We start from the raw sequence: 57,671 nt of genomic DNA on the forward strand, positions 1-57,671 counted from the left end.
ATCTGACTAAAGCTTTAAAAAAAGGTCCTTATATATTGAATGATAAACGCTGGAAGTATTCAAATGTCTTCTTTCGTTATGGAGCATTTGTATCTATGTATGTGAATAAAGATGGACAAAATGTTCCAGCAATTCAGCGACCTGATGGCACATTAATTCCAGATGTCCGTGCTCCATATTATGAAGTTCCTGACTTTGTTGAAGAACCTGTTGAAATACAAATCATGACTAAAAAAGTTGATGCAGAACTTGATAAAGAAGACACATCGAAGTTTGATTCATACAATGTTATTTCTGCACTGCATTTTAGCAATGGTGGTGGAGTATATAAAGTTGAAAAAAACGGGAAAACGTTTGTTATGAAAGAAGGAAGACTTGGTTCAGGTTTGGATCGGTTGAAACTAGATGGTTTTAAACGAATTTATAAAGAGGCTGAAACAATAAAGCAATTAAGTGAGAAGCCTTACATAGTTGATTTTTACGATTACTTTGAGATTTGGGAAAATAACTATTTGATTGAAGAACATGTATCAGGAATTTCTCTTATGGAATATGTATCTCAAAACTTTCCGTTTTCATATAAAGAAGATAAAGATATTTATATGGAACGCATGATGCATGTGATAGATCAGTTGATTGATGCTTTAAAAGATCTTCATAGAAGTAAGATTGCACTCGGAGACTTACAGCCAAATAATGTATTGGTATTAGAGGATTACTCAATCAAATTAATAGACCTAGAAACTGCTGTAACTCCCGAAAGCAAATACACCCCCGCCTTAATGACTCCTGGTTACGTTACGGATCAAGCAGAAACTTTTGAGCAAGCAGATTGGTATGCATTACTTAGAATTTGCAGGTTTTTATTTTTACCGATAGAAAATTTATCTGATCTGTCAATTGATATTGAAATAAATCAAGATAAATGGATTGGAGAGAATTTTGGGGATGAAGTTTTAAATAAAATTCAAGAAATTCAAGAGAAGACATTACCAACCATCAAGAAATTAAGTAAAGCTGCTACTTTAACAATTCCACCAATGAAAATAAACTACAAGAATGTTAATGAAATAACTGAAGGTTTGCGAGCTGGAATTATGAGTCATTTAAAACCTAAGTCAGAAAGTTTAATATCCGGAGATATCAGGCAATTCATTGAAAAAATGGGCAGTCTATCAATCGCTAATGGAGGATTTGGGGGAATAATGGCCTTGGATAGAACAGGGACTCTATCCGATTCAGTTTATCAATGGGTTGATCATGTATTGGAGACAATATTGAATTTAGACACGGAAACATATAAAAATTTCCCGCTCGGTTTATTTAATGGTATCTCAGGCATATTGTCCGTTTTATACGATATTGGATATAAAGAAGAAGCAATTAAACTGTTAGAGACAATGCCTTTTCCAGATACTGAAGATTCAGATTTAACACTGTTTTCTGGATTATCGGGAATTGGATTAAACTACCTGGCGTTTTATAGCATTACTCAGAAAAAAGACTTTCTAGATCGCTCTATAAAAATAGGAAATAGAATAATAGATGCCTATAAAGAAGACTGCTCCATCACTGTAAGGGATCCTTATGCAATGCCGTATGGCTTGTTAAATGGCTGGTCTGGAATCAGCTTGTATATTCTAATGTTAGGCAAGGCGACAAATGACAATGACTTAATAAAGCTGGCTAGCGAAATTTTCAATAAAGAAATAAGCAAAAACATTGAAATTGATTCTAAATTAGAATTAGCACAAATAAAAGAATATTCATTGGGCTATAAAAGGTTGATACCATATCTTGGTGAAGGTGCAGCTGGGATTGCATTAATTATGCTGGAATTCAATAAAAATCTTCCTGATTTTATGACAGAAAGTAATACTGAACTATTCAAAAAACTAACTAATGTTACAGACTTATATAGCACATTTGCAAGTGGCATCTTTCGAGGTGTGGGAGGAATGATTATTCTTGCGAATGCAATGAAATGTGCAGGGGTAAATACAGGCTCATTAGAATATACCATTAAAGCACTCGGGAATTATCTCCTGTATAAGAAACACGAAGGAATTTTAAGTCCAGGAGAGTATGGTTACCGACTATCTTTAGACTTACAAACAGGAAACAGCGGATTACTACTTGCTCTTTCTGATATAGATAGTGATAAATGGAGTAGTTGGTTACCGTTACCTAAAAACAATAATCTGAATCTCTTTGAAATAGACAAGTTCATTAAAGGAGGTGAAACAAATGAAAAAGCTATTATCACTTCAGCACAAAGCACTTGATAAAGAGGTTACTCTATTAAAAGGCAGATCATCAGTAAGCTTAGGCTGCGATAAGATCAGTACAGTAAGTTTGTATTTCTGCGGTAACTAAAGGTTACCCTCTGTTTATACTAAAGGAGGTGAAATAAATGAAAAAGCTATTATCACTTCAGCACAAAGCACTTGATAAAGAGGTTACTCTATTAAAAGGCAAGTCATCAGTAAGCTTAGGCTGCGATAAGATCAGTACAGTAAGTTTGTATTTCTGTGCTAACTAAGATTACTCACTGTTTAGACTAAAGGAGGTGAAATAAATGAAAAAGCTATTATCACTTCAGCATAAAGCACTTGATAAAGAGGTTACTCTATTAAAAGGCAGATCATCAGTAAGCTTAGGCTGCGATAAGATCAGTACAGTAAGTTTGTATTTCTGTGGTAACTAAGATTACTTACTGTTTAGACTAAAGGAGGTGAAATAAATGAAAAAGCTATTATCACTTCAGCACAAAGCACTTGATAAAGAAGTTACTCTATTAAAAGGCAAATCATCAGTAAGCTTAGGCTGCGATAAGATCAGTACAGTAAGTTTGTATTTCTGTGGTAACTAAGATTACTGCTGTTTAGACTAAAGAGGAGGTAAAACAAATGAAAAAATTATTATCACTTCAGCATAAAGCACTTGATAAAGAGGTTACTCTATTAAAAGGCAGATCATCAGTAAGCTTAGGCTGCGATAAGATCAGTACAGTAAGTTTGTATTTCTGTGGTAACTAATGATTTTGGACAACCCTACTTAAAGAAAAGAGAGGGGATCATCCTCTCTTTTCTTTGTATTACCCAAAAAGTAAATACAATAAACTATCTAAAAAATATAAGAGGAGTTGGATGAAATGTCAAGAGGAAAGCAAATCAGTAATATCCTGAAATTACAGAGCTTTGAAAGTGGTCCAGTATATACTGCAGGAGCGACAGGAACTGTTGAAGGTCAATCACTTATTTCACCTGCTAGTATAGCTTTTTGTTTAACTCCTCTTCCTGTCAGTACCATGAGTGCAGCTTTTTGCAATAACTAATCTCCTGAGAGGGTTGTAAATATGGACTTACGATACTTCAAATACTTTATCTCGACAAACAATTCTTTTTATACAAAGCCCGATACCCCTAACAGGGAATCGGCTTTGTATATTTCTAATATACCAAATAATTATAAAACGATAAGAGAAAATCATTGGATTCATGTTATAAACAAAGAGCATAAACTTCCAATGCAAGGTTGGAAGATACATATAAGCACTACAATAGATTCTGCAGAAAAAACATTGGAAATTGTATCAAATGTCCTATTTGATTACAAAATCTCTTTTAAATACGTTAAAAGCTTATGGGAATTAAGTATTAAAAATTCAAAATACAGCAATAGGTCTGCTGCAGGTAAGTTTATTACAATTTTCCCGCCAAATGAACAAGTATTTTTAAATTTGTTAGAAATATTAAGCAGTCTGCTAGATACTCTTCCTAGAGGCCCTTATATTTTAACTGATAAAAGATGGTATGAAAGCAATGTATATTTTAGATATGGTGCATTTTTAAGTATGTATTATTATGAAAATAATAAAAAGGTATTTGCTATTCAAAGTCCTTCTGGTGACTTAGTTGAAGACTCAAGAAGTCCTCATTACTCTATACCCGAATTTATCACTGAACCTGCTCCAATAAGAGAGATGGATAATAAATTAGAAAACGAAATAGCTGAACCTACTCCATTAGATGATATAGAGGTTATCCATGCAATTCATTATAGTAATGGAGGGGGAGTCTACTTAGCCCTAGATAAACTAGACAAAAAAGTTATCCTTAAGGAAGGAAGGCCAAACATTGGATTAGATAGTCTGGGAATTGATGCCTTTACAAGAATAAAAAATGAAGCGATGATTTTAGAAAAACTTGAAGGAACGCGTTACCCCGTAAAAATATATGATTTTTTTAAGGCGTGGGAACATCATTTTATTTTAGAGGAATATATTGAAGGCACATCACTGAGAACTTGGCTTGCAACAAAATATCCTTTTTATACGAATGAAACAAATAAAAAATACTTAAAAACAGTATTAAAAATTTTGAATCAATTAATAGATGCTCTAACTGAAATACATAATCAAGGAATAGGGATAGGAGACTTACAGCCCTCAAATATTATTATCACATCAGACGAAAATATACGATTGATCGACTTTGAGACTGCAAGTTTTATTGATGATAGTGTACCATCGGGTTTAAAAACATTTGGTTTTACTGGCGGGCCTAATATGACGAGAAAACAAGCGGATTGGTTTGCGTTACTAAGAATATCGAGATATTTATTTTTACCTATCGGGCCAGTTCAAGATATTTCTTCAAAAATTTTAGAGACACATGATAAATATATTGAAAATTTTTTTGGCATCGAAGCTATAAAAATAATTAATAAAATACAAAAAATTTGTTCTCAAGTTCAGGCAAATCCAGCTAAAGATTTATTGAATGTTGAACATAACCATATTAAAGAAATGTCACTAAATGAAGTAAAGATGTTACTTCAAAATAATATAATAAATAATTTGTTTGTTGATGAAAGGGTAATCCCAGGAGATATTAGACAGTATGAATTAGAAAATGGATTATTTAATATCTTAACTGGCGGTTTTGGAGCTGTATTAGCCTTTAATAGAACAAATATACAAAATAAAAAACTAAACGAATGGGTAGGTAATCAATCTTTAAACGATTTATTGAAGATGGAAAATGGCCTATTGACTGGCAAGGCTGGAATAGCCACTAGTTTATGGGAATCAGGTTATTATGACAAAGCAAAACATCTTTTTGATAGCATTAATCATTTTAAAAATAACAGTGATATAACGTTATCATCTGGACTATCTGGAATCGGTTTAGCTTTTTTAGGCCTTTCATATGAAAAAGACTCTATCAAATATCTTAACAAATCTATAGAAATTGCAAACCGGCTAGAGGAATTATTAGAAAAAGACGTTTCAATCGTTCCTTATGATATGGATATAATACCTCGTGGTCTTATTAATGGTTGGTCAGGTGTTTCACTTTTTTATTCTTCTTTATATAAAAGAACTAAAAATCATAAATGGCTTATTTTATCGAAAAGAGCTATTGAAAAAGATTTGATCACTGGTAAATTCGATGATTACGGCGTTTATCAATTAGAAGATATCACTAGAGTAGTCCCTTATTTAGATGGTGGAAGCGCTGGAGTGGGATTGGCATTAATTGAATTAAGTTTACTTTTAAAGGAGGATTTATGGGGAAAAGAATTGGGAGGCATTTACAAAATAGCGAAATCGAAGTGTTTTTATAATTGTGGATTATTTAGAGGTACTGCTGGGATAATCGCTGCTAGTAATGCAATTGATAAATATTATAACCGGGGTATAAATGCTGATAATTTGAAAACTTTAGATCTACACCTCTTTAAAGGAAAGGTCGAAATATATACTCCTGGAGACTTTGGGTATCGTTTATCAAATGATATATTTTCCGGTTCATTAGGATTGTTGCTCGTAATACAAGGTATTATAAATAATACTAATTATATGTGGCTCCCTGTGATGAACATCAAAAAAGTATTTGAGTCTAACTCTTAATTATTTATCTCCCTCAATTAAGAGTGTAGGTAGAAATTTTTCTAATATTTTTTTGAATATGGATATCTGAAGTAAAAAAGGAGATTATTATGAGACCTAAAAACCCCTTATTCTTTTTATTATGTAAAATAAAACTTCCATTATTATTAATTTTGTTTGCTATTTCTATTTCATCTATAGGCAGCATTAGTGGTTTGTTTATACCTCTATTTACAGGTAAGGTCGTTGATAAATTTTCCGAGAACACCTTTGATTGGAGATTTATAGTAATTTTTTTATGCATGTTTTTAATTAACGCAATCTTGAGTGGTATTGGGTTATATTTGCTCAGTAAAATTGGTGAAAAAATGATTATGGCAATTCGTTTTATGCTATGGGAACATATAATAAAATTAAAAACCTCTTTCTTTGATAATAATGAGAGTGGTTCAATAATGAGTCGTATCACAGACGACACCAATGTTATCAACGCTTTTGTATCTCAAAAATTACCCAATATAATACCTGCTATAATCACTATTTTAGGCTCTGTTATCATTTTATTAAGAATGGATTGGCAAATGACTCTTATAACTCTTATTATAGTGCCTATATTTTTAGCAATAATTATCCCTTTAGGCGGAATGGTAAGGAAAATCTCAAAAAAAGCACAATCCGAAGTCGCAAGCTTTAGTGGTTTATTAGGGCGTGTCTTAACAGAAATACGTCTAGTAAAGATATCTAATACAGAAAATCAAGAATTGAAAAATGCTTATAACAACCTTTTTGAAATATATAAATTAGGGTTAAAAGAGTCTAAGATCATTTCAATTATACAACCTTTAACTAGCCTCATCCTTTTACTGACTATAGGAATTATTCTGGGATTTGGCGGTATAAGAGTCTCAACGGGTGTAATATCTGCTGGCACCCTAGTAGCTATGATTTTCTATGTCATACAATTATCAGGCCCTTTGACTAATTTTTCAACGTTACTTACAGACTATCAGCGTGCGATAGGAGCTAGCCAAAGATTAAGTGAAATTCTACTTGAGCACAAAGAAGAGCTAGAGTCCAATAAGAATGCTTTAGATATTGATTTCAGCAATCAAAATTTGAAATTTTCAGAAGTGAGTTTCAAATATGATGATAAACCGATTTTAAATGAAATAACTTTTGATATCCCAAGTAGAAAGGTTACTGCTTTTGTAGGACCGTCTGGTTCTGGTAAAAGTACTATTTTCAATTTAATTGCACGTTTGTATGAATTACCCCCAAGTAATGGGGGCATATCACTCGAAGGAATACCGATTAACGAATTTAACTTATCAGATTGGCGGAATAAAATTGGATATGTAATGCAAACCAACGCAATGATAAATGGTACCGTAAAAGATAATATTACTTATGGAATCAAAAGAGAAATTAGTGAAGATGAAATTATTAAGTATTCTAAATTGTCTAATTGCCATGAATTTGTTATGTTGTTAGATAAAGGTTATAGCACAATAATTGGCGAAAAAGGAGTGAAGTTGTCAGGAGGTCAGCGTCAACGAATTGATATTGCAAGAAACTTTATTAAAGATCCTGATATTCTATTATTGGATGAGGCAACAGCAAGTTTGGACAGTGAGAGTGAGAGAAAAATACAGAATTCACTAGAAGAATTAATGAAAAATAGAACTACAGTAATAATAGCTCACAGATTAGCAACAATTAAAAAAGCCGATCAAATCATTTTCTTAGACCAAGGAGTGATTACTGGTAAAGGAACTCATGACCAATTAATGCTTACCCATGAAAAGTACAGGCGATTTGTGTCAGCCCAAAAATTGGCTAACTAACTAAATTACGAGCTCGCCCCTTTAATCTATTTATTAGTAAATTTAATATCATCATCTAAATCATTTATGTTAAATGAATTAAGATACCTTACAAATTTAGTGTAATCTTAACAATAGTAAGATGAGGAATACTTTTTGCATTAGTTAAACTGAAAAGCAGCTAATTATTCGGCATAGTCTGTGTATGTTATGTCTTGATAAGTAGTAATAAATATTACTTAAGCTGTAATTTGACTGCATATACTTTGATTGAGAACATAAAATGGTTATAGAAAAAGACGGATAATCCGGTTTTAAAGTAATTATAAAAAGGAGTTATAACGATGGTAAAAAGATTTTTTCTGGTTTTACTCACACTAATTATGTCTATAGTTGTTATGCTAGTGGCTGCTAAAAATTCTCCTGGAGATAATGTCATTTCATTTGAACAGCCTCGAATCTTAATGATATCAATTGGGATAGTGGTATTTTTATTCATTCCTCCGTTAGTCATGTCCTTTTTTGGTAACTGGGTTGTAAGAATCGTATCTGGTGTATACCAATGTTTTATCGTTCTAACCTTTCTGGGGCTCATTCCAATAGGCTTTCTTATTCCCGATGGCTTTTTGACCATTGTTGTTTCTATTGCAGGAACTTTAATCAGCATAGTTAGCGTTGTAGTAACCTTTATTGATAGGAATAAAGAAGTTAAATCTTAGCTGAAATAATAAAATAAGGTTAGAAGGCTTTATCCTTAATTTCAAGGAAAGGAGCTTTCTTTTTTTATAGGTTTATATGTTGCGAATGACTAACGCCCTTGATGACTGATGGTTGCTTTTAGTGTAGATACTCGGAAAGAGAGTTACAGGGCGTATCTTAACAGTTCCTAAATCTACAGCTCCCAAATTGTTCATTTACAATAAAATAAATCCACTCAAAGGGCTGCAGTTTCTTGTCCATAATTTCTCGGTGTCCTTGAGATTCCAAGAATAGACGCAGAGCTTCCGATTGTAGAGGGAACGGATGCGGATGAATTGGAAAAAGGAGTCGGCCACTACAAAGGCAGTTATTATCCAGATGAAAACGGACAAATTGTTCTATCAGGTCATCGGGATACCGTATTCCGCCGGACAGGGGAACTAAAAAAAGGTGATCAATTAAAGGTTCTGCTGCCATATGGGAGCTTTTCATATGAAATAGACAAAACAAAAATTGTAGACCAAAAAGATACGTCTATTATTACCCAGCAGCATAACAAAGAAGAGCTCATTCTGACAACTTGTTACCCGTTTTCATATATTGGTAATGCACCAAAGCGGTATATCATTTATGGAAAGCGGATTTAAAAGGACATTGGAATTCTGAAGAATTAGCTGGCGAGACTTTCTCGTCAGCTTTTTTTAATTGGATGGGCTTTTGAATGGGGAGATGGATTAAAGTCTTCCGGAAGTGAGTAGCGAGGTTGAAGGTAACTTTGGCAAGTTTTAGTCCTGTTTGTAAGTCAAAAAAGGCTACTACACCATGTTCAAATTCTGTACCAACTATTCCTTGTGTAGGCAGAACCAGACCATCTCGATAAAAGCGCAATGAATTTTCTAAGTTATCTACGCCTAAAGTGATTACTGTAATCCGTGGTTTCATTAGCAATGTAACCTCCTAAGTTAATTGTAATTAAATTAAATCAAAATGGAATATGAGAAAAACTAGAATATCAAAGATTAGGCTGACGAATTTTCGTCAGCTTTTTTAATCATGTTCTTTCTGCATTCTGGTTCATGTTAAATCATAGTAATCTAGGTGAATATAAAAGTATTTTGTATATTTGTATAAGTTTACTTTACTTTTATATAAGGTGAGTTTATAATTTGGTTCAAGAGGTGATGGTCATGAAGAAAGATTTTGGTGATTCGATCTCAAATAAGGTTTATGAATATCGTGTACTTGCCAGATTGTCTCAGCAAGAATTAGCAAAGAAAGTCGGGGTTTCCAAACAAACCATCTTTGTAATGGAGAAAGGAAATTATGTTCCGACTCTGCTGTTAGCTTTTCGAATTGCCGAATTTTTTAATGTGGATGTAAACGAGATTTTTACTTATGAGAAAGGAAATGATCAAAAATGAAAATGAACTCGATCACAGATACGATCACCAACGCAATTTTTTCCCCTTTAAAGTCCTGGGCTGAACATTCTCCGGGAAATTGGAATATTCTTATTGGCAGTGGGTTTGTATTGCTTGTAGTCGGATTGATTCTGACATTCGTATTTCTTAAAAAAATGGGTAAGGCTGACGAAAGAACAAATCAAATATCATTAAAAAGTGCCCTCTTTATGTTATATGGAGTAATTTTGTGCGACTTGATTTTCCCGAAAGAATATATGTGGCAAGTTTTCTTCTTATTTAAATATTCTCTTGCCTTATTAGCTTCAGGAATCTATCTAGCCGTTCGATATAAAAAAGATTTTTTGTAAATTCAATTACCGAGAAAGATAGTGTCTCAGAAGTTGTAATTGTTTTAGAAGAGGGAACGAATATGAAATCATTTTATAATGAGATTTGGAGAAGTGAGGAAGTGGGTTTTTGCTCACCAATTATTAACCATAATTCATACAATCTTATAGAGATGATGTAAAATGAAGTTAGAAAGTGTAATGAAAACAAGCTTTCATAACCAATGATATGGATTTACTATGTTGAGGGCCCAGTGGGGTGAATAACCCGTAAAGGTTCAAGTTCTCTCGGCCGTATCCCAATAATACCAAGGGTTTAACCATCTTTGGTGTTATTTTTTTTGCGGAAAATACGGCTGTACCGCATTGTGGAGTCCACTAAAAAAGTGCTGACCTCTGCACAACATCGTTGCGCAAGTCTGCACTTTTATTCTGCGATTATGGGGAGTTTATTTTAATCCGTTGTTAGCCGCGCCGATACTTGGCTTTTAGAAGCTTTTTTTAAGTGGCTAAAACCAACAAATTTTTTGCCTTCTTCATCCCATAGGCGGAACTTTAATGATTTAAGGCTTGTTGCCAGTGTAATGGTCGGAACGTTTTGCAATGGTTCAGTGTTGTTATGCACTTTTTCAAGCTTATAGTTTGGGACTCTCGGGCTTAAATGATGAACATGATGAAAACCGATATTGCCTGTTAGCCACTGCATGACTTTTGGAAGTTTATAAAAAGAGCTTCCTTCAACTGCTGCTTTTACATATTCCCAATGCTCATCTTCTTCAAAATAAGAATCCTCAAACGTATGCTGAATATAAAACATCCAAATTCCGAGAGTGCCTGATATCATAAAAATCGGCACCTGAACCAGCAGGAAGTTTTGCCAGCCAATAGCCCAACATAAAAGTGCTGCCAAAGCGACGATCCCCAGGTTCGTTACATACGTATTCATCCGTTCTTTGCGTTTTGCTCCTTTTCGATTAAAACGATTGGCAATCCCGAAAACGTAAATCGGCCCAATAATAAACATAACAAACGGATTTCTGTACAATCGGTACATTATTTTTGTCTTCGTTGAGGCTTCCTTATATTCCTCAACCGTCAGTACCCAAATATCGCCTGTACCGCGTTTGTCCAGATTGCTGCTTGTCGCATGATGGACAGAATGATCGTGTGCCCAATGATCAAAAGGATGCAGAGTCAGAATTCCTGTTAATGTTCCAAGGATTCGATTCGCCTTTCTGTTCTTAAAAAAGGAATAGTGGCAGCAATCATGAAAGATGATGAAGGTTCTCACTAAAAAACCTGCCGCAACTACAGAAATCGCTAATGTAAGGAAATAAGAAATCGACAAGCTCTTATATGCCAAACACCATAACAGGAAAAATGGTACCAATGTGTTAATGATTTGACAAATACTTTTGTGTAAATCGGATTTTTCATAAGGTGTAACCAGTTTTCTCAAAGTCCTTAGGTTTTGTTCTTTCATATTCAAAAGTTTCCCCTTCCCTGGTGATCTTCTAAGTGTAGAAAACGTTTTATAGTCTTTGAAGGCCCAACGTTATACACACCATATATGATAAGTATTCTTCCCATTCATCTGTAAAATTATTGGAAATGATAAACTGATTTCCAGTTCAATTACATCATTTATTAGCAGAGTCAGCCGGGATACAAAAGGCGTATGAAGATTATACCCAGCACTTTATCGGGTCAAACTCTCTCAATGCTCCCCCATGGGGATCGATTTATTTAGACCTTGAACATTGATTGTTTGAAGAAAAAAGGAATGAAGTAATGGGGATATCCATGAGTGATTGTTTGGAAACGTCTGCAGAAACAAAGTTTTACAAGTGAAAAGCCCTGCTTTTAAAAGATTATCTTGCTCTTGAACAAGAAACAGCTGAGCTTTTCATTAATGAAGTACTATTAAGCAAAGAAAGACACTCGTGATTCATTTTTCACGGTGTTTTCAAACCAAAGTTTTTAATAGGCCTCTTACTCTGCGCTGGTATACACATGTTTAACAGATAATGCCATGAATAAATCGGAAATATAATTTGCAGTTATTTCCGATTCCTGATATAATAAAGAAGAATTATTTTTGTTCGGTGTAAAGGATAGTATGAATATTGACTTTTCGTCTTGATGATACTTTGGGCAAGGATAGTATATACTGTGTGGTTACACACTAGGAGGCAACAAAAATGGAACAAGGTACAGTTAAATGGTTTAATGCAGAAAAAGGTTTTGGCTTTATCGAACGCGAAAATGGAGACGATGTATTCGTACACTTTTCTGCAATCCAAAGTGACGGATTCAAATCTTTAGACGAAGGTCAAAAAGTATCGTTTGACGTTGAGCAAGGTGCTCGTGGAGCTCAAGCTGCTAACGTTCAAAAAGCTTAATCTTCAATCGTTTATACAAACAGGCTCTTTATATAGGGCCTGTTTTTTTATGTCTATATCATACTCAATAAAAAACCCTACTCAACGTTCGAGTAGGGAGATGCTACAAGGTAATAGAAAAAGATTTAAAACTTCAAAGGTTTGTTTACAGTATAACATACTGGATTGACAATATGCGGAATGTATATAAATTATTTAATGTTTTGTTCAAATATAACTCTTTCTTTTTTCACTAACCTGCTCGTTAATAAAAATGGTTTCATTTGGATGTTACCAACTCGCATATCTCTTTTATGAAAAGAAGATAAACAATTATTATTCAATGTGGCAGTGGATATAAGAAATTCTTAAAAATAATGAGGAGATCGATTGTTTTTTCTCCTGGAAATAATCACTTAGAGATACCTAAAACAATGAAAGCCCTACCTCTCTTCCATCCTTACGGCTCCTTGTCCGTGCCAGTGTGAATCAGGATACTAAAAACAAGTGACTATTTTATTGAGTTTTTTGGTAAAACTTCAATCTTCGCAGAAGAAATGTAAATAATAAAAATGGATTAGAATGTAGGAATAACAAAAGAGGTCGTTAATATTCTAAACATAAGTTGGAGAAGATTTGCTTTTTATCATAATATTCCGAAATATTTTTCGGGATGCAATACACTATCTAACCGAAACTTTTTATTTGATTTTCAGTGATTCCTTTAATTACTTCCAGTTCACTAATCAAAAATTCATATGCATTATCCAGCATTTTTTTTTCGCTTGCATTAAGTGCTTTTTCTTTCTTCATACGCATTAAATCACGTACAACTTCAGCGCCTTCTTGTATTTCACCCGTTTTTATTTTGTCCGTGTTTATTTTATACCTTTGCTTCCATGGCAGTAACCTATCTGATTCTCCATGCTGAAAAATGTGCATAATGTGTTTTAATGCAAGTATATCGGTAACTGGTCGTATATTCGAACTCAATATTTTACGCGTTGGAATCATAACTGTCATATTACTGATTGACATTCTTATGACATAATACTGTTGTTTTTCCTCTAAGAATTCTTTTTCTTCTATGGCTTCAATTATACCTGCTCCGTGCATTGGATAAACAATGTTATCGCCAATTTGAAACATATCATCCACCTCCATATATGGTAACCTTCTTAAGATTACCATATATGGAGGTGGAATATCAAACTTTTAATAATAACATGATCGAATTTTTGATGTCAATAACTTTTTTTAAAAAAACAGATCGAGCAAAAACAACATCAAAACAATAGGGGAAAGGTCAATTGATCCGTGTATATCCTGAAACCTTGACTAATTAACATAGATCAGTTTTTCATTGAAAATGAGTTATTCAATTTCCTTTGTAATTCATGACTGAGCTCAATGACATCACAGAAATGATTTGAGTAGATAAGAAGGAACGATATTCGTGAAATGTCAGCTAAAAATATTTTAAAACACATGATTGAGGATCGTTCTCAAATTGATATGGATAACAGCCCACTTACTTAATGATGCATTTTCACTTATCTTGCGGACAGAAAAAGGTTTGCTGACATTGAACATTTTGCTACCGAGATTGGCATTATGTTTATTATCAGGGAAATAACCTTCAAATGGGTATTGAGGCGAGAAGAAAAATGAGAAAGGAGAGATTATAAATGAAGACCAGAACAAAAAGAAAAGTAAAGGGGAAAGAACAAAGTTAATTGAAAAGCAAACTATATAAAATAGTTTGCTTTTCTTTTTGTTATGAATTCACTTCTTTTTCTTTCTCTTTAATGACTATGTCTCATATGAATATTTTTGTATGATAATGGCGTCATATTCATCGCTTGTTGAAATTTACTTATGAAATAACTGGTACTGTTAAATCCAACTTGATAAGACACTTCTGTCACATTGGATTCAGGGTGTTGCAGTAATAATAAGCTTTTTTGAATTCTATAATCCATTACATAACGTAATGGCGTCTTATTCAGCATTCGTTTAAAATAACGGCAGCACTCAGAACGGCTCAGTTGGCCAGCTTTTGCAATGTCCTCTAATGTGATTTTTTCAGCATAATGGAGATGAATCCAGTTTAACATTTGTTTCATTCGATGACTTTTTATCATTTCAGATTGATCGTACTCTAATTGAAAACCATTAACGACCAGGTTTTTCCACATTAACGTTAATTGCATGGTAATGTCAATCTCATAGAGCGATGTCTTTTGTTGAATCAATAGATTTATTTTTTTAACAGCATCTAGAATATTTTTTGCCCACTGTTGATTTCCATTCAAAAATAAATAGGGCAAATTGGTTGAAAACATATAGGGCTGAACATAGCTTGAATACAGTTCTTGAGATAAAACGAAATGGGGTGACACATTTAAGCAAATATACGTACAATCCGAGCCATCCCTTTCTTCTGCCATGTGCAGGCAGCCACTATTGATAAATAATCCATCCCCTTCGTGAACCTCTATTTTTTCTTCATTTATTTGAAAGAGAGCTATCCCTTTTAGTATCAAAACAAATTGGATTTCATCATGCCAATGAAGCGGAATATAGCCATTTATATTTTGATTGATCCTTGTCTCGTAACAAGCTACTGGTAATTCTACCGTTCGGTGCTCTGTTAATTCTTTTAAATTTTGATCGATCACAAAATTCTTCATTCGGACATTCTCACCTCAATATATTTATATTTTTTCATTCGATTTGAGTATTTTTTATAAGGTTATGCATTTATCATAACACTATTATTATATTTATTAGTGAGGAGTCATGTATGGATACTTCCAAAAGAAGAATGGGATTGGTCTATGTTATAACAGGGGCGACATGTTGGGGAATTGGAGGCACAGTAGCCAAAAAACTTTTTCAAGAATATCAAATTGATGTCAATTGGCTTGTAACGACACGCTTGCTTACGGCTGGAATGTTGCTTTTAATGCTGCAATTGTTCAGAAAGGAACGGTCTCAGGTTATTGAGGTTTGGAGAAATAAAGAGTCGGCTGGCCAGCTTCTTATTTTTGGCCTATTGGGAATGCTAGCTGTGCAGTACACATATATGGCATCCATTCAACATGGGAATGCTGCCGTTGCTACATTATTGCAATATTTATCCCCAGTAATCGTCATTATCTACACGCTTTTGCGAAAACAAACGGTTCTTACTAAACAAGATATCATTACTGTTGTGCTTGCTTTAGTGGGTTGCTTTTTTTTGTTAACGAATGGTTCAATATCTCAACTTTCAGTGCCGGCAGCTGCAGTAGTATGGGGAGTTTTATCAGGATTCGCGGCAGCTTTTTATACTTTGTATGCCGTTGGTTTATTAAATAAATTTGATTCTCTTGTCGTTGTAGGTTGGGCTATGATTATTGGCGGTTTTGCATTGGGTTTTATCCATCCGCCATGGCAACTGGATTTTCAACGATTAACTGCTGAGGCGTATGCATATATTTTATTTGTGATATTATTTGGAACAATGATTGCGTTCTGGTTCTTCATAAAAAGCTTGGAAAGCCTTTCTCCCAAAGAAACAAGCCTATTAGGAAGTTTAGAACCTCTATCAGCAGTTGTAACAACTGTCGTTTGGTTAAAAGCGCCATTTGGTTCTTTTCAATGGATTGGTGCTTTCTGTATTATAGGGATAACTTTAATATTGGCTTTACATAAAGAGCCTTTCATGCAGAGTGAAAAAATCTTTATTAAAGATTAGGAATCATGCAAATCGGGATATATAAGGGCTTTTTTGTTTATATGAACGGTCCGGCAATGAAAAAAACTGGTGGAGTTTGAGCCCTCTCGGCAGTATCAGGGATACCAAGGGTTTTGCCGCCCTTGGTATGATTTCTTCAAGAACCTTCAATTTTTCTTCTCTGATCAAAAAACGTATTACTTTTTTGTAATTGGTATCCAAATTTCACTTTTAAAAGATGGTGATGTTACATCCTTATGCTCGTTCCACAATATTTCTGGACCTTCTATTTGTTCGTAATTTGACGATGGAAACCATTCGGAATAAATGCGTCCCCATACTTCTTGCAGTGTATCCGGAAAAGGCCCGATTGATTCGAATACAGCCCACGTTGAGGCAGGGACTTCAAGCCGTGAGAAATTATCTGGACACTGTTTCGTTGTGGCTGCGCCAATATAGTGATCTAGCTCTCCTTTTTCCTCTGTCCGACCTTCAGAAAAATTAGTGGATGCACTAATGAGGCCTAATGGTGCTACATTAGAAAGCTCTTTTAGTTTATTGATTGCTTTTTCATCTAAACTTTCCCACATGGATGCAATTTCCGGATTAATCCCTTTGAAAATAATAGGAACTCTTTTTTTAATGCCAACGATGCGAAATGCCTCTTTTTCTTCAATACGGTAGTTCATTTCCTCCTTTGATTGTTAGCTGGAAGGTCATTCGTGGATAAGCTTTAAGGGAATGGCCATTAAGTCTGGCTTTTGATGGGTTTATGCCATGTAAATTTTGGAATGCCCGTGCAAAAGAATCTGGTGAGTTATAACCGTACTTTATTGCAATATCAATCACTTTTACATTGCTGTCTTTCAGTTCAAAAGCTGCAAGAGTAAGACGTCTGCGACGAATATATTCCGATAATGAAATACCTGCTAGGAAGGAAAACATCCTTTTAAAATGATATTCAGAGCAGAAAGCAAGCTTTGCTGCCTCTTTAAAATCAATATCATTAGTGAGGTTTTCTTCAATATACTTTAACGCCCTATTCATACTTTTAAGCAAATCCATTATTTGGCCTCCTTTAACCAAAGAATAACAGGAGTGAAATGTATTTATCCGACATTCTGTGCACAGTTTTGCAGGATGACTTATATGAAATAAAGTAAGTGATTCACTTGTATTTGTACAGGTTTTATTGAAGCATGCTATAAAGACATGTACACCTTCAAAGGCATAACTGAAAGAAAGTTATAATTGTCTTATAAGCAGCACATTCATATAATTGAGTGAAAAAGGATGCGTATCATGCCTATCAATTCTTTTGAAAACTATCCGATGAGCTGGAAGCCATCGATTGATAAAGCTGAAAAGCCTATTTATAAAGCACTTGCAGGGCAATTGGAACAGGATATTTTAAACGGAGTTTTATTACCTGGAACAAAACTTCCTCCCCAGCGAGAATTGGCCGATTATTTAGATTTAAATGTGAGTACGATTTCAAAAGCATTTAAAGTGTGTGAGTTAAAGGGGTTGTTAAGTGCGACTGTAGGGAGCGGCACATTTGTATCGTATGATGCGTTATCGAATTCGTATTTACTTGAGGATACAAAGCCGAAACATTTAATTGAAATGGGAGCAATACTTCCAGATCACGCTTCATATGAGCCCTTGTTATACCAACTAAAAAGCATGGTTCATGAGGAGGATTATGAAAAATGGTTTAGCTATGGCCGGGCAGGTGAAAGCCTTTGGCAAAAAGATGCAGCTGTAAAGCTCATCCAAAGAGGCGGATTTGAAACATCCGTTGATCACATTTTATTTGCAAATGGAGGGCAAAATGCGATTGCAGCGACATTGGCCAGTCTTTGTAAGCCTGGAGATCGCATCGGAGTTGACCATCATACGTACCCTGGATTAAAAACTGTTGCATCATTGCTTAGTGTGCAAATCGTACCGATAAAATCAGAGAACGATGAAATGAGTCCGGAGTCACTTGAATATGCGTGTAAAAACGAAAATATTAAAGGTTTGTATTTAATCCCGGATTACCATAATCCGACGACTTCCTTTATGTCTGTTGAGAATCGAAGAATGGTTGCAGACATTGCAAAGAAATATAATCTATTTGTTATTGAAGATGCATCGTACCATCTTCTCAACAAAAATCCGCTTCCGGCGCTCGCCTCATTCGCACCGCAACAGGTTATCCATATTGCAAGTTTATCAAAATCGTTAGCGCCAGGCCTGCGTTTGGCTTATGTAGCAGTGCCGAGACAATATAAGGAGCCAATATCAAAGGCGCTTTATAATTTAAATATAACCGTTTCCCCGCTATTAGCTGAACTTACTGCTCGCACGATTGTATCAAATCAATTTGAAGTCTTAATTGAGAGTCATCGTGAACAAACCATTCGCAGAAATCAACTCGTAAACCGATATGTTGCGGGATATACATGTTTAGGTGTTGAAACAGGCATTTTTCGTTGGTTGTTGTTACCGGGTAAAATGTCTGGTGCCGAATTTGAAGAGTTGGCTGCTCGACATGGCGTGCAAGTGTATGCGGCTGAACGCTTTGTAGTGGGAAATAGTTGTCCTGAAAGGGCTGTAAGGGTTTCTGTCTGTGCACCAAAAACACTTGAAGAGCTTGAACAAGGTTTAATGATCCTGAGACGTTTGCTAGACGATCTTACCTAATATTGTTTGCCATACAATTATGACATTGTATGGCTTTTTTGTGCGTGTTATGATGATCCACATCTAGAGGGAGGTTTATACAAAATTGGCTTTTAGAAAGGAAGGTCAGATGATGTTAGACAAGGACAGCGTAAAAGCAATAGATGTTCAAACTGCTTCATTACAAAGCTACATCAGTTCACCAGAAAAACAAAAATCGTTATACAAGCGTACATTGTTCGTTGTGAGTATCTCACAAATTTTTGGCGGTGCGGGGCTGGCGGCAGGAGTGACTGTCGGTGCGCTTATTGCACAGCAAATGCTTGGCACTGATGCGTTTGCTGGTCTGCCTTCTGCTTTATTTACTTTAGGGTCAGCAGGATCTGCATTAATTGTTGGAAGACTTTCTCAACGTTATGGCCGTCGAACAGGTCTTTCAGCTGGCTTTATGATTGGCGGACTTGGAGCAATAGGCGTTATTATGGCAGCAATCATAAATAGTATTTTCTTGTTATTTATTTCATTGCTTATTTACGGTGCAGGAACAGCCACAAATTTACAAGCCCGTTATGCTGGTACAGACTTAGCAAATCGTAAGCAGCGAGCGACTGCTGTTAGTATTACGATGGTTTTTACTACATTTGGCGCAGTGGCAGGTCCAAGCTTAGTGAATGTGATGGGGGATTTCGCTCTTTCTATTGGTGTTCCATCACTTGCTGGCCCTTTCATTTTAGCCGCAGCAGCATATATTTTAGCAGGTGTGGTCCTTTTCATTATGCTTCGTCCAGATCCATTAGTTATAGCAAGAACAATAGAAGCGGCAAATGAAGAGCCTGGTGCTAAAGGACATTTGGCGGCAACTGAGCATACAGAAAACAAAAAAGGCATAATCGTTGGGGCAACGGTTATGATTCTTACTCAAATCGTAATGGTAGCTATTATGACAATGACACCGGTTCATATGAGACATCATGGGCATGACTTGGGGGCAGTAGGTCTTGTTATTGGTTTTCATATAGGTGCTATGTATCTCCCTTCACTGGTTACAGGTGTTCTTGTAGATAGGTTGGGACGTACCGCAATGGCTATTTCCTCTGGAACAACGTTGCTTTTGGCAGGTGTAATAGCAGCATTTGCTCCGGGAGATTCTATGGTTCTTCTCGTCATTGCTCTTTCTTTACTGGGATTAGGGTGGAATTTTGGTTTGATAAGCGGGACTGCCCTTATTGTAGATTCAACTGATACTGCCACACGAGCTAAAACGCAGGGGACGGTGGATGTTCTGATTGCGTTGTCAGGAGCTGCTGGCGGGGCATTATCTGGAATGATTGTGGCAGGTTCAAGTTACCTCGCATTATCATTTACTGGAGGGATTATGTCCTTATTACTCATTCCAGTGGTGGTATGGTCTAGGGCCGATAAAGGGTAGGATTGTTTGATTTACATTAATTTGTTATATTGTTAGATAAAGTCTATTGCATCATCTAATATTCTAACGAACTACAGTTGCTCCATTAAATCTATTATAAAGATTTGACCAGGATTCCTTAGCTGTGTCACTCACTGCATATTCTTTAATTGAATCACATAAAATGGTTATCGGATTTGAAAAAGGCAGGATTACTCGCTTTAGGTAAAGGAGTCATAACGTTGTTAAAAAGGTTTTCTCTTGTTTTTGTTACACTAATGATGTCTATACTTGTTGTTTTAGCGGCCGCTAAAGAGTCGCCAGGAGAGCATGTCATCTCATTTGATGAACCTCTTATCTTGATGATCTCAATTGGGATCGTTGTATTTTTATTTATCCCTCCATTAGTCATGTCCTTTTTTGGCAATTTGGTTGTAAGAATAATATCTGGTGTATACCAATGTTTTATCGTTTTCACTTTTCTGGGGCTCATTCCAATTGGATTTCTTATTCCCAATGGCTTTTTGACAATTCTAGTTTCTATTGCAGGAACTTTAGTCAGTATAGCTAGTGTTGCCGTAACCTTATGCATTGGCAAGAATAAAAAAGATATATAATAATTGAATTGTTATTTTTTCAGATTGTCAGTGAAATAATAAAACAAGATGAGAAGGCTTTGTGGGCCTTCTCTTTTTATGTTGTGGACATGGATATAGCCCATGATATTTTTTGTTGTTGCATCATCCTCACTTTAAGCTTAATCTATTGAATAATAAGAGAAGGAACCTATAGAAGAATAAAATAAATACCGAGATGTCAAAAATAAAACTGGACTTCATTATTATCAATTCACGTAAATGTAAAAAGCTTGGAAAGAGGGGAATTCCTTCATGACAAATAGCAGAACGAATCCGAAGGTTGATGAATTTTTAAGTAAAGCGAAAAAGTGGAAGGAAGAATTTGAGAAGTTGAGAACCATCATTCTTGACTGTGAGCTGACTGAAGATTTTAAGTGGATGCATCCTTGTTACACATACAATAATAAAAATGTCGTTTTAATACATGGGTTTAAAGAATATTGTGCGCTTCTGTTTCACAAAGGTGCCCTATTACAGGATGCCCATGGAATTCTCATTCAACAAACGGAGAATGTACAGGCGGCGCGCCAGATTCGGTTTACAAATGTTCAGGAAATAAATGAGCTAGAAAACATTTTGAAAGCCTATATTCACGAAGCCATTGAAGTTGAAAAAGCCGGTTTGAAAGTGGAAGTTAACAAAAATATTGAATTGAACATTCCTGAAGAACTTCAAAAAAAATTCGATGAAATCCCTGCATTGAAAATTGCTTTTGAAGCTTTGACTCCGGGACGGCAAAGAGCGTACACTCTTTATTTTTCTCAAGCCAAACAATCCAAAACCCGAGAATCGAGAGTCGAAAAATATGTGCAAAAAATTCTCGATGGAAAGGGATTAAAGGATTAGGCACGCCAAGGTTTAGGCTAAAGGAATAGCATCATAGCGTAATAAGATCATTTCTATAGAAGAAAAACAAGCATAGTAAGATGCTTGTTTTTTCTTAGGACAACATTCACTTACTGCTGAAATGCTTCTTTTGATTAACATTGTATGCCACTAGACAGCGTTATAAAATATTAATGCAACACCTAGAAATAGCTCAATGGTACGGCTCATCACATTTAGAATGCCTAGGAGAACTAATAGAACCGGAAGATTTTTCAGCAAGTTACTGCACTTCAAACTTTGTTTTTATATTAATATATCTTATTTCCTTATTAACCATTGTATTTAGTCAGGTACAGACAAACGAATACTGATTAATGAATCATCATGATATCAATGAGCCGCTTGATTTTTTCATTGTCACCTGTATCAACATACACTGTTTTTCTGTTTTTTATGATATTCTCAGTCACTTCCCTCATGACGCCTTTTTCTACATCATCAGCGGAATCCCAGCGTAAAGGCACATTATATACATGAATCGTGCCATCCCCATTGCCATGATAAGTGACTGATCCATCCACTAAACGAGAACCTGCTAACTGGGTCACATCTTCTGGATAGCTGGCACTTGTATCATCATTAGGATTAATTGGCTCGCCAGCCGAAATATGTCGAACATTTAATTCATCTATCTCTTGATTAGGTCCCAGTTGAAGCCAAACCCTGGCATATTCAATTTTTTCCGAAGAGTATGCTGCCAATACATTGTCTTCTTTGCTTTTCTCCTCTGCTGAAGAGGTATCATTTGCAGCTTTTGTTGCGGATTCTTCTGATTCTGTTATTGGCTCCGCTTCATCCTTGCGTATTTTGGTGCTCTCTTCAGGCTCAGTGTGTTTTTCGTCAGTTTGCACAGCAGAAGCTTGATTTGAAGGTTGATGTGCTTCTTCATCCTTACTGCCCGTACATCCAGCAAGCAAAATCATGAGCAGCTGGGCAGTATTGCAATAACATATCATTTTGCATTTCTTCATTCTTTCATTCCTCTCCATTAACTCAGGTCAGCTTCATATATAAGTTTATGTATCTAAATATTACCATGGAATAGATAGGATGATATTGAAAACTGTTTAAGAAGAGGAAACGATCTTGAATAACATCGCGAAAACTTAAGAATTCTTAAGAAGTTTTGCCCCTTTTTCTTCAGGTTTTGAATGTAAAGTGGGATATAAATGCAAAACAAATGGAGAGATTAGATATGAAACGCCTGTTATTCTTATTTCAGTATATAGTGAATCCGAGAACTGTTGGTGCGATCCTTCCTAGTTCAAGGTATCTTGGAGATAAAATGGTGGAAGGAATTGATTTCAAGAAGGCTGCATACATTGTCGAATATGGGCCGGGTACGGGTGTATTCACAAAAAAACTGCTTGAAAAAAGAAGACCTGAAACGACTATTTTATTAGTGGAGCAAAATGAAGAATTTTATTTACTATTGAAAGAGACATTTAAAGACGAAAAGAATGTATTCATTGTAAATGGATCTGCTGAAAATAGCAGCCAGTATGTAAAGGATTATGGTATGCCTTATATAGACTATGTGATTTCTGGCCTTCCCTTTGCAAGCTTGCCAAAAACGGTTTCAGCCAACATTTTATTAGATACCGCAAAGATTTTAAAAAGAGATGGTGAATTCATTACTTTTCAATACACTGCGTTGAAAAAACCGTTTTTTGAACAGTTTTTTACCAAAATAGATGTAAAAAGAGAGCTTAGAAATGTACCGCCGGCTTATGTCTTTAGCTGCTCGATGCCGCAAAATGATTTGGAGGAATTATATGGAGTCGAACGTTCTTATAGTTGATGATGACAAAGACATTAGAAATCTCATCTCTGTTTATTTAGAAAATGAAGGCCTGCACACTCAAAAGGCTAAAGACGCAATCGAAGCTTTAAACCTGCTGGAACAAAAAGAATTTGACCTCATGATTATTGAACTTTGATTACTGTATATAAGCGTTTTTTAGTAAATGCTCTTTCATTTTTTGTATAGCCTTCGCTTCGTCAGATCCATTTGCGTGTATATATATTTTGGTTCCGGGTTTAATTCCTAAATCCATAATGTCCATTATGGATTTGGGTGATTGTTTGAGGTTAACAGTTTTCCCTTGGTATTCAAGAAAAATATCTGATGTAAACCGATGAGCTATACTGACTATTAGGGTAGCCGGTCTCGCAAACCCTGTTTCCTTAATGATCGTAAATTGTCTTTTAATCATTCTTCACCTCATTACATTCAGCCTCTTGACGGATTTATAGTTGGGTTGCAGATCAAATTTGAATTTAGAGTACCTTTAGGATAAGCGGTCTAATTTCATCATTTCTCTGCATTTTGAAATAACACCCTTTCTTTGTGTTTACAAAATAATTCTCTCAACTAACTAAAATGGACAATGACTTCAGTCGAGAAAAAAGCATGATTTACTAATCAACATTTGTTTATTATTGTAAATAAAAACATGGTGTATACAATGGTTACATTCAGGCGATTTGTTGATTATTCAACATTCCACTCTCATTTGTTGATTATCTTAAGAAAGTTTGGTGAAAAGCTATGTCCAAAGTGGATAGAAGAATAACCAAAAGCCAAGAGGCTATTAAAAGAGCTCTGATTGAGCTGATGACTGAAAAAAGTTTTGATCATATTACGATTAAGGAAATTTCTGAAAGGGCAAATGTAAACCGTGGAACAATCTATCTTCATTACTTAGATAAATTTGATCTATTAGAAAAAATTATGGAAGAGCATATAAACAATATGGGGGATTTTTGTGAGTCGGCAGCTGAAATGGATTGGATTGAATCGACTGTACACTGCATGGAATACCTTGAGAGTAATTATTTATTCTTTTCGACGATGTTAGCCAGTGAAGGCGCTCGATATTTTCGCAGTCAGTTCCTTAAGTTTAATATCGAAGAGTTCAGGAAAGATGTAGATGTAACGAAAGGCAAGAATTACGGCCAAAGTGAAGATGTCATTGTTGAATTTATAGCAAATGCTTACGTAGGGGTAGTGGAATGGTGGTTGAAAAACGAAATGCCTTACCCGCCTCGTGTCATGGCAGAAAAAGTGGGGGATTTGTTAGAGCGGATTTTATAATGGCGTCAGGTAAATGGGTGTTGCGAATCGTTAGGAACAAGAAGGTGACTTATTTGTCTAAGCGAGAGATTCAAGTCTCCTCGATCGCATACAAAATACCAAGGGTTGCAGACCCTTGGTATTTTTATACTTTCATGCATTTTTGAAGTTTATGCTTAATGGTCTGCCTTACTTTGCAAATCGCCGAGCTGCGGCAACGCACATGATAACGGCGATATTCACTGCTACGAGTGCCCAGCCTACTTTCTCGTGCAGTATCACTGAGGCAAGCAGCAGTCCAAAAAAAGGCTGGAGAAGCTGGAGCTGCCCAACCGCTGCAATTCCCCCTTGGGCAAGACCTCGATACCAGAACACGAAGCCAATCAGCATGCTGAATAAGGATACATATGCAAGACTGAGCAGCGCGGGAACGCCGATCGCCGACCATGAGTCCGGCGTAAAAAAGAACGACAATGGCAGCATAAGAGGAAGCGACAGAACGAGTGCCCATGAGATCACCTGCCAATTCCCCAGACGCCGTGAAAGTTTGGCCCCTTCTGCATAACCAAGACCGCATACGACAATAGAAGCCAGCATGTACGCGTCGCCAAGCGGGGATGAACCTCCCCCCTGAATGAGGGCGAAACCTGCTACTAACAAGCTGCCGGCAGCTGAGAAAATCCAGAAGACGGGCCGAGGGCGTTCACCCCCGCGCAGTACGCCGAAGACTGCCGTTGCGAGTGGAAGAAGTCCAATGAAGACAATGGCGTGTGCGGATGTGACATGCTGAAGCGCTAAAGCTGTCAGCAACGGGAAACCAATCACTACGCCAAACGCTACCACTAATAATGAAATGAGGTCTCTTTTGGCAGGATGCTGCTGCCGGAAGATGAGAAGGAGACCTCCCGCCAGTACACCAGCTATCGCAGCACGGCAAACGGTGAGAAATAACGGATCGAAGTCTGACACAGCCAAACGGGTCGCAGGCAGCGAGCCGCTGAAAATGAGTACGCCTATAAAACCATTTATCCAGCCATTTGTTGTTTTGTTCATTATAATCACTCCACATATCTTTCTTGTTCATTGTCTGTATTTTCTTAACAAAACCAGCAGCTAAGGATTACAATGACTATAAACTGGAATTGGCCTTTTTTAAACGGCCAGTTTTCATAAAAAAATACATACCAGTTAGGAGAACAACGTGCAAATGGATATCACGCCTTTTTTGAATAGAAATCTGGATAGTCCGCTTTATCAGCAGCTTTATCGGTATTTTAAAGAAAATATGCATCGGGGCCGTATTCAAAAAGGAATGAAGCTTCCTTCAAAAAGACTCTTGGCGAATCAGCTTTCCATCAGCCAAACGACTGTAGAACGTGCCTATGAACAGCTCGCTGCTGAGGGCTATATTGTGAGCAAGCCAAGAAGCGGGTGGTTTGCTGATTATCATGATTCTGATTTTGCTTATGATAGAATGCCAAGCACAACACCCATCCAACAAGAAGCAGAAGAAAATAAACAATGGATTGATTTTCATTATGGGAATGTAGATTCTTCTTACTTCCCTTTTTCCGCATGGCGAAAAAGCATGGTCAATAGCTTAGACCAATATGGACACGAGCTTTATCGGCCGGGACATGTTTTAGGAGAGTTTGAGCTGAGAACACTCATTGCAGAGTACCTGTATCAATCTCGGGGTGTTCATTGCGGCCCTGAACAAGTGATTATAGGTGCCGGGAACCCTATTCTGCTGCAAATCTTGTGCCAAGTTTTTGAGCCGAATATTTCTATAGGGTATGAGGATCCTGGTTATCCAAGAGCACGCATGATTTTTGAAGCCAACCGCATGAATATTGTTCCTATACCAGTCGATGATGAAGGAATCTGTATACAGAAGATCAAAGAACAGCAGCCAAACCTTGTATATGTCACACCTTCCCATCAATTTACGCTGGGAACCATAATGACAATAAACAGAAGAATTCAGCTGCTCAAATGGGCGGCCGAAAATCAATCCTTTATCATAGAGGATGATTATGACGGGGAATTTAGGTACACAGGACAGCCGGTTCCTTCTCTTCAAGGGCTTGATCAGCATAACCGTGTCATTTATATGGGCACTTTTTCTAAGTCTCTTTTGCCCTCGCTGCGTATCAGCTATATGATTCTTCCTTCACCTCTTTTAAAAAAGGGGCATGAAATCACGTCCTTATATAAGCAAACAGTGTCCTGCCACAGTCAGCTAACCCTAGCTGAATTTATAAAAAATGGAGAGTGGCAAAAACACATCAACAGAATGAGAAAACTTTACCGCAAAAAAAGAGCCATTGTATTAGAGGCAGTGCAAAGGGAATTAGGAGAGCATGTCAGAATCCGCGGAGAAAACTCTGGGCTTCGTATCTTACTTGACGTTTATTTGCCATTTGGTGAAAAAGAGTTAATTGAGAAGGCGAAAAAACATGGAGTAAAAATTTATCCTGTTTCTCTTTCTTATCAAAATCATCCTCCTGCAAAAACGGTCTCGCTCGGGTTTGCAGGGGTTTCTGAATCCGACATAAGAGAAGGCATAAAAAAACTGAAGGCTGCCTGGAAGATATGAGGGAGCTTTCAGTTTAGCAAAACGGCCAAGTGACGGAACTAAGTGTTGAGAGCTGTTCAATATTTTTTAAGTATATGATGAGTGCCAGCAGTCCAGCCCACGATATGTCTGTTTAGCGAAAAACAGAATTTTTTATTTGCTCATCACAGTGCTAAAATAAACAAAATAGACAATTGAAAAAATAGAGGTGTAAGAATGAAGTTAGATGAGTTTACAATTGGCCAGGTCTTCAAAACGAAATCATTAAAAGTATCAAAAGATGATATTATGCGGTTTGCGGGTGAATTTGACCCTCAGTATATGCATGTAGATGAAGAAAAAGCGAGTAAAGGCAGATTTAATGGAATTATCGCTTCCGGCATACAAACACTGGCCATATCTTTTAAACTTTGGATTGAAGAAGGTCTCTATGGAGACGATATTATAGCCGGAACAGAGATGAATCATATGACATTCATAAAACCCGTATATCCGGATGATGAATTGTTTACAATTGTTGAGGTTCTTGATAAGCAGCCAAAGAGAAATGAATTGGGAATACTCACAGTATTGTTATCTACTTATAATCAAAAAGAAGTAAAAGTGTTTGAAGGTGAGTTATCCGTATTGATGAAACGATAACTCAGAAAGCCCGCTTTTCGCGGGCTCGATTGAAGCAGATGGGTGAAAGATGTTAGCGGGTTTCTTTTGAAAAATAAGAGGTTAAAATATCATAAACAATAGGCAAAGAAGTAAACCCCTCATTTTCTAGAAAATGACCCCCGTGCTGGACTTCGTATAACGCAGCGTCAATTTGTTGTGCCAGCTCCTTGCTCCATGAAAATGGAACAATTTGGTCGTTCTTAGAAGCAATGACAGCACGGTGCTTCGCGGACTCGATGATTTTTTGATGATCAAACGATCCCTGTGTAAATTCATCTAACATCTGTAAAGTGGGCAATGATTTGGCAAAGCCGGAAACAAGTATGATTCCGCCAAGCTGTTTTCGTAATTGAATATGTTCCAAAAATCTCAAAATGGCGGGGCACCCTAAGCTGTGAGCAACCAAATACGTATTTTCATGTAAAGTATGTTGATAAAAAGAGAGTGTCTCCAGCCAATCCTCAAGTCTTGGCTGGAGCGGATTAGGCATGTTTAAAATGTCTGCTTGGACCCCATCTGCGAGCAGACGTTTTTTCAGCCAAGGGAACCAATGATTTGTTGAGGAAGCTCTGTAGCCATGAATGATATAGACCTGTTTTTTCATTTTTTTCTCCAAACGAAGTATTTTCATTCAGTATAAAATTCCTCTCATTGGGAAACAAGTACGCACTTTTTTGTAAGTAGCTTTACATATGAGGCATTCCTTGTGCCATTCCCCACTTACACATTTCATCTATGAGGGGGTACAAAGATCGCCCTCTGTCAGATAACGAATACTCTACTTTCAGTGGGGTTTGAGAAACCTCAGACCGATGAATAAGGCCGTCAGTTTGCAATTCCTTAAGCTGTGCGCTTAACATTTTATGGGTGATGAAGGGCATAGCCCTTTTCAGCTCGCCGTATCTCATCGCTTTTTCACACCCTAACTCATAGAGAATTCTCATTTTCCATTTGCCCCCTATAAGAGATAAGGTGTATTCAAATGGGGCTTGTTTACTGCGGCACAGGCTATTCATTGTAATCAAACCTCCTTTTTAAGTATCATATCAGAATAAATCAGGATTTTCGGTGTTGAAGCTTGAGGGCGATTCACGATCTGAAGTGAAAGGGGCCGCTTGCCCAACAGGCGGCACGGTACATGAATGTTCTAAGTCAAAGAGGGTTACCTTACTGTTAATTACTTTATTTAAAAAAACGGATGTTTTTAGCTGAAAATATCTATTATGGTATATTTAAATATAACGAAATATTTGAGAAATGAGGAATGGTATGAATACACCCAAAAAACATAAGAAATTTAAAGCGAAAATGATTTTCCAAATCATCATGGTTATCATTGGAGGAATCATAGCGGCATATGGACTAGAAACAGTGCTCATTCCAAACAGTGTATCTGATGGAGGGGTGACGGGTCTTAGCATCGTTGGTTCACAGCTATTCAACTTGCCGCTGGGGATTTTGATTGCTGTGATCAACATTCCATTTGTCTGGTTAGGATATAAGCAAATTGGGAAAAGCTTTGCATTATTATCAATTATCGGAATCGTATCGCTTGCCGCGGGGACAAGCTTTTTCCACCACACACCTGCTATCATAGAAGGAGATACCCTGTTAATTACCGTTGTCGGCGGGATTATCCTTGGATTCGGAATGGGGCTGGCGCTGCGTAATGGCGGCGCATTAGATGGAATTGACATGCTTGCTGTGCTGTTATCCCGAAAACTGCCGTTTGGTACGAGCGATCTTATTTTATTCTTAAACCTTTTTGTGTTTATTTTTGTTTCCATAGTATTTGGTTTTCAAGGGGCATTGCTTTCAGTCATTGCTTACTACATTGCATCCAAAGTCATTCATGTCGTTGAGGAAGGCTTAAGCGGTTCTAAAACGTTTCAAATTATTACTGCCGAACCTGAATTAATGGTAGAGACCATACGTGATCAATTAGGCCGAAGCGCCACATATAAAGAAGCTTACGGGGGTTTTTCCCACGAGAAATTTAAAGAAATCACATGTGTCATCAACCGTTTAGAAGAAACCAAACTAAAGGAAATTATTAATGATATTGATAAATCCGCCTTTGTCACCGTATATGACGTAGCTGAAGTGAAGGGCAGCAATTTTAGAAATCTTAATCATCATTAAAAAATAGAATGACCTTTTTAACGGTAACTGACATGCCGCCGGTAAATGTAATCAAAAACACTTTTTGAGGGCTTGTGGGTGTCAGCGGTGAAGGTCTGAATCACAGAAATACCAAGGGCGTCAAAACCCTTGGTATTTTTTCTGGTTATTAGATTTTATCTTCAGCTTTACGTGCTGCTTCGAGCTTATCAATCCTGTCTTTATATTTTTCTCCCCAGTCCTTCATGTGCAGGATAACAGGTTCTAATGTTCTTCCAAACTCAGTTAAAGAGTATTCGACTTTTGGAGGGACCTGTTTATAAACCTCTCGGTGAATCACGCCATCCCGTTCCAATTCTCTTAATTGTAGCGTGAGCATACGCTGGGTAATTTTGGGGTATAGTTTTCGAAACTCATTAAACCTCTTTTTACCGTCAATGAGATGATAAAGAAGAATGCCTTTCCACTTACCTCCGATGATATCTAATGTTGTCTCCACCGGACATCCTTCAAAGTCATCAGAAGAATAATCAATACCGAGTTTACGATTTCGCAAGCTGTTCACTCCTAATAGTATACTTTTTGATACTATATACATTCAATGTGCGTACTTTTTATATTTTAATATACATCATATAATGATGTCACATCAAAGGAATGAAAGGAATGGATCATATGAAAACACTCGTACTCGTTGTACATCCGAATATAGAATCCTCTCGTATTAATAAAAAGTGGAAAGAAGCGGTTTTAAGTGAACCAGATGTAACTGTCCATGATCTTTATGAAAAATATCGCGATCAACCAATTGATGTGGAATTTGAACAACAGCAGCTCCTCGCCCATGACCGTATCGTTTTTCAGTTTCCGTTATACTGGTACAGCAGTCCTCCGCTTTTAAAACAGTGGTTTGATGAAGTGTTTACGTTTGGCTGGGCTCATGGTCCCGGCGGAAATAAATTGAAGGGGAAAGAGTGGGTAACTGCCATGTCCATCGGTTCACCTGAACACTCTTATCAAGCCGGCGGATATAACTTGTTTTCGATAAGCGAGCTGACAAAACCGTTCCAAGCATCTGCCCATTTAGTAGGCATGACCTATCTGCCTTCCTTTGCCGAATATCGCACCAATACAATCAGTGACCAAGAAATTGCCGAAAGTGCGAATCGGTATGTAAAGCATATTACAAATATAGAATTAAACCCGAAGGTTCGCCTGCAAAGATATTTGAAACAGCTGGAGGGTGTCGATTTAACATAAAGATTGATTTTGGAAAATCCTGTACTCACCAAGCAGGATTTTTTCTTGTTCAGCAGAGGGATTTTAACATATAGCGAAAAAAGAAGAAGCCACCAAAAATAAGCTATTTGCTTGGTCCTGACTGCTTATTTTTGGTGAAAGACTTATTTCTCTGTGATGAAATAAAGCAAAGCGATGACCGGAAAAGCGATTCCAATCCATAATGCTGTACCCCATCCGCCTGAGGCATATGCCCATCCTCCAATTGATGACCCTATCGCACCGCCTAGAAAGAATATCGCCATGAATAATCCGTTTAATCGACTGCGAATTTCAGGCGCCAACGAAAAAATGGCACGTTGACTGAGCACAAGGTTTGCAGATACACCCATATCTAACAGAATAGCTGCTGCCACTAGAACTGTTATACCGACGGGGGAGCTGCTCTGAATCATGAGCGGCAGTAATAAAGAGACAACGACAACACCGAGAGCGATTCCAGTGGCAAGCTTGGTTAAGCCTCGATCAGCCAGCCGGCCGCCTATTGGTGCAGCGACTGCACCCGCAATGCCCACCAATGCGTAGAGTGCTATTGCTTTCTGAGAAAAATGAAAATCAGGACCGGACAATAATAAAGGAACGGTAGTCCAGAACAAGCTGAAAGCTCCAAATACAAACGCATGATAGATGGCACGGCGGCGTAAGATTGGAGTCGTGCGCAGCAGCTTCCACATTGAACCGAGTAAGGCAGTATAGTTTGTATTTGCTGTTGGTTTTCTGGCAGGAAGCACTTTTGATAATACGATGGCCAGGATAACACTTACCACGGCGGACAAAGCGAATATTGCATTCCACCCCCAGATATCAGCGACTAGACTAGATATCGGACGGGAAAGCATAATACCGAGTAATAAGCCGCTCATGACATTGCCGACAACCCGGCCGCGTGCAGCGTCTGATGCAAGGTATGATGCAAATGGAACAAGCACTTGGGCTGCGATTGACCCCAATCCGACGAAAAACGCAGCTGCTAAAAACAGTGTTCCATGCTTCACAAATGCTGTTAGTGTCAAAGCCGCTGCGCTTAGAAGGAGCGATACAACAATAAGTTTTTTGTTTTCGATGATATCTCCTAAAGGGACAAGAAATAGTAAGCCGGCAACGTATCCGATTTGGGTGAGTGTAACAATCAATCCAGCACTGCTTGGAGAAAGTCCAATTGCCTTACTAATTAATCCGACCAAGGGTTGTGCATAGTAAAGATTAGCAACAATGATACCGCATGCAGTTGCGAGAAGAAGGGTTAAACTGGGTGAAATCCTCTGACCTGCTTGTTTGTTACTATTAGCCATAAGAATGAACTCCTTTTTAAGTGGTTTTTTGAGTGTAATCATGACTTCTCAACACAAGTGATTTTGTAAACTGAACGTTCAGTTTTGTTGATTAATGAAAATAATATACTAAACGTTCAGTTTTGTAAATGGATTTCTGTTTTCTTTTTTATTCAGGTTAAGTATACTGAACGTATAGTTTTGTATTTCGGGAAGGAATGATTCATGTGCAGAGTAAACGAGGGCGGCCGCGTGATGAAGGAACGCATAAGGCGATTCTTTCTGCAGCCTATGGCCTATTGTTGGAAAAAGGCTTCGATGCGGTGACAGTCGATAAAATTGCAGAGCGTGCGAAAGTGAGTAAAGCAACGATTTATAAATGGTGGTCTAACAAAGCTGCCGTTATCATGGACAGCTTTCTTTCGACCGCGACGGACAGGCTGCCTGTGCCTGATACAGGGTCGTCAGTACAAGATATAGTAACCCACGCCACGAATTTAGCTAGGTTTTTAACAAGCCGGGAAGGAACCGTTATTAAGGAATTAATAGGTGCAGGGCAGTTGGATGAAAAATTGGCAGAAGAATATCGCACGCGATTTTTCCAGCCTCGCCGCCTCCAAGCGAAAGGCCTTCTAGAAAAGGGAATTCAGAAAGGTGAATTGAGAGAGAATCTTGATATTGAAGTAAGCATAGATCTCATTTACGGACCAATTTTCTACCGTCTGCTTATAACAGGGGATGAGGTGAATGATTCCTATGTGCATGATTTGGTGATGAATGCGTTTAAGGGAGTTCAAGCTACCTCTGCTACAGAGAGTATGTAGCTGATAAGAACTGCAAAAGCTACGGATTATATGACAAATTGGTTCCATCGTACAGTGAAATATAAGATTTTTGTTGCTGAGCGGAATCATCGAGGGAACTCTTATCGGATGTCGAAAAAGAAGTCATTCAATCGTGAATACATAACATCATATTATTACATTCCTTTTCATCGATTGGAACAAGGGTTCTATACTTCAATGGAATATCGCAAAGTTGGAGTATTTAAAGAACAGGGGAAAATCGATGGCCATTATGTAGGTGTCATGGCAATGGAAAAAATACTTGCAATGTAAACAGGCCTCTAAAGAGACCTGTTTTTTAATATCCAAAAGATTGTCTATTTTCATCTTGGGCTCTATGACCACTCCCATAACTGAAATAGTCTAATATTTATACCAGACTGGATTATGATTGAAAACACCCGGAATCCCATAATAAACTTGATTAAAATAGAAACGCATTCTTTAAAAATGGAGCAGCTTCGACAATGGATAAAGGCAAATAAGGCAGAGTTCTCATAAAGAGATTGATATTCATTGAATCAAAAATATTTGATATTCCAAATATAAGGGATTGTTTATATAAATAAAAGTTTATATAATGACGGGGGCGCTAAGGAAACGCGGGGAGCGACTCAGGTTTTCGTTTCGAAGTTTTGATTCTTAAGAGCGCTACATATGGAAACGTAAAGGGGAATGTATAATCATTTGGCGTGTATATAACGATTTGCTTATATATTGATTTGGGAAGGAGGAGCCATATGACGATTGATGTTGCGGCGATGACTCGCTGTTTAAAAACACTTAGTGATCAAACTAGGCTTATAATGATGAGATTATTTCTTGAAAAAGAATATTGTGTCTGTCAATTGGTTGATATGTTCGAAATGAGCCAGCCCGCCATAAGCCAGCATTTGCGGAAATTAAAAAACGCAGGTTTTGTGAATGAGGACAGAAGAGGCCAATGGCGTTATTATTCAATAAATGGTTCCTGTCCTGAGTTTGATACATTGCAATTGATCTTACATCAAATCGATCAGGAGGATGAATTGTTAAACCATATCAAACAAAAGAAAACTCAAGCGTGTTGCCAGTAAGGAGGCATTAGATTGACATCAATGATTTTGGCAGTATTCATCTTTTTATTAACTCTAGTATTGGTCATATGGCAGCCCAAAAATTTATCTATAGGGTGGTCAGCCTGTGGAGGCGCAGTTTTAGCTCTAATAGCAGGTGTTGTCAATTTTCATGATGTGTTAACTGTGACAGGGATTGTTTGGAATGCGACCTTGGCTTTTGTGGCCATCATACTGATATCGTTAATTCTTGATAATATCGGTTTCTTTGAATGGGCAGCGCTTCATATGGCGAAGGCTGCAAAAGGAAACGGTGTGCGGATGTTCGTTTATGTATCTCTATTAGGAGCTATTGTCGCCGCGTTATTTGCAAATGACGGTGCAGCTCTTATTTTGACACCAATCGTATTAGCGATGGTCAGAGCATTACATTTTAATGAAAAATTAGTTTTTCCTTTTATCATTGCCAGCGGATTTATTGCGGATACCACTTCGCTTCCTTTAGTAGTAAGCAATTTGGTCAACATTGTTTCAGCGGACTATTTTCATATTACGTTTATTGATTATGCATCCAGAATGGTTGTCCCGTACCTGTTTTCGCTGCTGGCGAGCATCATTGTACTTTACCTTTTCTTTAGAAAAAGCATACCAAAACGCTATGATCTGACTGAGGTTAAAAAACCTGTTGAAGCAATTAAAGATCAAAACATGTTCAGACTGTCATGGTATATCTTAGGGCTGCTGTTAATTGGATATTTTGCAAGTGAATTTTTTTCTATCCCTGTATCAGTGGTAGCGGGTAGCATTGCGGTCATTTTCTTAATCGCTGCGCAAAAGAGTCCGGCCGTCCATACAAAGAAAGTGGTGAAAGAGGCGCCATGGGCTATCGTATTCTTTTCAATTGGCATGTATGTTGTTGTGTATGGTGTCCGAAATGCCGGATTGACAGATGTCCTTTCAGATGTGATTCAAGCCATGGCTGATCAAGGATTGTTTGCAGGTACGATTGGAATGGGCTTTATCGCGGCAATTCTTTCTTCCGTTATGAATAACCTGCCGACTGTTATGATTGACGCATTGGCTATTGCCGGTACAGATACACATGGGATGATGAGAGAAGCGCTTATTTATGCAAATGTGATCGGTTCAGATTTAGGACCTAAAATAACACCGATTGGTTCCTTGGCGACATTATTATGGCTTCATGTTCTTTCGCACAAAGGTATGAAAATTTCCTGGGGCACGTATTTTAAAACAGGAATTATCCTCACGATACCCACTTTATTGATCACACTTGTCGGCCTGTATATTTGGCTGCTGATAATCCATTCTTGTTTCTAAAAGGACAAGGTCACTATATCAAGGAAAACAATGCACAGGTAACTCTTGCCGCAGCCAAATGGCTGAAGAGTGGGGGGAAAATACCTTGGAGACAAGTGGAATGTGTACAGCGCAGGAATCGAAGTTCATGGATGACATCGAATGCTGTCAAAGCAATGAAAGAAGCAGGGATTGATATTTCAAATCAAACATCGGATATCATTGATCCGAACATTTTAAATCATGCTGATCTCGTTGTTACTCTTTGTGGTGATGCAGCAGATAAATGCCCAATGACGCCCCTGCATGTAAAACGTGAGCATTGGGGATTTGATGATCCGGCAAAAGCACAAGGAACTGACGAAGAAAAATGGGCATTTTTCCAAAGGGTCCGTGATGAAATTGGTGACCGTTTAAAACAGTTTGCTGTAACTGGGGAATAGAGAATCGATATACTCAGCGTTTCCTTGGGTTTATATAATGCAATGTGTTGTTCAACAGGTGTCTGTGAGCTGAGTGCAGACACCTGTTTTTATTTGTCTGAGATCCGTAACAGGGAAGTTATTTAGCTGTTACAGAGGAAAATTAATTTGTGAACAGAATCATGAAGGAGACGGTGTTTTAAAGGAGTTGTCTGTTTTGCAGGAATTAACAAAAGAAAAATACAGTAGCTTAAAAACAATGATTGATGACAAATATTGTCCAACATTTGTCTATTCAATATTAGACCAAACCATTCCGGGAGCTGTTTATGCAGATGATCAAACCTTTCCTAAATCGTTTTTTATAGGAACTGAATCAGGCATTTATTTTATTGCGGGAGACCAAGGGAATCGGGATTTTCATGATTTCATTGCAGGATATTATGAAGAACAAGTGAAATCATCAAAACGATTTACCTTGTTTTCTTCCAGTGATACATGGGATAGCGTACTGAAACCCTTACTGAAAGATGACTTGAACCAAATGAGAAGAGCTGCATTTTCTTATCAACCAAAATCTTTCAAAAAGACTTTGCAACTGCCAAAGGGTCTTGTATTGAAAAGAATAGACGAAGACATTATTTCACACAGCACAGCGTTTAACAGCGCTTATTATGAGGAGTATTGGGATTCTGTCTCACAGTTTGCTTCAAAAGGTTTTGGATTTGCCGTATTACATGGCAATCACGTAGTAAGTGAGTGTACCTCTATATTTTTAGGGCATAATCGAGCGGAAATGGATATCTACACACTTGAGGAATATAGAGGACTGGGGTTAGCTTATTGCGTAGCAAATAGGTTTATAGCGTTTTGTATGGAAAATGGGATTGTTCCTAGCTGGGATTGTGATATCTGCAACAATTCGTCCATTGCATTAGCAGCTAAACTAGGGTTTAAGAAAATAATCGAATACTCTCTTTTTTATTCCGGGAAATCATAAAAAAGAGAAGAGGCAAGAACTCTTCTCTTTACATGAGTAAGCGGTTGGTGAATACCGGTTTTTATTTTATTAAGAATGTAGATTTAATTGCTGGCGAAGTTTCTTCGATAAGTCCTTTCTCGTTTCATCAGTTACAACATGATACCATAAGTGATCTATCTTTTTATCCTCACCTTTTATTTCGATCTGTTTGACATGTTGAACGGCTTCTTTATAAGAGCGTTGAATATCAATCATTTTATCAAGTGTTAAGTTTGTTTGTATATTTTTTTCTAAGGCAGCCAAAATTCCTTGATAGTTTTTTAATGATTTTAATTGTGCTCCTTCGTGAATAATTTGGTTAATGATTTCTCGCTGCCGCTGCTGCCGCCCAAAATCACCGCGAGGATCTTCTTTTCTCATCCGTGCGTATTTAAGGGCAACCTTTCCATCCAGGTGCTGTTCCCCTTTTGGTATATGCACCCCTTCAAGGGTAAAAGGGAAATCATTATTCACTGTGATTCCGCCAATCTCATCTACAATATCTTTAAACCCTTCCATATTGACTTTGATATAATAATTGATTGGAATGTTTAAAAATTGTTCAACGGTTTGAACGGCACCTTCAATACCCTCATAAGTATATGCTGCGTTCATTTTAATATTGGTATTCTTTGATCGCATAAATACTCTGGTATCACGCGGTATACTTACCATCGTCGATGTTTTCGTCTCTGGATTTAAAGTCAGTACGATCATCGAATCAGGTCGTCCTTTATCACCGGGGCGCTCATCTACTCCCAGCAAAAGAATCGATATAGGATCATGTCCAAGACTAGCATCTTGTTGCTTAGAATCTCTTTGCAGAGGTTCATACATATGGTTGACCGATTTTGCTACGTTTCGGTAAATACTATAGCAGGTCAGGCCTCCAATGGTTAACAAGAGGGCTAGAACAAACAATAAAATACTCTGCATTTTCAGTTTCCTTCTCCCGATTTTCACTATCAAATTCCTTTCTGATCAAGTTGAATATTTATATGTTGTACTGGTTCTTAACGGTTCTCTAATAAATAATTCTTTTATCTCCGTGATATTTTGTAGTTCATATAAGATACTTTAAATTTATACTTCAATTGAATCTGAATTGTACCGGTTTGATTGAATCATGAATTGCTTTCATTTCGTATCCGCTTTCCCGGAAATATTTTAATAATTGTTCCAAATACGCCGCGGTAGTTGGCTTTTCATGCATTAATACAATAAGCGGCTCTTTTCCTTCAAGGGTTTTGACTTGCTGAATGACACTCTTAACAAACTCTCCATGAGTGTACTTCCAGTCCTCTGAGTCAACTGTCCAATCCCACAGGTTAAAATGATCACGCTCCACAACATCTCTAAAAGGGCCAGTAATGTAAGGCTTTGACCCGTAAGGTGCTCTTATTAAATGCGTGTTGACTTTGGTTGTTTCTTTAATGTAGTCCAATGTATCGTTCATTTCTGCAGCAAAGCTTTCAGGGGATTTATAGATTTCGGAAACCTGGTGCGTCACGCCGTGAGACCCAACAGAATGACCGTTTTCCGCCATTTTTCTCACAATATTAGGATTTCGCTCGATATTTGGTTTTAACATAAAAAACGTTCCCTTTGCATTGTATTTATGAAGCAAATCCATAATTTTCTCTGAAGCAGCAGGGTTTGGTCCGTCATCAAATGTTAAATAAACGACCTTCCCGATTTCAGCAGGTTTTTTTTGTTCTTTTTTCTGTGCTGAATTTTTGTGTGTTTCTATATGCGCCTGCTCAGAAGCGTTTGTACTTTCTTTTATTGGTTCCTGCTTTGGGCCGGCAAGTGCCTTCCATGAAATGCATAGTAACGTTACACCTAGAATAATCAATATCCCAAAACCTATTTTTCCTATTTGATTCAACTTACGATCCCTTCTTGGTGAATTTGACACTTTTTCCAACTCCTCAATTGTAGATATCAAAACTAGTTTTCTCGCGAACGAGTCACATAAATTAGAAGGACCAATGAAACTTTGGAGACAAAGCCCGGTAAAAATGATGCTCTTTTAATATAGATGAGAGTTATCGCAGAAGTTTGATCAACTTGTAAACAAAATGTCAACAAATGAAGGAATCTTTGTTATGTAATATCTTGCAGGTATAAGAAAAAACCTTATTTCAATAGAAATAAGGTTTACTTGAAGGATATGATATAAGAGCGATCGTCAAAAAATCGGGCTGATGAGTTTTCCATAGAAATATACCGGTTTTGTTCATAAACGAGCAGGTTGCTGCCATCTGGACTCCAATATATTTCTGATGGGTTGGCGCCGTGGTATATAGGTTCTGCGTAGAGGACATTTTTCCCTTGCAGCTTTCCTGCATAAGTATTGTCCTTGTCATATAAAGAGTAAGCGATCTTCTTTCGATCATTAGATATGGTAAAAACAGCTACATTTTCGAGCAGAACAGAGAGCTCACTGTTTCTGAGGTCGTATTCGTATAAGGTTTCTCCGATACCTAAAAATACAAATTGGTCATTGTTTAACCAAACAGGTTTACCATAGGGGCTAATCTGCCGCTTATTTTGAATAGTGATGCTGTCACCGCTGATGGTCCCCGTCATAATGCGATATTGTTGCCCTTGTAACATGGTTAGCAGCAAACTACGTCCATCATTTGAAATGGAAACTGCCGTAAGCGAATCCTTTTCATCAACATTCTTCAATGGATACGTTTTGAGGGTTCCGGAATCTATGTTGAATACATTGAACGCAGTCTGGTCATTTTTTGTCGTGTCAATGACAAGATAACAAATGTATTTGCTATTATTTGACCATGAAATATCCTGTACAAAGGCATCCTTGCTAGAAGAAAAGCTGGCTACTTCCTTTTTGTTTCTGTTCGTCAGTGATATTAAATTTAGTGTTATCTTATTTGATGACATCGTTAATCCGGCGATACTTTTCCCGTCGGGAGACAACTTAAGGTTGGAAGTATTGCGGTCAATGCTCTGCAGAGTTTCAGGTTTTTCAAAAGGATAGGAGACATTCTGAAGATGCTGCGCTTTACCTTCCGTTGTGTCATTTCCTTTGAAAAAACCAACTACAGAGTTTGATGAAGACCAGCCAAGCAACTGGTCAGCTTGAGGGAGGCGATATATCTTCTTCACCTGAAAGGAGTCCGACTTCTGATCGTCATCAATCTGGCTCTCTTCCTTGTTTGGAATGATAATGGTTTCAGATCGCTTGCCCATATTATAGCTGGATACAAAAATCAAGGAAATCAATAATATCCCTGACAATATAATAAACCGTTTGTTCTTCATGATCATTTCTCAACCTTCATGTAAGCTAGTTCAATAGTGATGATTGTATGGTTTTCTTCGTAGAACATCTTGATTGTTCCTCCATGTTTTTCGACAATTGTTTTAACTATGCTTAACCCCAACCCTAAACTTCCTTCTTCCGTCACCTTTTGGTTTATTGAATAAAAAGGCTGAAACACTTTTGTGTATTGGTTGTCGTCATATGGATCACTTGGATTTTTGAACATAAAAAGAACCTGATCTCCCGTAACTTTAGCCTGAATCATGATTTCAGAATGAGATAAACTGTATTTGATCGCATTGTCCAAAAGATTAATAAAGAGTTGGCGCACTCTATTCTTTTGACCATACACATAGAGACTGTCTTCTATCTCATAGGTGATCTTCTTTTTATATCGTTCTGCACGAAATTTCATAGATTCGCATACATCTTTCAAAATCGTTCCTGCATCAATCCTATCGAATTGTTCTTTAGAGGTTTCTCTAGATACCTCAAGAAGTTTTATAACCAAATTGTGCAGACGCCGGCTTTCTTCAACAATATGATTCATTCCTTTATCAAAAAACGCCTGATCTGATTCCCCTTTTTGTTTTATGATTTCAGCATAGCCTTGAATAGAAGTCAGAGGTGTTTTCAGTTCATGGGTCATATTGTCAAAAAAACGTTTTTCCTGTTCATTAAGTTCCTTTAACCTGTCCCGATCTTTTTCGATAGTTGAAATTTGATCCCTAATTCTGGTGATCATATCATTGAAATTAACCGTAAGCTGGCCAATTTCATCTTTTCTAGAAAAATGGATATCCACATCCAGCTTTCCCTTTTTGACTTCTGAGGTGGCCTCTGTCAGCTTGACGATTGGAATCGTGATGTGTCTGGAGAGTATATAAGAGAAAAGAAACGCCGCCACAAATATCGCAAGAGCGATATAAAAAATAATATTTAAAATCTCTCCGCTTTGTTTGTAAAGCAAATTAAAATCTTTAGAAAAACGCAATATGCCAACTTTTGCACCATCAATGACAACTGGATAAGAAAAAAACACCTGTGCTTGATTTCGATCATAGGTGATATGATAAGCATTTTTTCCGTTAATTGCTTTTGCTAGGTCCTCGTCAATGCCTTGCGAAAACACTGTTTTATTAGAAGAAGACAACAAAGTGCCATCTACGGTATAAACGCCTACATTGCTTCCTGTTGAATGAGTTAAACTATCCACTATTTCATCGGCCATATCGCCGAAGTATAGTTCATTGTTTTTATAATGATTGATTAAAAATGCTTGATTGATATACATGATGCTGTTTTTTTTTAAGTCTATTAAATCTGAGGTCACAATTTTTTCATTGCTTGACCAAATGACACTTTTGACCGTTTGATTGAGCACTAGAAAAGAGAGAGAAAAAATCAGAAAAAAACCAATAATAAATTTACCCTTGATCGTCCGTAACACTCTCTACTCCTCCTGCTTCTCGAATTTATATCCAATGCCAAACACTGTTTTAATGAGGTCGCTTGCATCCAGTTTTTTACGGAGTCTTTGGATATGAGTATCTACCGTACGTGTATCCCCGGCAAAATCGTAGCCCCAAACGAATTCCAACAGCTCTGAACGTGTAAAGATTTTTCCACGATGGTCAATCAATGTCTTAAGCAGATCAAATTCTTTAGGAGTCAAATCAACAATGATCCCATCTTTTTTTACTATTCTTTCGTCTGGGATCATCACAATATTTTTTAATTGAATGTGATCCTCATTAGACGATCCTCGATCATTCACGTGGTTAGCTTGTTCAAGACGCCTGAGTATTGTACGAATTCTGGCGATAACTTCACGCAAGTCAAATGGCTTTGTAATATAATCGTCAGCCCCAAATTCCAACCCAAGGACTTTATCAGTGATATCTGACTTTGCGGTGATCATAAGTATAGGGATATTATAGCGTTGGGTCACTTTTTTACAGATATCCAATCCGCTGCAATCTGGCAGCATCCAATCAAGCAGCAGAAGATCGGGTTTGAATTGGTCTAACTGTTTCATCCCTAAAGTTCCGTTAGATTCAGTACACGTTTGAAAACCTTCCTGCGTAAGCCCGTATGAAAGCAGATCTGCTATTGCTCCATCATCTTCAATAATAAGTATTTTCGTTTTATCCATTATTTCATTCATTCCCTGTTTCATGATTAAATTGAATATATCTATCTTAGAGTCTGCAATATCACTCATTATAGCATCCTTTTTAATAGCGATTATTCAGAAATTCAGATCAAACTATAATTGGATATATTTTCACCATCGTCAACAAAATCGGGGGAATTGAGCTATCGTTGGATTAGAGGACTATTGTAAACAATTTTAATTGATAAATGAGCTTATTAAAAAGAGATGCGGGTATCTTCTTTATTTATGTATAAGAGCGTTTCCATATCGTTTGATTTTATTGGGTGTTAAATAGGTAAAGCATACCCCGCCAACTGTAACCACTCCGCCTAGCAGAGAGATCAATGTGGGTATCTCGCCGATCCAGAGCCAAGATATGATCAAGGCTAAAGCCGGTGTAACATAAAGTGAAAGGGTTGCTTCTGAAGCACCGACGAGTGAAGTGACATATGCTAGTGCGAAGTAAGGAATAACCGTCGGCAATAATCCTAAGTAAACGATAGACAAAGTTGCGCTTATTGAAGCGTTCATCATCTCTTCGCCTAAGCCTGGCAGAAACACAAGCATAGGTATTGTTCCGCCCCAAATGGTGAATGTAACGAATGGAATAAAACCATATTTTTTTATATAGCGGGCTTGAAAAACGAAATAAATACTCTCCGAAAATGCTGCCAGCAGGATGACCAAGATACCGCTCATTGAATATGTAAAGTCTCCCGCCCCAAATGTAATCAATAATACACCCAATAAACTGATCATAGAGCCAAGCCATTTCGTAAATCCAAAATGCTCTTTATAAAACAGGCGGGATAGCATGGCTGAGAAGATCGGTGCCGTAGTAACGAGTAAGCTTGCAACTCCGGCACTAACTGTTTTTTCACCGATGTTCAGCAAAATGTGATAGAGTGCAAATCCTAAAAACCCTAAAAGAAAAATGGCAGGAATGTCTTTCAAGTCGGGTAGGCGCATCTGAGTCAAAACAGCAAAAAGCAATAATGCCATAGAGCCGATTAACAAACGAAATAAAGCAAGGTGTTCTGGTGTGTACCCTTCTAGTCCTGCGCGAATTCCCGGAAAAGCAGATGCCCATAAACCAATCATGAGACTATGAGATATAATTATTTGAACTGTTTTCTTTCGCATTCCTCTCACTCCTCTTTACAAAAACCAACCAGTTATTTAATGTGTTTTTATATTAATAAAGATTTGGTGATATGGCTTCAACCAGTTAAATGGATTTTGACCCAACCAATTTATTTTAAGGAGACCGATTCTATGAGCTTTCCAGAAGAAACAAAGATGAAAAAGCTCCCTAAGTACAGACAAATCGTTCATTTTATTAAAGAGAAAATAGGAAATGGAGAGTGGCCGATTGGAAGCAAGATTCCAAGCCAGCGCACGCTTGCAAAAGATTTTCAGGTAAATCGGAGCACAGTGATTACAGCGTTAGAGGAATTGATGGCCGATGGGTTAATAGAAGGCACAATGGGGAAAGGCACAGTTGTTATCAACAACACATGGACACTGATGGCTAAGAATTCTGCTCCCGGTTGGGATCAATATGTCACCTCTGGCATTCAGATGCCAAGTCGGAAAATCGTTCAAGAGATAAATCAATCAGAATCAAATACAGACCTTATACAGCTCAGTAAAGGTGAACTTTCAGCTGAGATTTTTCCTTTGGCTGTTATGAAAGAAATGATGGGGAAGGTATCTCAACACATGGAGGCATTCGGATATGAAGAACCAAAAGGTTACTTACCTTTGAGGGAGGCATTAAGCAACTATTTAAAAACCATTGGAATCAACGTCTCATCTTCTTCCATTCTGATTGTCTCAGGAGCGTTGCAAGCCTTGCAGCTGATATCAATGGGGCTGTTACAAAGAGGATCAACCGTTTATCTTGATCAGCCCTCCTACCTTTATTCATTACACGTATTTCAATCAGCTGGTATGAAGCTGACTGGACTTCCTATTGATAATGAAGGACTTTTGCCTGAAAATGTTCATTTAACAAGAGGAGAGCGGGGAAGGGCTATCTTATATACAAATCCATGTTTTCACAATCCGACTGGTATTCTTATGTCTAAAAAGCGGCGTGAAGAGATCCTAGCAGTAAGTGAGAATACACAGCTTCCTATTATTGAAGATGACATTTATCGTGAGTTATGGATCGATGAAATTCCGCCATATCCTATTAAAACAATTGATAAAAATGGACACGTACTGTACATAGGAAGTTTATCGAAAACATTAAGCCCAGGTTTGAGGATTGGATGGATCGTCGGACCGGAACCGGTGATTGAACGTTTATCTGACATTAAAATGCAAACAGATTACGGATCCAGTTCGCTATCCCAGAGAGTAGCGGCAGAGTGGTTTACTTCCGGCCACTACCAGCAGCATGTAGAAAAGGTTAGGCAGCAATTAAAGGTGAGAAGAGAATTGGCCTTGAGTGCTATAGAAACTCATTTGAAAGATGTGGCGACATGGAATATCCCAAAAGGAGGGTTTTTTGTCTGGATAAAAATATTGCCTTCCATATCAATGAAATTACTTTATACTAAAGCCTTATCAAAAGGGATTCTGCTCAATCTCGGCAGTATCTATGCTCAGGAAAAAGGGAATTATATTCGCTTATCATATGCTTATGCATCTCTTGAAGACCTTCAAAAGGGGATTTATGAGTTGGGTTTAATGATAAAAGAATTGGCAAGTAAGTAACTTTTATATCCTTAAATGGATGTTTCACTAAAAAAGAGATCAAGCCTAATGATCGCTTGATCTGATAATAACAAGGGTTACTAGAATAGACCAAATCATGGCTTGGTCTTAAAATGATCATGTCTCTGAACGAAAAGTCTTTCCGACTTCTCTTCCTAAACCAAAGTAATGTCTGAAATTATAGATAAGCGGGCTCCATTTGGAAGGGTTGATATGGTTTTCGTCCAGTATAATACTTTCTTCGGCATGAAAATGTAGTGCCTGCGTCTCTACAATTGCGAATGACGATTCATATTCTGGAAGCCGAATGTGTTTCACTTTGGCTTCTATTTGGATAGGGCATTCTTTGATTCGTGTTGGTGATACTGTTTTTGATTGTAAAGGCGTTAACCCTGCTGCCTCGTATTTTTCTTTTTTATATGTAAATCCGAGCTGTTTCTTCAAAGGCGGTATACTCTTTTTTCCGCTATAAGATGAAATTCTTTCAATGTTTTCCCATAATTCCGGGCCAGGCAAGTTTATGACACACTCTTTGTGTCTTTCCAAATTGTCGATGGCTTTTCCTCCCAGTCCTACTCCAAGGATTATATAATGTCCAAGAGCCCAAGAAGAAGACATGGGACTAATATTAGTGGTTCCATCCTCATTCAATGTGGTTAGAAGAAATGTCGAGGTACCATAATACATGATCTTGGGTTTGATTTCTTTAAATCGACGAGTGTCTCGTTTTTTGATGTTCAACGTTTTTTCCTCCTTGTCACGCTTACATTTATATTGTAAAGGATTAACATTTCAACTATCATCGAAATATGAATGTAAGGAGGAAAATCATGAATCCTAATATTGCAAAAATCTCTTCGTTGCTATCAGATCCCTCGCGTTCTTCCATTCTTCTCAGTCTAATGGATGGAAGGATACACCCTGCTGGAGAGCTTGCATATCTCGCTAACATTAAACCTCAAACCGCAAGTTTTCACCTGAATAAATTGCTTGAAGCAAAGCTGATTAGCGTAGAGAAGCATGGAAGACATCGGTATTACAGAATGGCTGACTCAGATGCTGCAAATGTGATCGAACAATTGCTTCATATTGCGCCTAAAGCAAAAGTCAAATCTTTAAAAGAGTCAAAAGAGAAAAAGGACTTGCATTTCGCCCGTACCTGTTATGATCATTTGGCAGGTTATGTGGGCGTGCAAATGGCACATTCACTAGTTGAGCGGGGGATGTTAAAAAAAGTTGATTTAAACTTTGAGGTGACTTCAGAGGGTGCTTTATTCTTTTCGAAGTTAGGCATCAATGAAGAGCAACAACGGAATAAGAGGAGAGCTTTTGCACGCTGCTGTTTGGATTGGAGTGAACGGCAGCATCATATTGCAGGAGCATTAGGAAACGCCCTATTGATGCGCATGTTAGAAGAAGAATGGATCGTTCGTATGCCTAAAACGAGAGCGATTAGGATTACACAAAGCGGGAAAATCGCGTTTGAGAAGCATCTAAACGTGAAGATTTAGGATTTTGAAGCGGAAACACCAGATGATGAGGCACGATATCTAGGAGGAGTAAGATTTGTTCTAATCTTACTCCTTCTTCTTATTTTGAAGCAGCTCGATTCCCCATTGCAATAGAGATGCGGTTCCAACTGTTTATTTGATTAATGATCAGAACAAGGTCAACATATTGTTTCTCATCATAATGTCCCCGCACCCGATGATATAGCTCATCAGGAACCCTTTTAGATGGGATGAGCGTGATGTGTTCAGATAGTTCGAGAGCCGCTTTCTCTTCAGGTGTGTAAAAATCACATTCATTCCAAGCATGTAAACAGTAAATTCGCTGTTCAGTTTCGCCCATTTTGCGGGCATCAGAAGTATGCATATCTAAGCAGAAAGCACAGCCGTTTATTTGAGAGACTCTGATTTTAATTAGCTCTCTCGTAGTTCGGTTAATTGAAGATTGTTTCGTGTATTTCTCCATATCCATCATGATTTTCATACCTTCAGGTGCAATCTCATAGTAGGACACTCTTTGACTCATAAGGCAAGACTCCTTTCCATAGAATACCTAGATTGTATCCCGGTATTGATCATTTTACCAATGTGCGGTTTGAATGACAGCTGTTTCATTGTCTTTTGGAAAGAAGCTTCTTTGAATAAAAATAAGGGTAGCCAGCAATGATGAGTGGAGCTGCTAATGCAAGCAGTCTCCATGAGCCTGATTGGCTGTCTTTAGTGACTCCAATGAATATATAAGTACCGATCAGAAAATATAATAAAGCGCCTAAAAACCAATACATGTTCATTCCTCTTTTTCCTTGCATGTGATTTTTGATTGAGTATGTTTGTCTTTCTCATTGCTTAATCGATCAAGGCACTGATTTTTTAACACTTTTTCGGTCCGGATTCCTTTTCTCTTTAATGATAAAATTGTGAGATCAATCGATTTCAATGATGATCATTCCTTTTAAATAGTGACTTCTCCATTATTGTAAATGGAAATTCGGAAAGATAAAACGTACATAAAGGCAGAACGCTTATGTACGTTTGGGCAATGATCCATGTTGGAAACGCTTATGCTTCACCGCATCTTTGTATTGTTGAGTACCTTCTCTTCCTATAAAATGATGGGATACATGTATATGTGGCTGGAGTGTATATCGCTTCTGCCAATGGAAAGGAAGTGAATGAGGTTTGCGTATCAGGAATCCTTTCAAAGAAAAATACTACTCGCATGATAGACGGGCATTAAACATGCTTGCACTCAGAGTGCCGGGCCTGGCTTTTATTCTCATGATCTATGTAGCCTCTGTCGTGCTGCAATTTATTACTGCAAGCTGGTCCATTTTATTGCTTAATGTCTTCACGATATTGATGGCTGTTTTTTCTTTTCTGCATTGGCATTCATATCGCTGGGTGAAGAAAAGGGTCATTCTATACTTTGTACTGCAAGGTTTGATCACTTTTACACTTGCTAATCTCATGACGGGCTTCTTAGTGCTGGTCCTCATTGGCCTTTATGCATTTTTGATTGGACAGATTATAGGAATGGCAGACAGAAGTAAAACTTTCCTCATTCTATATTTATTGCTTCTTCTGTTAATAAATGTAGCTAATCAGATTCACAAAGGTGAATATTTGCATTTTATTGTGATTGCTGCACCTATCATGATCGTGATTATTACTTATGCCGCTACATTATTTGCCCAAGTCGATGAAAGGATAAAAGCGCAGCTGACTCTCGAAAGGCTGGAGCTGGCTCATCAGCAGGTAGAACAGCTGACGCTGCAGAACGAAAGACAGCGGATGGCCCGAGACTTACACGATACGCTTGCTCAAGGGCTGGTCAGTTTAAATATGCAGCTGGATGCGATTCATGTTCATCTCGCCAAAGGCAACACAGAGAGAGCGAAGGAAATCATACAACAATCGATGAAAAGAGTGAAAAGCACATTAGCTGATGCACGTTCAGCTATTGACGATCTCCGCAGCAAATCAGAAGAAATCGGTGTTTTAAAAGAAAGAATTACCTCGCTGATGGATCATTTTATAGAGTCGACAGGCATGGCTTGTTTATTAGATTACAGATTGCATCAGGTGCTGGATGTGCGTACAGCTGAAAACTGTTATTACATCATTGGAGAATGCATGACGAATGCGGCAAAGCATGCTGAGGCGAAAACAATCTGGATATCCATTTGGGATGATGAAAAGGGAAGGCTCCATTTAACAGTTAAGGATAACGGCAAGGGATTTGATGTTGAAAAAGGAAAGAAAAAGAGAGGACATTATGGGCTTCTTGGCATACAAGAACGCGTCAGGGCAATAAATGGCCAATTTAATATCAAGAGTACAAAATTGAAAGGAACACAAATTGAGATCACTGTACCAATTCAGGGAGAGATGCAAGATGAATAAGGTTTTAATCGTTGATGACCATCTTGTCGTGAGGGAAGGTCTGAAGCTTTTAATTGAAACGAATGATCAATACACCATTATAGGAGAGGCGGAAAATGGAAAAGTCGCAGTCCGTCTTGCAGATGAGTTAGAACCGGATATCATTCTGATGGATTTGTATATGCCGGAGATGAGTGGGTTAGAGGCCATTAAACAAATAAAAGAAAAACACGATACCCCCATCATTATTTTGACTACATATAATGAAGATCACTTAATGATCGAAGGGATTGAATTAGGAGCGAAAGGATATCTGTTAAAGGATACGAGTTCAGAAACTCTTTTTCACACAATGGATGCAGCTATCAGAGGTAATGTGCTGTTGCAGCCTGATATCCTCAAACGTCTTCAAGAAATCCAATTTGAGCGGATGAAAAAGCAGCGCAGTGAGACGCAGCTGACAGAAAAGGAAGTCATTGTTCTAAAAGCAATTGCTAAAGGTCTTAAAAGCAAAGCGATTGCCTTTGATTTGGGCGTCTCTGAGCGAACAGTAAAGTCCAGATTAACGTCCATTTACAATAAATTAGGCGCGAATTCAAGAACTGAGGCAGTAACGATTGCCATGCAAAAAGGTATTCTGACAATAGACAACTAAACTCCATATTTGAAAATTGCCCAAACGTACATGCCCGAATGTACGTTTTTTTTATTTCATTCTCCACTACAATGAGAAATGTGATCAAGCAATGTGTTGAAAGGAGATTATCATGTCAAAAATGTTATATACATTAGGAGGATGGGTTGCTCGCAATCGCATAAAAGTAATATGTGCGTGGATCGTTGTGTTAGTTGCTTCGATAGGCCTTGCAGTCACCTTAAAACCAAGTTTTTCTGAGGATATGTCCATACCTGACACACCTTCGGAAAAAGCGATGGATGTGATTCAAAAAGAATTTCCTCACGGTCCTGATAAAGGGAGCATACGGGTTATTTTCGGTGCTGGTGATGGGGAGAAACTTACTGGGAAGCCAGCAAAAAAAGCAATAGAAGATACGTTCAAAGAAATCAGTAAAGATGATTCTGTTGACTCGATTGCAAGTCCTTTTGTGACAGGGACAATCGCGAAAGATGGCACAGTTGCCTATGCTGATATCAAGTATAAATCATCAGAAGATGATATAAAGGATTACTCTATCAAACACTTAAAAGACAGTTTGAAAATGGCTGATGATGAAGGATTGCAAACTGAGCTAAGCGGAGATGTACCGGGAGCCGAGATGGAGATAGGCGGTGTCTCTGAAATTGTCGGCATTATCTTGGCTTTTGTCGTTTTAGCCATTACATTCGGTTCTTTATTAATAGCAGGTTTGCCGATTTTAACTGCACTGATTGGTTTAGGTGTAAGTATTGGACTGGTTTTGATTGGGACACAAGTATTTGATATTGCTTCCGTCAGTCTTTCATTAGCCGGAATGATTGGCCTTGCTGTTGGTATTGATTATGCTTTATTTATTTTTACGAAACACCGCCAGTTTTTAGGCGAAGGCATACAAAAGAATGAATCAATTGCGAGAGCCGTGGGAACAGCGGGAAGCGCAGTCGTTTTTGCCGGACTTACAGTTATCGTTGCACTTTGTGGATTGACTGTCGTTAACATTCCTTTTATGTCTGCGATGGGGCTGACAGCAGGGCTTAGTGTACTGATGGCTGTTTTGGCTTCCATCACACTTGTGCCTGCGGTCTTATCGATTGCAGGGAAGCGGATGATTCCGAAATCAAACAAGAAAATAGAAAAACAAAGCACTGAAACAAATGTCTGGGGACGCTTTGTCACCAAAAATCCTATCATGCTAAGTGTATGCAGCATTCTGATTTTGCTCGTCATTAGTATCCCGTCTATGCATTTGGAACTGGGCTTGCCTGATGCTGGGATGAAAGCTAAGGATAATCCGGATCGCCGGGCATATGACTTGCTTGCCGAAGGCTTTGGAGAAGGATTTAATGGCCAATTAACAATCGTAGCGGATGCCACAAATGCTGCAGAAAATAAGGCGGAGGCTTTCGCAGATGCAGTGAAAGAAATAAAGGGCTTAGACCATGTAGCAAGTGTCACCCCTGCAATGCCTAATAAAGAAGGGAACTTTGCCATCATTACGGTCGTTCCGGAAACAGGTCCAAATGATGTCACAACAAAAGATTTGGTACACGATGTACGCAGTTTGTCAGATAAAAACGGAGTAGATTTGCTTGTTACTGGATCGACTGCAGTGAATATTGACATTTCAGATCGCCTGAATGATGCGATACCGGTGTTTGCTGTACTTATTGTTGGCTTTGCGTTTGTATTGCTGACCATCGTTTTCCGTTCGCTGCTTGTGCCGCTTGTTGCTGTTGCAGGTTTCATGTTGACGATGACAGCCACTCTTGGAATCTGTGTATTTGTCTTGCAAGACGGCAATCTCATCGATTTTTTCAAAATACCTGAAAAAGGGCCGATACTCGCCTTCCTGCCGATTTTATCGATTGGGATTCTGTTCGGTTTAGCTATGGATTATCAAGTATTTCTTGTCAGCAGAATGCGTGAAGAATATGTAAAAACAAAGAATCCAGTACAAGCCATTCAGGCTGGATTAAAACACAGTGGTCCTGTTGTTACAGCAGCCGGCTTGATCATGATCTTCGTGTTTGCAGGATTTATCTTTGCAGGTGAAGCTTCTATTAAAGCCAACGGATTAGCTCTTTCCTTTGGTGTGCTCTTTGATGCCTTTATTGTAAGAATGACACTGATTCCAAGTGTCATGAAGCTGATGGGGAATGCAGCCTGGTATTTGCCGAAATGGCTGGACAAGATGATTCCGAACGTGGATATAGAAGGGCATCAACTGACAAAGGAAATACAGCCAGAAATAGATCATGAACAAAAGAAGCAAATCATGTAATAGAAAAAGCAGATCTTTTATGATCTGCTTTTTTGCTTATGGTAGTATTTAGAAGATGAAGTCGGCAGTTAAAAGGAGACGCTTATGGCGTAATCACTCATTTTCGATATGGATGGAACTTTGTTTCATATTGGCAGAAGCTGCGTCATGCTAGCAGGCATCCCAGGAGAAGTGATAAAGCACATCAAATGATTTTTTTGACGCTGCCTTCTCTCCATAATGCCTAGGTTCTTGATAATTCTAAGAATAAACCAACTGATCATATAAGAAACCTAAAGAAACAAGCACACAAAACCAGCTGCGGGTTTTGTCCAAGAAAAATAGAGTCCATAAGAGAGACTCTATTTTTTGAAATGCCCGGCTAGAAGCATATTCAGGACTTTAGAAATGCAAATCACTATCTTATAAGCCCTTACCGTGAAATGCCTGTTTCTGCACTGAAAAAACGCATTACACGTTCATTTACGTAAGCGGGTTGTTCCATCGATAAAACATGTCCGGCATTTTTAATGACTTCCGCCTCAATATCAGGAACGAATGAAGAGGCTCGGTGCAGGGCTGAGTGGGGATCATAGATGACTTCATGTTCACCAAGTAATAATAGGATAGGAACTCTTGCTGAACGTAATTCCTCATCGGTAAAAACATACGGAAATCCGTCGGCTTTAGGATTTGGATTTCTTGATCCATCCTGCCACATTACCCCTGCCTGAAACTGCTTCACAAAAATCGGGTGCAGCACATTCTGATCATTCATCATCCAATTTAAGAATTTTTCAACTCCATTTGACGCTGTAAGGCCAAGAGCGTATTTGTAGAAATCGTGATGAAATGGCAAAAACGTTTCTGCCGGACTCAGTATAGCTGCGCTTTTTACTCTCTCAGGCATACGTAAAAGGAAATTCATCGTATGGAGACCGCCAAGCGAAAGTCCGATCATGTGGGACTTTTCGATCCCCAGATTGTCAAACACATCAAGAAGCCAATTGGCGTAATCCGTTCTTGTACCGCTTAAATTCTCAGGAATACTCTTGTTTTTATCACCTATGATATCAACTGCATAAGTTCTGTAGTTGCTGCTCCAATCGGCGATGTTGGGATACCACATCGTCGAGCTGAATAATGCTCCGTGGAGTAATACAAGCGGCGGGGCATCCTCTGGGCCGCTTGCAATCACATGTGTTTGACCAAAACGAGTAGATATATAGAATGATTTGCAACGGACCGGCCAAAGACTAAGGCTTTCATTATAAGTTTGATAATAGCGGATACCGTTGTCACTTAATTCGGGAATACTAGATGAATGGTTTGACATACAAATGCCCCTCCCAATTTTGTTTATATGAATGTGCCGTTTCGTGATGGGGAATCTGATTTTGATATAACAGACTTTATTTACAATATAATACAGTTGTTATTCGACGTCAAATCCAAGATGAAAAGGAAATAAAACGATTGAAACAGATTATTGAAAATCAATATAACAGAATATTAACCTCCTTTGTGGAGCCGCTTCATTAAAACCGCAATTCAAATGCATGAATCACAAAAATCACAACAGGAGGGATCAAGAGGGAAGGCAGCAAATTCAATGTTTTGAACTTCTTGATTCCAAGAATGCTTAGACCTGAACTGAGGATGAGTATGCCTCCCACAATTGTGATTTCATTAATAAGGTCTGTATTGATTGCGCTCTCCATTACTTTAGCAAATAAATAGATGGAGCCTTGCCAGGCAAATAATACAATGGCAGCAGCCGCTATTCCAAAACCAAAAGTTGAAGCGAGCACAATGGAGGTGATCCCATCTAACATCCCGTTTGTCAGGAGATATGTATAATCTCCATGCAAAGCGGCTTCAACAGGGCCCAATATTGACAGCGAACCGATACAAAATAATAAGACCGCAGTTGATAAGCCCTCTGCTAAATTGCTTTTAGAAAATTTGTTCACCAGCTTGTTGAATCGTAATTCTAAATTGATGATCTGGCCTAGCAAACCTCCAATGGCTAAACTCACGATGAATAGAATGGGATATTTACTATCAGGCAAATCCTGTGTAATGGCGTTGATCCCCAGCGCGACCGCAGCGAATCCCATTGCCTGCATCAAAATATCCTGGTATTCATCTTTAATGCCTTTTTTGAATATCCCCCCGATTATGCTTCCTGCAATGATCATCACTGTGTTAAAAATCGTTCCAAACATAAGCTTTCTCCTCCAAAAATCATTCCTGCATAAAAAATAAACCCTCTAGTTAGTAGAGAGTCAAGGGAGATAAAAACATATTCATGAGATTATTTGATGGGCAGCAGGATTTCAGTCACGTAATTATCTAGGTTATTCGTAATGCCATAATCAATGAGTGTGATTTCGATTGAGTCCCCTGCTACCTCATAATGATGTTCTTTCATATATGCCAGTAATTTTTTGTAGTATGGTTCGGCTTCTGGATGTGACCCTTTAAACCTAATTTGCAGATATTCTTTTGAAGGAAAGATGATTTCTGAAGAAGTTTTTTCATTTTCATCTTCAAGAATCATAAATATACTGGAATATTTGTCAAACTGTTTTGCTTTCACATTTGCTGCTGATATGGATAAACCGATCTTGCCTATGAATATATCTTCGTTCACATTCAGGTGGGTTCTCAATTCAGCTAACGAATGTTCGATATCATGGCCGAGAACATATTCATGCTGCAAGTAAGCCACACGCATTGCAGGAAGTTTGATTTTTGAAATTTGATGTAACGGCATGTTAACGGCATCTTCTATATGTGCGATGCGTCGGGAGATCTTTCGTTCGATGCGTTCCAATTCTTTCTTCTTGCGATCAATTTCAGCCTGCTGGCTTTTTAGTAAATGAAGAAGAGTGTTTGTATTTTGAGAGTTATAAAAATCAAGAAGCTTATTGATTGGCAGGCCTAGGGCCCTCAAATACTTGATGGTATCCAGCCGCTCAAACTGTTGGGTAGAATAATATCTATAGTTTGTTTGCTCGTCTTTATATTCCGGTTTCAAAAGGCCGATTTCATCATAATACCGAAGAGCAGAGATTTTCACATTGAATAACTTTGACACTTCTCCAATCGAAAAAAATTCCTTCATTCTAACAACCTTTCTGTCCCTATGATTGATATACACACATTATATAGTACGGCGAGTTCTAAAGGTAAAGTTTGCAGCATAAAGAAAAAACTCCTTCTAAAAAAGGAGCTTTTCATTCTTCGAAATAAGGATTTACATGGATGAGCACTTCTTCTACATCTGAAAACTGTCTTTTGATTTCATTTCGAATTTCGCGGGCAATGTCGTGTCCCTGCTTAATTGTCAAATCATGATCCAAAGATAAACGGACATCAAGCAATTTATAGTGGCCGTGTTCTCGCGCGCGGATTCTATCGATTCGTTTTACCTGATCACATTGAAAAATAACAGCTTTATATTCCTCTATCAGCTCGGGATCAACACTCTTTTCCATGAGCACATCAACAGACGGCCTGATTAATTCCATTGAAATCTTAAAAATGAGGTAAGCAACGATTGCACTGGCAATTGCATCGGCGTACAACAGATAGGACCATCCGCGGGTGTTTCCGATGATAGCCAACAGGACGCCGATAAAAGCGGCAAGAGAGGCAACGATATCGCCTTTATGATCGTATGCGATCGCTATAATCGCCTTACTGTTCCATTTCTCCCCCTGTTTGATGGAATAACGATATAAGATCTGCTTAGCCATGTAGGAAATCAGTGCCGCAAACAATGCGCTATATTGGGGAACGCTTGGCCCTTTAACAAAGGACAGAATCGCTTCTATGAGGATATAAACGGATACGATCACTAAGATAATTCCTACAATCGCCTCACTAATGACTTCAGCTTTTCCGTGACCAAAAGGATGGTCTTGATCGGGCGGTTTATTGGAAATGCCGATCACTGCCAAGACTGCAATCGAAGCAACGACATCTGCCGCGGAATGTATTCCGTCTGCAAACACGGCTTCACTATCGCCTACCAGCCCAAAAAAGACCTTTCCTGCCATTAAGATCAGATTGGCGATCAATGCAATCAAAGCAACTTTTCTGCTTATTTGTTCTCTTTCACTTGCCATTTTTTCCTCCTATAAAACTGCACAAAAAAATAGGAGTGCTCTATATACGCTCTCCGTATCCTTTCTTGTGTAATCACTTTGCTTATCATACCAATTCAATTTCGAGTGGGTCTATAGCAACGTTGTTTCCTGTTTACTAATAAATAAGGTGACAGAAAAAAAGTTGGTGCTGTGCTAAAAGGTCATACAAATGAGTTCTAATGTAACAACAGTGATGATTCGCAATTAAAATGCTGTCGTCAGAGAAAAATTTCCACCTGATTCTCAAAAACCTATTGACATGAAAAGATCTGTATTTTATTATTATCTCATATTCAAGATATTTTAATTCGAGATATTTGATTGAAAAGATCAGCGATCAAGCGCAATTCTAAGTGTTCAATCGTTGTCAGTTCTTTTACACAATATTCAATATGATTTTTTATAACATAATATCTCGAATTCGAGATAAAAGGGAGTGTAGCGTAATGGCTGAATTTACACAGTTAGTCAATGAAAGACGATCTGCAAGCAATTTTCTTTCAGGTCATCCAATCACAAAAGAAGATCTCAATGAGATGTTTGAATTGGTTGCATTGGCACCATCGGCTTTTAATTTGCAGCATACAAAATATGTGACGGTTCTTGACCAGGACGTAAAAGAAAAGCTGAAGCAGGCCGCAAATGGACAATATAAAGTGGTTAGCTCTTCTGCGGTTCTCTTGGTATTAGGGGATAAGCAGGCATATCAACAAGCGGCCGATATCTATGAAGGTTTAAAGGTATTGGGGATATTAAATAAGCAAGAGTATGACCACATGGTGCACGACACTGTTTCGTTTTATGAAAACAGGGGAGAACAATTTAAGAGAGATGAGGCGATAAGGAATGCTTCACTTTCTGCGATGATGTTTATGCTGAGTGCTAAGGAAAAAGGCTGGGATACCTGCCCGATGATCGGCTTTGATGCGGAAGCCGTAAAACGGATTTTGAACATAGACGACCAATTTGAGGTTGTCATGATGA

Annotated in this window: 57 protein-coding genes and 6 pseudogenes (2 of these 63 only partly in view); 37 read left to right on the forward strand and 26 right to left on the reverse strand. The window is 37.9% G+C overall.

The annotated features are described in order from the left end of the window. The 11 genes and pseudogenes from lanKC (MHH79_RS02730) to srtA form a co-directional block, all read left to right on the forward strand. Window positions 1-2,285: the 3' portion of a class III lanthionine synthetase LanKC gene (gene lanKC / locus MHH79_RS02730; protein WP_015482834.1), read on the forward strand. Its footprint begins 403 nt before the window's first position; only the last 2,285 of its 2,688 coding nucleotides appear in the window; its start codon lies beyond the left edge, outside the window; the stop codon is at window positions 2,283-2,285. Beyond that, window positions 2,248-2,376: a class III lanthipeptide gene (locus tag MHH79_RS02735; RefSeq protein WP_187290710.1), complete on the forward strand. Its 129-nt coding sequence runs from the start codon at window positions 2,248-2,250 to the stop codon at window positions 2,374-2,376. Before lanKC (MHH79_RS02730) ends, MHH79_RS02735 begins: the two co-directional genes overlap by 38 nt. 37 nt (window positions 2,377-2,413) lie before the next feature. Further along, entirely contained in the window at window positions 2,414-2,542 is a 129-nt protein-coding gene (locus MHH79_RS02740; protein WP_187290711.1) for a class III lanthipeptide, read from the forward strand. Between the two features lie 36 nt (window positions 2,543-2,578). After that, a complete protein-coding gene (locus tag MHH79_RS02745; protein WP_187290710.1) occupies window positions 2,579-2,707 on the forward strand; it encodes a class III lanthipeptide in 129 nt (42 codons plus the stop codon). A 36-nt stretch (window positions 2,708-2,743) separates the two neighbouring features. Next, a complete protein-coding gene (locus MHH79_RS02750) occupies window positions 2,744-2,872 on the forward strand; it encodes a class III lanthipeptide (protein WP_187290712.1) in 129 nt (42 codons plus the stop codon). A 37-nt stretch (window positions 2,873-2,909) separates the two neighbouring features. Then, window positions 2,910-3,038 carry a class III lanthipeptide gene (locus tag MHH79_RS02755; RefSeq protein ID WP_187290710.1) on the forward strand — a complete coding sequence of 43 codons (129 nt, stop codon included), beginning with the start codon at window positions 2,910-2,912 and terminating at the stop codon, window positions 3,036-3,038. A 116-nt stretch (window positions 3,039-3,154) separates the two neighbouring features. After that, complete coding sequence (locus MHH79_RS02760; protein ID WP_309529847.1) at window positions 3,155-3,337, forward strand: hypothetical protein; 183 nt, start codon at window positions 3,155-3,157, stop codon at window positions 3,335-3,337. Between the two features lie 21 nt (window positions 3,338-3,358). Further along, window positions 3,359-5,917 carry a class III lanthionine synthetase LanKC gene (gene lanKC, locus MHH79_RS02765; protein WP_340034978.1) on the forward strand — a complete coding sequence of 853 codons (2,559 nt, stop codon included), beginning with the start codon at window positions 3,359-3,361 and terminating at the stop codon, window positions 5,915-5,917. Window positions 5,918-6,006: 89 nt separating this feature from the next. Next, the gene (locus MHH79_RS02770) at window positions 6,007-7,740 is read left to right on the forward strand and encodes an ABC transporter ATP-binding protein (RefSeq protein WP_100506822.1); all 1,734 of its coding nucleotides are present in this window, start codon (window positions 6,007-6,009) and stop codon (window positions 7,738-7,740) included. 323 nt (window positions 7,741-8,063) lie between these two features. Further along, the gene (locus MHH79_RS02775; protein WP_029317380.1) at window positions 8,064-8,438 is read left to right on the forward strand and encodes a hypothetical protein; all 375 of its coding nucleotides are present in this window, start codon (window positions 8,064-8,066) and stop codon (window positions 8,436-8,438) included. Window positions 8,439-8,687: 249 nt separating this feature from the next. After that, window positions 8,688-9,065: pseudogene (gene srtA / locus MHH79_RS02780) on the forward strand (sortase SrtA); the annotation flags it as partial. A 130-nt stretch (window positions 9,066-9,195) separates the two neighbouring features. Here srtA and MHH79_RS02785 read toward each other — a convergent pair. Further along, a pseudogene (locus MHH79_RS02785) lies at window positions 9,196-9,360 on the reverse strand (VOC family protein); the annotation flags it as partial. A 245-nt stretch (window positions 9,361-9,605) separates the two neighbouring features. Between MHH79_RS02785 and MHH79_RS02790 the strand changes: the two are divergent. Beyond that, complete coding sequence (locus tag MHH79_RS02790; RefSeq protein WP_003240464.1) at window positions 9,606-9,839, forward strand: helix-turn-helix transcriptional regulator; 234 nt, start codon at window positions 9,606-9,608, stop codon at window positions 9,837-9,839. Beyond that, a complete protein-coding gene (locus tag MHH79_RS02795; RefSeq protein WP_033883540.1) occupies window positions 9,836-10,189 on the forward strand; it encodes a hypothetical protein in 354 nt (117 codons plus the stop codon). The genes MHH79_RS02790 and MHH79_RS02795 overlap by 4 nt, the downstream gene beginning before the upstream one ends. Window positions 10,190-10,622: 433 nt before the next feature. Here MHH79_RS02795 and MHH79_RS02800 read toward each other — a convergent pair whose 3' ends face one another. Beyond that, window positions 10,623-11,651: a fatty acid desaturase gene (locus tag MHH79_RS02800; protein WP_047182141.1), complete on the reverse strand. Its 1,029-nt coding sequence runs from the start codon at window positions 11,649-11,651 to the stop codon at window positions 10,623-10,625. A gap of 718 nt (window positions 11,652-12,369) precedes the next feature. Between MHH79_RS02800 and cspC the strand changes: the two genes are divergently transcribed. Beyond that, entirely contained in the window at window positions 12,370-12,570 is a 201-nt protein-coding gene (cspC, locus tag MHH79_RS02805; RefSeq protein WP_003234247.1) for a cold shock protein CspC, read from the forward strand. Between the two features lie 666 nt (window positions 12,571-13,236). On the opposite strand, the gene MHH79_RS02810 is transcribed toward cspC, so the two are convergent. Both MHH79_RS02810 and MHH79_RS02815 read right to left on the reverse strand, forming a co-directional pair. Continuing rightward, window positions 13,237-13,698 carry a CarD family transcriptional regulator gene (locus tag MHH79_RS02810; protein ID WP_029317377.1) on the reverse strand — a complete coding sequence of 154 codons (462 nt, stop codon included), beginning with the start codon at window positions 13,696-13,698 and terminating at the stop codon, window positions 13,237-13,239. Between the two features lie 656 nt (window positions 13,699-14,354). Beyond that, window positions 14,355-15,242, reverse strand: coding sequence for an AraC family transcriptional regulator (locus MHH79_RS02815; protein WP_340034979.1), 888 nt, complete (start codon window positions 15,240-15,242; stop codon window positions 14,355-14,357). Between the two features lie 113 nt (window positions 15,243-15,355). Here MHH79_RS02815 and MHH79_RS02820 point away from each other — a divergent pair. After that, window positions 15,356-16,316, forward strand: a pseudogene (locus MHH79_RS02820) (DMT family transporter). A 151-nt stretch (window positions 16,317-16,467) separates the two neighbouring features. On the opposite strand, the pseudogene MHH79_RS02825 reads toward MHH79_RS02820, so the two are convergent. Next, window positions 16,468-17,335 (reverse strand): annotated as a pseudogene (locus tag MHH79_RS02825) (AraC family transcriptional regulator). Between the two features lie 237 nt (window positions 17,336-17,572). On the opposite strand from MHH79_RS02825, the gene MHH79_RS02830 reads away from it, so the two are divergent. The 4 genes from MHH79_RS02830 (at window position 17,573) to MHH79_RS02845 (ending at window position 21,832) form a co-directional block, all read left to right on the forward strand. Beyond that, the gene (locus MHH79_RS02830; protein ID WP_268554658.1) at window positions 17,573-18,961 is read left to right on the forward strand and encodes a PLP-dependent aminotransferase family protein; all 1,389 of its coding nucleotides are present in this window, start codon (window positions 17,573-17,575) and stop codon (window positions 18,959-18,961) included. Window positions 18,962-19,070: 109 nt separating this feature from the next. Continuing rightward, complete coding sequence (locus MHH79_RS02835) at window positions 19,071-20,369, forward strand: MFS transporter (protein WP_340035149.1); 1,299 nt, start codon at window positions 19,071-19,073, stop codon at window positions 20,367-20,369. A 221-nt stretch (window positions 20,370-20,590) separates the two neighbouring features. Next, a complete protein-coding gene (locus tag MHH79_RS02840; protein WP_166668897.1) occupies window positions 20,591-20,965 on the forward strand; it encodes a hypothetical protein in 375 nt (124 codons plus the stop codon). Between the two features lie 273 nt (window positions 20,966-21,238). Then, window positions 21,239-21,832 carry a YdeI family protein gene (locus MHH79_RS02845; protein WP_123374386.1) on the forward strand — a complete coding sequence of 198 codons (594 nt, stop codon included), beginning with the start codon at window positions 21,239-21,241 and terminating at the stop codon, window positions 21,830-21,832. Window positions 21,833-22,185: 353 nt separating this feature from the next. Here MHH79_RS02845 and MHH79_RS02850 read toward each other — a convergent pair whose 3' ends face one another. Further along, window positions 22,186-22,845 (reverse strand): hypothetical protein, encoded by a 660-nt coding sequence (locus MHH79_RS02850; RefSeq protein WP_340034980.1) that lies wholly within the window; start codon window positions 22,843-22,845, stop codon window positions 22,186-22,188. Between the two features lie 224 nt (window positions 22,846-23,069). Here MHH79_RS02850 and MHH79_RS02855 point away from each other — a divergent pair, with 224 nt between their 5' ends. Together MHH79_RS02855 and MHH79_RS02860 are read left to right on the forward strand one after the other, a co-directional pair. Next, a complete protein-coding gene (locus MHH79_RS02855; RefSeq protein WP_340034981.1) occupies window positions 23,070-23,675 on the forward strand; it encodes an rRNA adenine N-6-methyltransferase family protein in 606 nt (201 codons plus the stop codon). Next, window positions 23,650-23,811 (forward strand): annotated as a pseudogene (locus tag MHH79_RS02860) (response regulator); the annotation flags it as partial. The gene MHH79_RS02855 and the pseudogene MHH79_RS02860, both read left to right, overlap by 26 nt. 3 nt (window positions 23,812-23,814) lie before the next feature. Here the strand turns inward: MHH79_RS02860 and MHH79_RS02865 are convergent. Then, window positions 23,815-24,090 (reverse strand): HPr family phosphocarrier protein, encoded by a 276-nt coding sequence (locus tag MHH79_RS02865; RefSeq protein WP_123374389.1) that lies wholly within the window; start codon window positions 24,088-24,090, stop codon window positions 23,815-23,817. Between the two features lie 335 nt (window positions 24,091-24,425). On the opposite strand from MHH79_RS02865, the gene MHH79_RS02870 reads away from it, so the two are divergent. Further along, window positions 24,426-24,971 carry a TetR/AcrR family transcriptional regulator gene (locus MHH79_RS02870; protein WP_024572652.1) on the forward strand — a complete coding sequence of 182 codons (546 nt, stop codon included), beginning with the start codon at window positions 24,426-24,428 and terminating at the stop codon, window positions 24,969-24,971. A 168-nt stretch (window positions 24,972-25,139) separates the two neighbouring features. Here the strand turns inward: MHH79_RS02870 and MHH79_RS02875 are convergent, their stop codons facing one another. After that, complete coding sequence (locus MHH79_RS02875) at window positions 25,140-26,003, reverse strand: DMT family transporter (RefSeq protein WP_003234225.1); 864 nt, start codon at window positions 26,001-26,003, stop codon at window positions 25,140-25,142. 154 nt (window positions 26,004-26,157) lie between these two features. Between MHH79_RS02875 and MHH79_RS02880 the strand changes: the two genes are divergently transcribed. Next, window positions 26,158-27,549 (forward strand): PLP-dependent aminotransferase family protein, encoded by a 1,392-nt coding sequence (locus MHH79_RS02880; protein ID WP_340035150.1) that lies wholly within the window; start codon window positions 26,158-26,160, stop codon window positions 27,547-27,549. A 195-nt stretch (window positions 27,550-27,744) separates the two neighbouring features. After that, complete coding sequence (locus tag MHH79_RS02885; protein WP_024572354.1) at window positions 27,745-28,170, forward strand: MaoC family dehydratase; 426 nt, start codon at window positions 27,745-27,747, stop codon at window positions 28,168-28,170. Window positions 28,171-28,222: 52 nt separating this feature from the next. Here the strand turns inward: MHH79_RS02885 and MHH79_RS02890 are convergent, their stop codons facing one another. Both MHH79_RS02890 and MHH79_RS02895 read right to left on the reverse strand, forming a co-directional pair. After that, a complete protein-coding gene (locus tag MHH79_RS02890) occupies window positions 28,223-28,795 on the reverse strand; it encodes an alpha/beta hydrolase (RefSeq protein WP_024572355.1) in 573 nt (190 codons plus the stop codon). A gap of 82 nt (window positions 28,796-28,877) precedes the next feature. Beyond that, a complete protein-coding gene (locus MHH79_RS02895; RefSeq protein WP_123374392.1) occupies window positions 28,878-29,207 on the reverse strand; it encodes a winged helix-turn-helix transcriptional regulator in 330 nt (109 codons plus the stop codon). Between the two features lie 253 nt (window positions 29,208-29,460). Here MHH79_RS02895 and MHH79_RS02900 point away from each other — a divergent pair, with 253 nt between their 5' ends. Further along, window positions 29,461-30,333: a YitT family protein gene (locus MHH79_RS02900; RefSeq protein ID WP_340034982.1), complete on the forward strand. Its 873-nt coding sequence runs from the start codon at window positions 29,461-29,463 to the stop codon at window positions 30,331-30,333. A 148-nt stretch (window positions 30,334-30,481) separates the two neighbouring features. On the opposite strand, the gene MHH79_RS02905 is transcribed toward MHH79_RS02900, so the two are convergent. Then, a complete protein-coding gene (locus tag MHH79_RS02905; protein ID WP_003242640.1) occupies window positions 30,482-30,868 on the reverse strand; it encodes a winged helix-turn-helix transcriptional regulator in 387 nt (128 codons plus the stop codon). A 110-nt stretch (window positions 30,869-30,978) separates the two neighbouring features. Here MHH79_RS02905 and MHH79_RS02910 point away from each other — a divergent pair, with 110 nt between their 5' ends. After that, the gene (locus MHH79_RS02910; protein WP_015482849.1) at window positions 30,979-31,572 is read left to right on the forward strand and encodes an NAD(P)H-dependent oxidoreductase; all 594 of its coding nucleotides are present in this window, start codon (window positions 30,979-30,981) and stop codon (window positions 31,570-31,572) included. Window positions 31,573-31,715: 143 nt separating this feature from the next. On the opposite strand, the gene MHH79_RS02915 is transcribed toward MHH79_RS02910, so the two are convergent. Beyond that, window positions 31,716-32,903: an MFS transporter gene (locus tag MHH79_RS02915; protein WP_309529839.1), complete on the reverse strand. Its 1,188-nt coding sequence runs from the start codon at window positions 32,901-32,903 to the stop codon at window positions 31,716-31,718. A gap of 206 nt (window positions 32,904-33,109) precedes the next feature. On the opposite strand from MHH79_RS02915, the gene MHH79_RS02920 reads away from it, so the two are divergent. The 5 genes and pseudogenes from MHH79_RS02920 (at window position 33,110) to MHH79_RS02940 (ending at window position 37,524) form a co-directional block, all read left to right on the forward strand. Further along, on the forward strand, window positions 33,110-33,706 hold the full coding sequence (locus MHH79_RS02920; protein WP_020425115.1) for a TetR/AcrR family transcriptional regulator: 597 nt from the start codon (window positions 33,110-33,112) through the stop codon (window positions 33,704-33,706). 761 nt (window positions 33,707-34,467) lie between these two features. Continuing rightward, the gene (aseR, locus tag MHH79_RS02925) at window positions 34,468-34,803 is read left to right on the forward strand and encodes a metal-responsive transcriptional regulator AseR (RefSeq protein WP_015482851.1); all 336 of its coding nucleotides are present in this window, start codon (window positions 34,468-34,470) and stop codon (window positions 34,801-34,803) included. A gap of 12 nt (window positions 34,804-34,815) precedes the next feature. Then, the gene (locus MHH79_RS02930; protein WP_063336120.1) at window positions 34,816-36,123 is read left to right on the forward strand and encodes an arsenical efflux pump membrane protein ArsB; all 1,308 of its coding nucleotides are present in this window, start codon (window positions 34,816-34,818) and stop codon (window positions 36,121-36,123) included. 58 nt (window positions 36,124-36,181) lie between these two features. Next, window positions 36,182-36,545, forward strand: a pseudogene (arsC, locus tag MHH79_RS02935) (arsenate reductase (thioredoxin)). Between the two features lie 187 nt (window positions 36,546-36,732). After that, a complete protein-coding gene (locus MHH79_RS02940; RefSeq protein ID WP_340035151.1) occupies window positions 36,733-37,524 on the forward strand; it encodes a GNAT family N-acetyltransferase in 792 nt (263 codons plus the stop codon). Between the two features lie 69 nt (window positions 37,525-37,593). Here the strand turns inward: MHH79_RS02940 and MHH79_RS02945 are convergent, their stop codons facing one another. The 6 genes from MHH79_RS02945 to MHH79_RS02970 form a co-directional block, all read right to left on the reverse strand. After that, the gene (locus MHH79_RS02945) at window positions 37,594-38,481 is read right to left on the reverse strand and encodes an LCP family protein (RefSeq protein WP_080467391.1); all 888 of its coding nucleotides are present in this window, start codon (window positions 38,479-38,481) and stop codon (window positions 37,594-37,596) included. A 154-nt stretch (window positions 38,482-38,635) separates the two neighbouring features. Beyond that, window positions 38,636-39,463 (reverse strand): polysaccharide deacetylase family protein, encoded by an 828-nt coding sequence (locus MHH79_RS02950; protein ID WP_031315635.1) that lies wholly within the window; start codon window positions 39,461-39,463, stop codon window positions 38,636-38,638. A 242-nt stretch (window positions 39,464-39,705) separates the two neighbouring features. Further along, complete coding sequence (locus tag MHH79_RS02955; protein WP_080467392.1) at window positions 39,706-40,845, reverse strand: hypothetical protein; 1,140 nt, start codon at window positions 40,843-40,845, stop codon at window positions 39,706-39,708. Continuing rightward, on the reverse strand, window positions 40,842-42,290 hold the full coding sequence (locus tag MHH79_RS02960) for a HAMP domain-containing sensor histidine kinase (RefSeq protein WP_032727142.1): 1,449 nt from the start codon (window positions 42,288-42,290) through the stop codon (window positions 40,842-40,844). Before MHH79_RS02960 ends, MHH79_RS02955 begins: the two co-directional genes overlap by 4 nt. Window positions 42,291-42,293: 3 nt before the next feature. Then, a complete protein-coding gene (locus tag MHH79_RS02965; protein ID WP_031315634.1) occupies window positions 42,294-42,995 on the reverse strand; it encodes a response regulator transcription factor in 702 nt (233 codons plus the stop codon). A 243-nt stretch (window positions 42,996-43,238) separates the two neighbouring features. Further along, window positions 43,239-44,141, reverse strand: coding sequence for an EamA family transporter (locus MHH79_RS02970; RefSeq protein ID WP_015482857.1), 903 nt, complete (start codon window positions 44,139-44,141; stop codon window positions 43,239-43,241). 132 nt (window positions 44,142-44,273) lie between these two features. Between MHH79_RS02970 and MHH79_RS02975 the strand changes: the two genes are divergently transcribed. Then, window positions 44,274-45,722 (forward strand): PLP-dependent aminotransferase family protein, encoded by a 1,449-nt coding sequence (locus MHH79_RS02975; protein WP_309529838.1) that lies wholly within the window; start codon window positions 44,274-44,276, stop codon window positions 45,720-45,722. Window positions 45,723-45,839: 117 nt separating this feature from the next. Here MHH79_RS02975 and MHH79_RS02980 read toward each other — a convergent pair whose 3' ends face one another. Beyond that, a complete protein-coding gene (locus MHH79_RS02980) occupies window positions 45,840-46,463 on the reverse strand; it encodes a flavin reductase family protein (protein ID WP_309529837.1) in 624 nt (207 codons plus the stop codon). Between the two features lie 89 nt (window positions 46,464-46,552). Between MHH79_RS02980 and MHH79_RS02985 the strand changes: the two genes are divergently transcribed. After that, the gene (locus tag MHH79_RS02985; protein WP_063336125.1) at window positions 46,553-47,233 is read left to right on the forward strand and encodes a winged helix-turn-helix domain-containing protein; all 681 of its coding nucleotides are present in this window, start codon (window positions 46,553-46,555) and stop codon (window positions 47,231-47,233) included. A 79-nt stretch (window positions 47,234-47,312) separates the two neighbouring features. Here the strand turns inward: MHH79_RS02985 and MHH79_RS02990 are convergent, their stop codons facing one another. The 3 genes from MHH79_RS02990 to MHH79_RS03000 form a co-directional block, all read right to left on the reverse strand. Further along, complete coding sequence (locus MHH79_RS02990) at window positions 47,313-47,756, reverse strand: carboxymuconolactone decarboxylase family protein (RefSeq protein ID WP_063336126.1); 444 nt, start codon at window positions 47,754-47,756, stop codon at window positions 47,313-47,315. A gap of 85 nt (window positions 47,757-47,841) precedes the next feature. Then, complete coding sequence (locus MHH79_RS02995) at window positions 47,842-48,021, reverse strand: hypothetical protein (RefSeq protein ID WP_080030634.1); 180 nt, start codon at window positions 48,019-48,021, stop codon at window positions 47,842-47,844. Next, window positions 48,018-48,167 (reverse strand): hypothetical protein, encoded by a 150-nt coding sequence (locus MHH79_RS03000; protein ID WP_015382874.1) that lies wholly within the window; start codon window positions 48,165-48,167, stop codon window positions 48,018-48,020. The genes MHH79_RS02995 and MHH79_RS03000 overlap by 4 nt, the downstream gene beginning before the upstream one ends. 242 nt (window positions 48,168-48,409) lie before the next feature. Between MHH79_RS03000 and MHH79_RS03005 the strand changes: the two genes are divergently transcribed. From MHH79_RS03005 to MHH79_RS03015, 3 genes are all read left to right on the forward strand, one after another. Continuing rightward, window positions 48,410-49,633 (forward strand): sensor histidine kinase, encoded by a 1,224-nt coding sequence (locus tag MHH79_RS03005; protein ID WP_015482863.1) that lies wholly within the window; start codon window positions 48,410-48,412, stop codon window positions 49,631-49,633. Next, entirely contained in the window at window positions 49,626-50,267 is a 642-nt protein-coding gene (gene ydfI / locus MHH79_RS03010; protein WP_015382876.1) for a two-component system response regulator YdfI, read from the forward strand. The genes MHH79_RS03005 and ydfI overlap by 8 nt, the downstream gene beginning before the upstream one ends. Window positions 50,268-50,379: 112 nt before the next feature. Beyond that, entirely contained in the window at window positions 50,380-52,551 is a 2,172-nt protein-coding gene (locus MHH79_RS03015; protein WP_340034983.1) for an MMPL family transporter, read from the forward strand. Window positions 52,552-52,963: 412 nt separating this feature from the next. Here the strand turns inward: MHH79_RS03015 and MHH79_RS03020 are convergent, their stop codons facing one another. From MHH79_RS03020 to mneP, 4 genes are all read right to left on the reverse strand, one after another. Then, window positions 52,964-53,866 carry a carboxylesterase gene (locus tag MHH79_RS03020; protein ID WP_181218349.1) on the reverse strand — a complete coding sequence of 301 codons (903 nt, stop codon included), beginning with the start codon at window positions 53,864-53,866 and terminating at the stop codon, window positions 52,964-52,966. Between the two features lie 202 nt (window positions 53,867-54,068). After that, complete coding sequence (locus MHH79_RS03025) at window positions 54,069-54,758, reverse strand: DUF554 domain-containing protein (protein WP_251217982.1); 690 nt, start codon at window positions 54,756-54,758, stop codon at window positions 54,069-54,071. Window positions 54,759-54,847: 89 nt separating this feature from the next. Then, window positions 54,848-55,660 carry a MerR family transcriptional regulator gene (locus MHH79_RS03030; RefSeq protein WP_047182154.1) on the reverse strand — a complete coding sequence of 271 codons (813 nt, stop codon included), beginning with the start codon at window positions 55,658-55,660 and terminating at the stop codon, window positions 54,848-54,850. Between the two features lie 112 nt (window positions 55,661-55,772). Next, window positions 55,773-56,666 carry a manganese transporter MneP gene (gene mneP, locus MHH79_RS03035; RefSeq protein WP_015382881.1) on the reverse strand — a complete coding sequence of 298 codons (894 nt, stop codon included), beginning with the start codon at window positions 56,664-56,666 and terminating at the stop codon, window positions 55,773-55,775. A 467-nt stretch (window positions 56,667-57,133) separates the two neighbouring features. Between mneP and MHH79_RS03040 the strand changes: the two genes are divergently transcribed. Continuing rightward, window positions 57,134-57,671, forward strand: partial view of a nitroreductase family protein gene (locus MHH79_RS03040; RefSeq protein WP_100506840.1) — the 5' portion only. 83 nt of this gene lie beyond the right edge of the window; only the first 538 of its 621 coding nucleotides appear in the window; the start codon lies at window positions 57,134-57,136; its stop codon lies off the right edge, out of view.

The organism is Bacillus sp. FSL K6-0993 (assembly GCF_037977205.1).
In the GTDB taxonomy this organism is placed as follows: Bacteria; Bacillota; Bacilli; order Bacillales; family Bacillaceae; genus Bacillus; species Bacillus subtilis.

Bases quoted from the DNA above. Each gene is read 5' to 3' on its own strand.
- MHH79_RS02735 (WP_187290710.1), top strand. From the start codon at position 2,248: ATGAAAAAGCTATTATCACTTCAGCACAAAGCACTTGATAAAGAGGTT.
- MHH79_RS02740 (WP_187290711.1), top strand. From the start codon at position 2,414: ATGAAAAAGCTATTATCACTTCAGCACAAAGCACTTGATAAAGAGGTT.
- MHH79_RS02745 (WP_187290710.1), top strand. From the start codon at position 2,579: ATGAAAAAGCTATTATCACTTCAGCATAAAGCACTTGATAAAGAGGTT.
- MHH79_RS02750 (WP_187290712.1), top strand. From the start codon at position 2,744: ATGAAAAAGCTATTATCACTTCAGCACAAAGCACTTGATAAAGAAGTT.
- MHH79_RS02755 (WP_187290710.1), top strand. From the start codon at position 2,910: ATGAAAAAATTATTATCACTTCAGCATAAAGCACTTGATAAAGAGGTT.
- MHH79_RS02760 (WP_309529847.1), top strand. From the start codon at position 3,155: ATGTCAAGAGGAAAGCAAATCAGTAATATCCTGAAATTACAGAGCTTT.
- lanKC (WP_340034978.1), top strand. From the start codon at position 3,359: ATGGACTTACGATACTTCAAATACTTTATCTCGACAAACAATTCTTTT.
- MHH79_RS02770 (WP_100506822.1), top strand. From the start codon at position 6,007: ATGAGACCTAAAAACCCCTTATTCTTTTTATTATGTAAAATAAAACTT.
- MHH79_RS02775 (WP_029317380.1), top strand. From the start codon at position 8,064: ATGGTAAAAAGATTTTTTCTGGTTTTACTCACACTAATTATGTCTATA.
- MHH79_RS02790 (WP_003240464.1), top strand. From the start codon at position 9,606: ATGAAGAAAGATTTTGGTGATTCGATCTCAAATAAGGTTTATGAATAT.
- MHH79_RS02795 (WP_033883540.1), top strand. From the start codon at position 9,836: ATGAAAATGAACTCGATCACAGATACGATCACCAACGCAATTTTTTCC.
- MHH79_RS02800 (WP_047182141.1), bottom strand. From the start codon at position 11,651: ATGAAAGAACAAAACCTAAGGACTTTGAGAAAACTGGTTACACCTTAT.
- cspC (WP_003234247.1), top strand. From the start codon at position 12,370: ATGGAACAAGGTACAGTTAAATGGTTTAATGCAGAAAAAGGTTTTGGC.
- MHH79_RS02810 (WP_029317377.1), bottom strand. From the start codon at position 13,698: ATGTTTCAAATTGGCGATAACATTGTTTATCCAATGCACGGAGCAGGT.
- MHH79_RS02815 (WP_340034979.1), bottom strand. From the start codon at position 15,242: ATGAAGAATTTTGTGATCGATCAAAATTTAAAAGAATTAACAGAGCAC.
- MHH79_RS02830 (WP_268554658.1), top strand. From the start codon at position 17,573: ATGCCTATCAATTCTTTTGAAAACTATCCGATGAGCTGGAAGCCATCG.
- MHH79_RS02835 (WP_340035149.1), top strand. From the start codon at position 19,071: ATGATGTTAGACAAGGACAGCGTAAAAGCAATAGATGTTCAAACTGCT.
- MHH79_RS02845 (WP_123374386.1), top strand. From the start codon at position 21,239: ATGACAAATAGCAGAACGAATCCGAAGGTTGATGAATTTTTAAGTAAA.
- MHH79_RS02850 (WP_340034980.1), bottom strand. From the start codon at position 22,845: ATGAAGAAATGCAAAATGATATGTTATTGCAATACTGCCCAGCTGCTC.
- MHH79_RS02855 (WP_340034981.1), top strand. From the start codon at position 23,070: ATGAAACGCCTGTTATTCTTATTTCAGTATATAGTGAATCCGAGAACT.
- MHH79_RS02865 (WP_123374389.1), bottom strand. From the start codon at position 24,090: ATGATTAAAAGACAATTTACGATCATTAAGGAAACAGGGTTTGCGAGA.
- MHH79_RS02870 (WP_024572652.1), top strand. From the start codon at position 24,426: ATGTCCAAAGTGGATAGAAGAATAACCAAAAGCCAAGAGGCTATTAAA.
- MHH79_RS02875 (WP_003234225.1), bottom strand. From the start codon at position 26,003: ATGAACAAAACAACAAATGGCTGGATAAATGGTTTTATAGGCGTACTC.
- MHH79_RS02880 (WP_340035150.1), top strand. From the start codon at position 26,158: ATGGATATCACGCCTTTTTTGAATAGAAATCTGGATAGTCCGCTTTAT.
- MHH79_RS02885 (WP_024572354.1), top strand. From the start codon at position 27,745: ATGAAGTTAGATGAGTTTACAATTGGCCAGGTCTTCAAAACGAAATCA.
- MHH79_RS02890 (WP_024572355.1), bottom strand. From the start codon at position 28,795: ATGAAAAAACAGGTCTATATCATTCATGGCTACAGAGCTTCCTCAACA.
- MHH79_RS02895 (WP_123374392.1), bottom strand. From the start codon at position 29,207: ATGAATAGCCTGTGCCGCAGTAAACAAGCCCCATTTGAATACACCTTA.
- MHH79_RS02900 (WP_340034982.1), top strand. From the start codon at position 29,461: ATGAATACACCCAAAAAACATAAGAAATTTAAAGCGAAAATGATTTTC.
- MHH79_RS02910 (WP_015482849.1), top strand. From the start codon at position 30,979: ATGGATCATATGAAAACACTCGTACTCGTTGTACATCCGAATATAGAA.
- MHH79_RS02915 (WP_309529839.1), bottom strand. From the start codon at position 32,903: ATGGCTAATAGTAACAAACAAGCAGGTCAGAGGATTTCACCCAGTTTA.
- aseR (WP_015482851.1), top strand. From the start codon at position 34,468: ATGACGATTGATGTTGCGGCGATGACTCGCTGTTTAAAAACACTTAGT.
- MHH79_RS02945 (WP_080467391.1), bottom strand. From the start codon at position 38,481: ATGCAGAGTATTTTATTGTTTGTTCTAGCCCTCTTGTTAACCATTGGA.
- MHH79_RS02955 (WP_080467392.1), bottom strand. From the start codon at position 40,845: ATGATCATGAAGAACAAACGGTTTATTATATTGTCAGGGATATTATTG.
- MHH79_RS02965 (WP_031315634.1), bottom strand. From the start codon at position 42,995: ATGGATAAAACGAAAATACTTATTATTGAAGATGATGGAGCAATAGCA.
- MHH79_RS02970 (WP_015482857.1), bottom strand. From the start codon at position 44,141: ATGCGAAAGAAAACAGTTCAAATAATTATATCTCATAGTCTCATGATT.
- MHH79_RS02975 (WP_309529838.1), top strand. From the start codon at position 44,274: ATGAGCTTTCCAGAAGAAACAAAGATGAAAAAGCTCCCTAAGTACAGA.
- MHH79_RS02985 (WP_063336125.1), top strand. From the start codon at position 46,553: ATGAATCCTAATATTGCAAAAATCTCTTCGTTGCTATCAGATCCCTCG.
- MHH79_RS02990 (WP_063336126.1), bottom strand. From the start codon at position 47,756: ATGAGTCAAAGAGTGTCCTACTATGAGATTGCACCTGAAGGTATGAAA.
- MHH79_RS02995 (WP_080030634.1), bottom strand. From the start codon at position 48,021: ATGAACATGTATTGGTTTTTAGGCGCTTTATTATATTTTCTGATCGGT.
- ydfI (WP_015382876.1), top strand. From the start codon at position 49,626: ATGAATAAGGTTTTAATCGTTGATGACCATCTTGTCGTGAGGGAAGGT.
- MHH79_RS03015 (WP_340034983.1), top strand. From the start codon at position 50,380: ATGTCAAAAATGTTATATACATTAGGAGGATGGGTTGCTCGCAATCGC.
- MHH79_RS03020 (WP_181218349.1), bottom strand. From the start codon at position 53,866: ATGTCAAACCATTCATCTAGTATTCCCGAATTAAGTGACAACGGTATC.
- MHH79_RS03025 (WP_251217982.1), bottom strand. From the start codon at position 54,758: ATGTTTGGAACGATTTTTAACACAGTGATGATCATTGCAGGAAGCATA.
- MHH79_RS03030 (WP_047182154.1), bottom strand. From the start codon at position 55,660: ATGAAGGAATTTTTTTCGATTGGAGAAGTGTCAAAGTTATTCAATGTG.
- mneP (WP_015382881.1), bottom strand. From the start codon at position 56,666: ATGGCAAGTGAAAGAGAACAAATAAGCAGAAAAGTTGCTTTGATTGCA.